51 protein-coding genes and 2 tRNA genes (2 of these 53 only partly in view) are annotated in these 56,998 nt (G+C 62.0%); 18 read left to right on the forward strand and 35 right to left on the reverse strand.

Features of this window, described 5'->3' with window-relative positions; translation table 11 throughout:
- The 4 genes from K1X11_RS10035 to K1X11_RS10050 all read right to left on the reverse strand — a co-directional run.
- Positions 1-173, reverse strand: the 5' end (the start) of a protein-coding gene (locus K1X11_RS10035; RefSeq protein ID WP_221032205.1) for a hypothetical protein. 592 nt of this gene lie to the left of the window's left edge; only the first 173 of its 765 coding nucleotides appear in the window; it begins with the start codon at positions 171-173; its stop codon lies beyond the left edge, outside the window.
- Positions 174-605: 432 nt separating this feature from the next.
- The gene (locus K1X11_RS10040) at positions 606-1,373 is read right to left on the reverse strand and encodes a succinate dehydrogenase/fumarate reductase iron-sulfur subunit (RefSeq protein WP_343212922.1); all 768 of its coding nucleotides are present in this window, start codon (positions 1,371-1,373) and stop codon (positions 606-608) included.
- A 61-nt stretch (positions 1,374-1,434) separates the two neighbouring features.
- Positions 1,435-3,357 carry a fumarate reductase/succinate dehydrogenase flavoprotein subunit gene (locus tag K1X11_RS10045; protein WP_221032207.1) on the reverse strand — a complete coding sequence of 641 codons (1,923 nt, stop codon included), beginning with the start codon at positions 3,355-3,357 and terminating at the stop codon, positions 1,435-1,437.
- 12 nt (positions 3,358-3,369) lie between these two features.
- A complete protein-coding gene (locus K1X11_RS10050) occupies positions 3,370-4,194 on the reverse strand; it encodes a succinate dehydrogenase cytochrome b subunit (protein WP_221032208.1) in 825 nt (274 codons plus the stop codon).
- 282 nt (positions 4,195-4,476) lie between these two features.
- Here K1X11_RS10050 and K1X11_RS10055 point away from each other — a divergent pair, with 282 nt between their 5' ends.
- On the forward strand, positions 4,477-5,535 hold the full coding sequence (locus K1X11_RS10055; protein WP_221032209.1) for a PEP-CTERM sorting domain-containing protein: 1,059 nt from the start codon (positions 4,477-4,479) through the stop codon (positions 5,533-5,535).
- Here the strand turns inward: K1X11_RS10055 and K1X11_RS10060 are convergent.
- From K1X11_RS10060 to K1X11_RS10100, 9 genes are all read right to left on the reverse strand, one after another.
- Complete coding sequence (locus tag K1X11_RS10060) at positions 5,519-6,781, reverse strand: phenylacetate--CoA ligase family protein (RefSeq protein WP_221032383.1); 1,263 nt, start codon at positions 6,779-6,781, stop codon at positions 5,519-5,521. The genes K1X11_RS10055 and K1X11_RS10060 overlap by 17 nt on opposite strands.
- A 38-nt stretch (positions 6,782-6,819) precedes the next feature.
- On the reverse strand, positions 6,820-7,407 hold the full coding sequence (locus K1X11_RS10065; RefSeq protein WP_221032210.1) for an NUDIX hydrolase: 588 nt from the start codon (positions 7,405-7,407) through the stop codon (positions 6,820-6,822).
- A gap of 105 nt (positions 7,408-7,512) precedes the next feature.
- Complete coding sequence (locus K1X11_RS10070; RefSeq protein ID WP_221032211.1) at positions 7,513-8,052, reverse strand: LysM peptidoglycan-binding domain-containing protein; 540 nt, start codon at positions 8,050-8,052, stop codon at positions 7,513-7,515.
- A 199-nt stretch (positions 8,053-8,251) separates the two neighbouring features.
- Positions 8,252-8,328, reverse strand: a tRNA-Pro gene (locus K1X11_RS10075).
- Between the two features lie 366 nt (positions 8,329-8,694).
- Positions 8,695-9,408 carry a tetratricopeptide repeat protein gene (locus K1X11_RS10080; RefSeq protein WP_221032212.1) on the reverse strand — a complete coding sequence of 238 codons (714 nt, stop codon included), beginning with the start codon at positions 9,406-9,408 and terminating at the stop codon, positions 8,695-8,697.
- Between the two features lie 87 nt (positions 9,409-9,495).
- Positions 9,496-10,353, reverse strand: a complete 858-nt coding sequence (purU, locus tag K1X11_RS10085; protein WP_221032213.1) for a formyltetrahydrofolate deformylase — start codon at positions 10,351-10,353, stop codon at positions 9,496-9,498.
- Positions 10,354-10,379: 26 nt separating this feature from the next.
- Positions 10,380-13,616, reverse strand: a complete 3,237-nt coding sequence (gene carB / locus K1X11_RS10090) for a carbamoyl-phosphate synthase large subunit (RefSeq protein WP_221032214.1) — start codon at positions 13,614-13,616, stop codon at positions 10,380-10,382.
- 99 nt (positions 13,617-13,715) lie between these two features.
- On the reverse strand, positions 13,716-14,969 hold the full coding sequence (locus tag K1X11_RS10095) for a sigma-54-dependent transcriptional regulator (protein WP_221032215.1): 1,254 nt from the start codon (positions 14,967-14,969) through the stop codon (positions 13,716-13,718).
- Between the two features lie 60 nt (positions 14,970-15,029).
- Complete coding sequence (locus K1X11_RS10100) at positions 15,030-16,211, reverse strand: type II secretion system F family protein (RefSeq protein WP_221032216.1); 1,182 nt, start codon at positions 16,209-16,211, stop codon at positions 15,030-15,032.
- A 157-nt stretch (positions 16,212-16,368) separates the two neighbouring features.
- Here K1X11_RS10100 and K1X11_RS10105 point away from each other — a divergent pair.
- Positions 16,369-16,442 (forward strand) — tRNA-Gly (locus K1X11_RS10105).
- Positions 16,443-16,542: 100 nt separating this feature from the next.
- A complete protein-coding gene (locus tag K1X11_RS10110; protein WP_221032217.1) occupies positions 16,543-17,277 on the forward strand; it encodes a 16S rRNA (uracil(1498)-N(3))-methyltransferase in 735 nt (244 codons plus the stop codon).
- Here K1X11_RS10110 and K1X11_RS10115 read toward each other — a convergent pair.
- Positions 17,261-17,836 (reverse strand): RsmD family RNA methyltransferase, encoded by a 576-nt coding sequence (locus tag K1X11_RS10115; protein ID WP_221032218.1) that lies wholly within the window; start codon positions 17,834-17,836, stop codon positions 17,261-17,263. The two genes, K1X11_RS10110 and K1X11_RS10115, sit on opposite strands and share 17 nt — an antisense overlap.
- A 98-nt stretch (positions 17,837-17,934) precedes the next feature.
- On the opposite strand from K1X11_RS10115, the gene K1X11_RS10120 reads away from it, so the two are divergent.
- From K1X11_RS10120 to K1X11_RS10140, 5 genes are all read left to right on the forward strand, one after another.
- Positions 17,935-19,008, forward strand: a complete 1,074-nt coding sequence (locus K1X11_RS10120) for an MBL fold metallo-hydrolase (RefSeq protein WP_221032219.1) — start codon at positions 17,935-17,937, stop codon at positions 19,006-19,008.
- A gap of 186 nt (positions 19,009-19,194) precedes the next feature.
- Positions 19,195-20,616, forward strand: a complete 1,422-nt coding sequence (locus K1X11_RS10125; protein WP_221032220.1) for a hypothetical protein — start codon at positions 19,195-19,197, stop codon at positions 20,614-20,616.
- A complete protein-coding gene (locus K1X11_RS10130) occupies positions 20,613-21,365 on the forward strand; it encodes an MlaE family ABC transporter permease (protein ID WP_221032221.1) in 753 nt (250 codons plus the stop codon). The genes K1X11_RS10125 and K1X11_RS10130 overlap by 4 nt, the downstream gene beginning before the upstream one ends.
- Positions 21,366-21,371: 6 nt before the next feature.
- Positions 21,372-22,178: an ABC transporter ATP-binding protein gene (locus K1X11_RS10135; protein ID WP_221032222.1), complete on the forward strand. Its 807-nt coding sequence runs from the start codon at positions 21,372-21,374 to the stop codon at positions 22,176-22,178.
- Positions 22,175-23,167, forward strand: a complete 993-nt coding sequence (locus K1X11_RS10140; RefSeq protein WP_221032223.1) for an MlaD family protein — start codon at positions 22,175-22,177, stop codon at positions 23,165-23,167. The genes K1X11_RS10135 and K1X11_RS10140 overlap by 4 nt, the downstream gene beginning before the upstream one ends.
- An 80-nt stretch (positions 23,168-23,247) precedes the next feature.
- On the opposite strand, the gene K1X11_RS10145 is transcribed toward K1X11_RS10140, so the two are convergent.
- Positions 23,248-23,697, reverse strand: coding sequence for a hypothetical protein (locus tag K1X11_RS10145; protein ID WP_221032224.1), 450 nt, complete (start codon positions 23,695-23,697; stop codon positions 23,248-23,250).
- A 147-nt stretch (positions 23,698-23,844) separates the two neighbouring features.
- A complete protein-coding gene (locus K1X11_RS10150) occupies positions 23,845-25,074 on the reverse strand; it encodes an argininosuccinate synthase (RefSeq protein ID WP_221032225.1) in 1,230 nt (409 codons plus the stop codon).
- A gap of 174 nt (positions 25,075-25,248) precedes the next feature.
- Here K1X11_RS10150 and K1X11_RS10155 point away from each other — a divergent pair, with 174 nt between their 5' ends.
- Positions 25,249-25,731: a type II secretion system protein gene (locus K1X11_RS10155; protein ID WP_221032226.1), complete on the forward strand. Its 483-nt coding sequence runs from the start codon at positions 25,249-25,251 to the stop codon at positions 25,729-25,731.
- 33 nt (positions 25,732-25,764) lie between these two features.
- Here the strand turns inward: K1X11_RS10155 and argF are convergent, their stop codons facing one another.
- From argF to argB, 3 genes are all read right to left on the reverse strand, one after another.
- Complete coding sequence (argF, locus tag K1X11_RS10160) at positions 25,765-26,712, reverse strand: ornithine carbamoyltransferase (RefSeq protein WP_221032227.1); 948 nt, start codon at positions 26,710-26,712, stop codon at positions 25,765-25,767.
- 97 nt (positions 26,713-26,809) lie between these two features.
- Positions 26,810-28,027, reverse strand: coding sequence for an aspartate aminotransferase family protein (locus tag K1X11_RS10165; protein WP_221032228.1), 1,218 nt, complete (start codon positions 28,025-28,027; stop codon positions 26,810-26,812).
- Positions 28,028-28,127: 100 nt separating this feature from the next.
- Positions 28,128-29,009 carry an acetylglutamate kinase gene (gene argB / locus K1X11_RS10170; RefSeq protein ID WP_221032229.1) on the reverse strand — a complete coding sequence of 294 codons (882 nt, stop codon included), beginning with the start codon at positions 29,007-29,009 and terminating at the stop codon, positions 28,128-28,130.
- A gap of 116 nt (positions 29,010-29,125) precedes the next feature.
- Between argB and K1X11_RS10175 the strand changes: the two genes are divergently transcribed.
- Positions 29,126-30,499 (forward strand): bifunctional ornithine acetyltransferase/N-acetylglutamate synthase, encoded by a 1,374-nt coding sequence (locus tag K1X11_RS10175; RefSeq protein WP_225919603.1) that lies wholly within the window; start codon positions 29,126-29,128, stop codon positions 30,497-30,499.
- 142 nt (positions 30,500-30,641) lie between these two features.
- Here the strand turns inward: K1X11_RS10175 and rpsI are convergent, their stop codons facing one another.
- From rpsI to K1X11_RS10190, 3 genes are all read right to left on the reverse strand, one after another.
- The gene (gene rpsI, locus K1X11_RS10180; protein ID WP_221032230.1) at positions 30,642-31,043 is read right to left on the reverse strand and encodes a 30S ribosomal protein S9; all 402 of its coding nucleotides are present in this window, start codon (positions 31,041-31,043) and stop codon (positions 30,642-30,644) included.
- A gap of 9 nt (positions 31,044-31,052) precedes the next feature.
- Positions 31,053-31,481 (reverse strand): 50S ribosomal protein L13, encoded by a 429-nt coding sequence (gene rplM, locus K1X11_RS10185; protein ID WP_221032231.1) that lies wholly within the window; start codon positions 31,479-31,481, stop codon positions 31,053-31,055.
- Positions 31,482-31,610: 129 nt separating this feature from the next.
- Positions 31,611-32,294: a TorF family putative porin gene (locus tag K1X11_RS10190; RefSeq protein ID WP_221032232.1), complete on the reverse strand. Its 684-nt coding sequence runs from the start codon at positions 32,292-32,294 to the stop codon at positions 31,611-31,613.
- 171 nt (positions 32,295-32,465) lie between these two features.
- Here K1X11_RS10190 and K1X11_RS10195 point away from each other — a divergent pair, with 171 nt between their 5' ends.
- From K1X11_RS10195 to K1X11_RS10210, 4 genes are all read left to right on the forward strand, one after another.
- Positions 32,466-32,837, forward strand: coding sequence for a DUF423 domain-containing protein (locus tag K1X11_RS10195; protein WP_221032233.1), 372 nt, complete (start codon positions 32,466-32,468; stop codon positions 32,835-32,837).
- A gap of 45 nt (positions 32,838-32,882) precedes the next feature.
- Positions 32,883-34,283 (forward strand): CCA tRNA nucleotidyltransferase, encoded by a 1,401-nt coding sequence (locus K1X11_RS10200; protein WP_221032234.1) that lies wholly within the window; start codon positions 32,883-32,885, stop codon positions 34,281-34,283.
- 16 nt (positions 34,284-34,299) lie between these two features.
- Positions 34,300-35,244 (forward strand): transaldolase, encoded by a 945-nt coding sequence (tal, locus tag K1X11_RS10205; RefSeq protein WP_221032235.1) that lies wholly within the window; start codon positions 34,300-34,302, stop codon positions 35,242-35,244.
- A 67-nt stretch (positions 35,245-35,311) separates the two neighbouring features.
- On the forward strand, positions 35,312-37,237 hold the full coding sequence (locus tag K1X11_RS10210) for a family 20 glycosylhydrolase (RefSeq protein ID WP_221032236.1): 1,926 nt from the start codon (positions 35,312-35,314) through the stop codon (positions 37,235-37,237).
- A gap of 15 nt (positions 37,238-37,252) precedes the next feature.
- Here K1X11_RS10210 and K1X11_RS10215 read toward each other — a convergent pair whose 3' ends face one another.
- The 3 genes from K1X11_RS10215 to K1X11_RS10225 form a co-directional block, all read right to left on the reverse strand.
- Positions 37,253-39,169 (reverse strand): alpha/beta hydrolase family protein, encoded by a 1,917-nt coding sequence (locus K1X11_RS10215; RefSeq protein ID WP_221032237.1) that lies wholly within the window; start codon positions 39,167-39,169, stop codon positions 37,253-37,255.
- 48 nt (positions 39,170-39,217) lie between these two features.
- Positions 39,218-39,778 (reverse strand): hypothetical protein, encoded by a 561-nt coding sequence (locus K1X11_RS10220; RefSeq protein WP_221032238.1) that lies wholly within the window; start codon positions 39,776-39,778, stop codon positions 39,218-39,220.
- Between the two features lie 107 nt (positions 39,779-39,885).
- Positions 39,886-42,681 carry a TonB-dependent receptor plug domain-containing protein gene (locus K1X11_RS10225; RefSeq protein WP_221032239.1) on the reverse strand — a complete coding sequence of 932 codons (2,796 nt, stop codon included), beginning with the start codon at positions 42,679-42,681 and terminating at the stop codon, positions 39,886-39,888.
- A 556-nt stretch (positions 42,682-43,237) separates the two neighbouring features.
- Between K1X11_RS10225 and K1X11_RS10230 the strand changes: the two genes are divergently transcribed.
- Entirely contained in the window at positions 43,238-43,507 is a 270-nt protein-coding gene (locus K1X11_RS10230; protein WP_221032240.1) for a hypothetical protein, read from the forward strand.
- 191 nt (positions 43,508-43,698) lie between these two features.
- Here K1X11_RS10230 and K1X11_RS10235 read toward each other — a convergent pair whose 3' ends face one another.
- Positions 43,699-46,449: a TonB-dependent receptor plug domain-containing protein gene (locus K1X11_RS10235; protein WP_221032241.1), complete on the reverse strand. Its 2,751-nt coding sequence runs from the start codon at positions 46,447-46,449 to the stop codon at positions 43,699-43,701.
- 152 nt (positions 46,450-46,601) lie between these two features.
- On the opposite strand from K1X11_RS10235, the gene K1X11_RS10240 reads away from it, so the two are divergent.
- Both K1X11_RS10240 and K1X11_RS10245 read left to right on the forward strand, forming a co-directional pair.
- A complete protein-coding gene (locus K1X11_RS10240; RefSeq protein WP_221032242.1) occupies positions 46,602-47,654 on the forward strand; it encodes an XdhC family protein in 1,053 nt (350 codons plus the stop codon).
- 2 nt (positions 47,655-47,656) lie between these two features.
- The gene (locus K1X11_RS10245; protein WP_225919617.1) at positions 47,657-48,283 is read left to right on the forward strand and encodes a nucleotidyltransferase family protein; all 627 of its coding nucleotides are present in this window, start codon (positions 47,657-47,659) and stop codon (positions 48,281-48,283) included.
- A 12-nt stretch (positions 48,284-48,295) separates the two neighbouring features.
- On the opposite strand, the gene K1X11_RS10250 is transcribed toward K1X11_RS10245, so the two are convergent.
- The 7 genes from K1X11_RS10250 to K1X11_RS10280 all read right to left on the reverse strand — a co-directional run bounded on the left by K1X11_RS10250 (position 48,296) and on the right by K1X11_RS10280 (position 54,315).
- Entirely contained in the window at positions 48,296-49,456 is a 1,161-nt protein-coding gene (locus K1X11_RS10250; RefSeq protein WP_221032244.1) for a 5-(carboxyamino)imidazole ribonucleotide synthase, read from the reverse strand.
- A gap of 60 nt (positions 49,457-49,516) precedes the next feature.
- A complete protein-coding gene (gene purE, locus K1X11_RS10255) occupies positions 49,517-50,005 on the reverse strand; it encodes a 5-(carboxyamino)imidazole ribonucleotide mutase (RefSeq protein ID WP_221032245.1) in 489 nt (162 codons plus the stop codon).
- A 46-nt stretch (positions 50,006-50,051) separates the two neighbouring features.
- Positions 50,052-50,261, reverse strand: a complete 210-nt coding sequence (locus K1X11_RS10260; RefSeq protein ID WP_221032246.1) for a hypothetical protein — start codon at positions 50,259-50,261, stop codon at positions 50,052-50,054.
- Positions 50,262-50,297: 36 nt separating this feature from the next.
- Complete coding sequence (locus K1X11_RS10265; RefSeq protein ID WP_221032247.1) at positions 50,298-52,172, reverse strand: RDD family protein; 1,875 nt, start codon at positions 52,170-52,172, stop codon at positions 50,298-50,300.
- A 47-nt stretch (positions 52,173-52,219) separates the two neighbouring features.
- Positions 52,220-52,687, reverse strand: coding sequence for a hypothetical protein (locus tag K1X11_RS10270; protein ID WP_221032248.1), 468 nt, complete (start codon positions 52,685-52,687; stop codon positions 52,220-52,222).
- A gap of 6 nt (positions 52,688-52,693) precedes the next feature.
- Positions 52,694-53,257, reverse strand: coding sequence for an RNA polymerase sigma factor (locus tag K1X11_RS10275; protein WP_225919604.1), 564 nt, complete (start codon positions 53,255-53,257; stop codon positions 52,694-52,696).
- A gap of 200 nt (positions 53,258-53,457) precedes the next feature.
- Positions 53,458-54,315 carry an HDOD domain-containing protein gene (locus K1X11_RS10280; protein WP_221032250.1) on the reverse strand — a complete coding sequence of 286 codons (858 nt, stop codon included), beginning with the start codon at positions 54,313-54,315 and terminating at the stop codon, positions 53,458-53,460.
- 116 nt (positions 54,316-54,431) lie between these two features.
- Here K1X11_RS10280 and K1X11_RS10285 point away from each other — a divergent pair, with 116 nt between their 5' ends.
- Positions 54,432-54,944: a DUF456 domain-containing protein gene (locus K1X11_RS10285; protein WP_221032251.1), complete on the forward strand. Its 513-nt coding sequence runs from the start codon at positions 54,432-54,434 to the stop codon at positions 54,942-54,944.
- A 9-nt stretch (positions 54,945-54,953) separates the two neighbouring features.
- On the opposite strand, the gene K1X11_RS10290 is transcribed toward K1X11_RS10285, so the two are convergent.
- Positions 54,954-55,802 (reverse strand): HDOD domain-containing protein, encoded by an 849-nt coding sequence (locus K1X11_RS10290; protein WP_221032252.1) that lies wholly within the window; start codon positions 55,800-55,802, stop codon positions 54,954-54,956.
- A gap of 117 nt (positions 55,803-55,919) precedes the next feature.
- A protein-coding gene (locus K1X11_RS10295; protein ID WP_221032253.1) for a phosphoenolpyruvate carboxykinase (GTP) crosses the window boundary here: on the reverse strand, positions 55,920-56,998 show its 3' portion. It continues 736 nt past the right edge of the window; 1,079 of the gene's 1,815 nt are visible here — the last part of the coding sequence; the start codon falls outside the window, past its right edge — the gene reads right to left on this strand; it ends in the stop codon at positions 55,920-55,922.

A 56,998-nucleotide genomic window follows, 5' to 3' on the forward strand; every position in this document is an offset into this window, starting at 1 on the left:
AAGACGTGTTCCGCCGCACGGACATTATGGAATCCGTCCTGCGGCGGGAAGTAGCACGTCCCCACCGCCAAAACCCCCGCCTCAAACTCAGCGGGCTCCGCATAAATGTCCAAGGTCGCGGTATGATTAAACCAAGTTCCGACCGTGGAGAACGCATCCTCGATCGAGGACATGATGGGTGCATACATCGGATCGGCCAAAACGTAGTCCGGATAGCAGACATTAAAACTAACCACCCCTCGCCCGGTGGGACACGTCAACGCGAACAGCGGCAGGAGGAGCCACCGGAGAGCGTCCGCAAGCCGGGAGAGCGATTGGACGCGATCTTTCCGCGAGTAGATCCCATAAGACAGATGCGACATACAGGCATATCCAAATTAGTGCTGTTCATACCCGCAAATCTGGAGTCGCCCCTAGCCCGAAGAAGGGACGCGTTGTCGCGAAAGTTCCGCCGAAAGGGGTCACACTTCGGCACATGTAGGGGACCGACGCGCTACGCCCCCTGAAGAACTCCCTACGAAAAAGGCGCTCCATTGCGGGAGCGCCTTTTCGGAATTGAAGCCGGTCACCGGGCTCAACGAGCCCGGCTACTACAGCGAGAAGTTTTACACCGAGCTCTTGGGGGTGAGCGACTGGCGGAAACTGGCCGCGAGGTAATCGCGGTTCATACGGGCGATGAAGTCCGGGCTGATCATCTTCGGGCAGGCGGCGGAGCACTCGTATTGGTTGGTGCAGTTGCCGAAGCCGAGTTCGTCCATCTTGGCCACCATCGCGAGCACGCGTTTGTCGCGCTCGGGTTGGCCCTGCGGGAGGAGCGAGAACTGCGAGACCTTGGCGCCCACGAAGAGCATGGCCGAGGCGTTCTTACAGGCCGCCACACAGGCGCCGCAACCGATGCACGCGGCGGCGTCCATGGCGAGGTCGGCGTTTTCCTTCGGGATCGGCGTGGCGTTGGCGTCACAGGCGGCGCCGGTGCGCACGCTGATGAAGCCGCCAGCCTGCTGGATGGCGTCGAAGGCGGCACGGTCGGTGATGAGGTCCTTCTGCACCGGGAAGGGTTTGGCGCGGTAGGGTTCAACGACGATGACGTCGCCGTCCTTGAAGCTGCGCACGTAGGTCTGGCAGGAGGCGATGCCTTCGTGCGGACCGTGCGGCTTGCCGTCGATGACGAGCGAACAGGTGCCGCAGATGCCCTCGCGGCAATCATGAGCGAAGGCGATGGGCTCCTCCCCCTTGCGCTCGAGGTCGTCGTTCACGACGTCGAGCATTTCGAGGAAGGACATGTTCGGGTTGAGGTCGGTCGCCTTGTAATCGACGAACTTGCCCTCGGAGTTGGGCCCGGATTGCCGCCACACGCGGAGGGTGACGGAGATATTCTGGGTGGAAGATTTATCGGCTACCATGGTGGTATTTCGAATTGGAGGGTTCCGTTGATTACTTGTAGCTACGGACGCTCATCTTGACCGTCTCGTAGTTGAGATCTTCGACGTTGCGCTTGGGCGTGTTGCCCTCGCCCTGGTATTCCCAGGCCGCGACGTGCGCAAACTTCTCGTCGTCGCGCAGACATTCGCCGTCCGGGTATTGGTATTCCTCGCGGAAGTGACCGCCGCAGCTCTCCTCGCGGGTGAGCGCGTCGCGGCACATGAGCTCGCCGAGTTCGAGGAAGTCGGCCAGGCGGCCGGCCTTTTCGAGGGACTGATTGAGCGTGTCCTCGGTGCCGGTGACCTTGACGTTCTGCCAGAATTCCTCGCGCAACTCGGGGATGAGTTTGAGGGCTTCGGCGAGGCCTTCCTTGGTGCGCGCCATGCCGCAGTGATCCCACATGATCTTGCCGAGGCGCTTGTGGAAGTGAGCGACGGTCTCCTTACCGTTGATGGAGAGGAGGCGTTTGGTCATGTCGTCGACCGACTTGGCGGCGTCGTGGAACTCCTTCTCGTCGCCCTTCGGACCCGAGCCGGGCTTCTGGGTGGCGAGGTAGTTGGCGACCGTGTAGGGGGCGACGAAGTAACCGTCGGCCAGACCCTGCATGAGAGCCGAGGCGCCGAGGCGGTTGGCGCCGTGGTCGGAGAAGTTGGCTTCACCCAGGACGAAGAGGCCAGGGATGTTGGACATGAGGTTATAGTCCACCCAGAGGCCGCCCATGGTGTAGTGCACCGCGGGGAAGATGCGCATCGGCGTCTCGTAGGCCGACTCGTCGGTGATCTCTTTGTAGATGTCGAAGAGGTTACCGTAGCGGGCGCGCACGGTGTCGGCGCCGAGGCGGTTGATGGCGTCACCAAAGTCCAAATACACACCGAGCTTAGTCGGACCAACGCCGCGACCTTCGTCGCACATGCGCTTGGCGGCGCGGGAGGACACGTCGCGCGGCGCGAGGTTGCCGAAGGACGGGTAGATGCGCTCGAGGTAGTAGTCGCGGTCCTGCTCGGGGATCGTGTTGGGATCCTTGCCGCAGTCCTCGGCCTTCTTCGGCACCCAGATGCGACCGTCGTTGCGCAGCGACTCGGACATGAGCGTGAGCTTGGACTGGTAGTCGCCGGAGACCGGAATGCAGGTCGGGTGAATCTGCGTGAAGCAGGGGTTGGCGAAGCAGGCGCCCTTCTTGTAGGCGCGCCAGGCGGCGGTGCCGTTGGAGTTGCGGGCGTAGGTCGAGAGGTTGAAGACGTTGCCGTAACCGCCGGTGGCGAGCACCACAGCGTCACCGGCGTGACGGGTGATGGCACCGGTGATGAGGTTGCGGACGATGATGCCCTTGGCCTGACCGTCGACGAGGACGATATCGAGCACCTCGGCGTTGTTGTGCATCTTCACGCCGCCGGCACCGATCATTTTGGAGAGCGCGGAGTAGGCACCGAGGAGGAGCTGTTGGCCGGTCTGGCCGCGAGCGTAGAAGGTGCGGGAAACCTGCGCGCCACCGAAGGAGCGATTGGCGAGGAGGCCGCCGTATTCGCGGGCGAAGGGCACGCCCTGCGCGACGCATTGGTCGATGATGTTGAGGGAGACCTCGGCGAGGCGATGCACGTTGGCTTCGCGGGAGCGGTAGTCGCCCCCCTTCACCGTGTCGTAGAAGAGGCGGTAGATGCTGTCGCCGTCGTTCTGGTAGTTCTTGGCGGCGTTGATACCACCCTGGGCGGCGATGGAGTGAGCGCGACGGGGGCTGTCGTGGAAGACGAAGCACTCCACTTGGTAGCCGAGTTCGGCCATGGTCGCGGCGGCGGAGCCACCGGCGAGACCGGCACCGACCACAAGCACCTTGTATTTCCGCTTGTTGGCCGGATTGACCAACTTTTGGTTGGCCTTGTAGTTATTCCACTTGTCGGCCAGCGGGCCGGGAGGGATGGCAGAGTTGAGTTGGGCCATGTCGGGAAGAGCTTAGTGGGTTGAGGGAGCAGCGGTGGCGGCGGCGTCCTCGAGAGAGGCGCCCTCGACCAGGACTTGGTGCGCGAGGGTGTCTTCGGCGGGCTTGGCGATGCCGGCCAGAATCGTGCCGGGGATCAGCAGGTTGCCGAGGAAGTAGACGATGCAGTAGATCGCCACGATGCGGCGCAGACAGCCGTTCCAAGAGTTGTTGCGGAGGCCGAAGGTCTGGAAGACCGAATCGATGCCATGCCACATGTGCATCGCGAGCAGACCGACCGCGACGATGTAGAAGAGCGAGACCAGCGGGTTGGCGAACCCGAGGAAGATCATCGAGTAGACGTCGTGCACCACATCGCCGGCATCGGCCAGCGGCATACCGAACTCACGCACGTCGTGCTGCATGGTCCAGTGCGGCAGACTCGACTTGAAGGTGTCAGCTCCGGCCAGACCCACCGTGAAGTGGAGGATGTGGTAGATGAGGAAGGCCAACACGACCACGCCGGTCATGCGCATGTAGCGAGAGGCGACCGAAGCCCGCAACCAGCGGTGCACGCCGTATTTTTCGGGCCCGCGGGCGGATTTGCTTTCCAAGGTGAGCGCCACCGCGGCCCAGATGTGGATACCCACACAGGCCAGTAGAAAGAGTCGAACGCCCCATAAGGCAGGTCCGAGGCCCTGAAGGAAATGCGCATAGCCGTTGATATGGTCGGGCTTCAGAAAGATCTGGAGGTTGCCCACCAAGTGGCCGGTTACAAAACCGACCAAGACCAAACCAGTTACGGCCATCAGGATTTTACGCCCGATGGAGGACGTGAACAAGTTGCGGAACAGGTTCATCGAGAGAGAGAAGAGGGTCCATGTGCCGGCCGGGCAGAGAGCCCGGGCCGTGAGGAGGCGAACCCTGAGGGGCGAAGTGCGGCTTGTAAACGCCTCAACCCCCTGAGGCACGGCCTATTAGGTAACCTGTAAGGCCCAAAAAGATTAGCAGCGCTAAACTCTAAACAAAATTTGAGGAGCGAATTACTAATATCAAGAAGCCAGAAAATTAGCTGCCAAAAGGTCTCAAGTAAGCCTCCCCCCGGCCGATCTTGCGAAGAGGGGTGCGGCCGCGCCCCGACCATGAAAGTCGCTTCAACTGTCTCCATCGCATTAGGACTCCTCGCCATCGGCGCCGGAGTGCACCTGCGTGCGCAGGTTGCGGTCACCTCGATCAACTACGGCGACAGCACCAACTACTGGAACAGCTACCAAGGCGGCATCAGTTTCCGCAATGAGAGCTACACGGTCGATTCGGTGGGCACGGCCGCCGGCGACTACCAGTTCAATGGCCCGCTCGCGCAGGACGTCTACATCCGCCGCAATCAGTCGTGGTGGACCGGGCCCAACAACACGACTTTGTTCTACCAGGTCGATTCCTACGATCGCGTCTGGGGCTCAGCTCCCTCCACGGCCAGCGAGGTGTTTACGGATGGCAACCTCTTCACCGGTCTGCGTGACCCCTTCGCCAATACCGGCAGCTCCAGCTCCAGCCAGAACACCAACATCGAGCGCATCGATTTTTACTTTGGCGACTACGTGGTGCAGGAGGGCGCGGGCATCGTGCTTTTCGACCTCGAGAACTTCGGCAACCAAGGCGATGCCTTCCGTATCGCCGCCTTCGACGGTTGGGACTCCAGTGCGGCGGCCCCGGACTCCTTTGCCAACACCGGCCTGCTCATCGGCGCCGATTCCTTCGGTGAAGCCCTGCTCTCCCCCACCGACAACGGCAGCCTCGAGTTTGCCCGCGCCACCTATGACGACGGCGACGACCTGACCGGTTACGCCAATAATTTCACCCAGCTCGGCTCCGACCTCAACCTCGTCGGCATCCTGATTCGCTTCACCGATTTGGGCATGCAGGTTGGGGACACCATTCAGGGGTTTTCGTTGATGGCCGCGGATGTGAACGCCGGCTCCGCCAACGATCTGGTTAATTGGAACAACAGTTCGGTCTACCGCACCGACACCGACCGCAACCTCTACGGCAACGTCGACTTCATGGGCTTCGGGGCGCAGATGGCTAATCCGATCCCGGAACCGTCGACCTACGGCGCGGTGCTCATGCTGACACTTCTAGGCGTCTACGGTCGGCGGCGTTGGCTGCTACCCCGCGCCCGAGCGCTCAAGCGAGCGGCTTGAGCAGGGCAAACTTACCACTCGCCGCTGGCGGGATGTGGCGACGGCGAAACGGCACCACGCGAGCGCCATCACCGAGAACTTGGGCGATCGCGGCCGTCACGCTATCGGGCGCGGTATGATCCGCCACGTAGTGAAAGTCCCAACGGTCCGCCTTGGCCTGCACCAGCGAGTAGTGCCAGCACTTGAAGTCCTCCGGCAGGACCTGATCGATATCCGTCGGCGAAACCAGCGAACCATCGGCCCGGAAATGCAGCCCGCCCTCGCGACCGAGCAGACGGTAACCTTGCGGAAAACGCTGCACGATATCGCCGGTGTGGTAACGCAGCAGCGGCATGGCTTCGCGGCCTCGAGTGGTGACGATGATCTGAAACACTTCGTCGAGCCCCCGGTAGGGCACCAACTCCACGAAGGCGTTGGCGTCGATCACCTGGGAGTTGTCGGCAAAAGCGTCCCCCACGAAAAGATAGCCCGCTTCGGTCGAACCATAGAGGTCGACCTGCGGCGCAGGGAACACTTCGGCAATGCGGCGACTGTGCTGCAGACTCGCTTTACCATAGGTCAGGATGACGGCCTTGACGCTCGGCACAGTGACGCCGCGCTTGGAGACCTCACGCGCCAACAACGAAAGGTAGATCGGCTCCCCCTCGATCACGTCCGGTTTCACGGCTTGGAGCTCCACCACGATGCGATCCCATTCCGCCTCGCGAAACACAAACGGATCGCTGGTGAGGTTCAGGTAGTGCGTGCCGTTTAAATAGCGGTGCGGGAAGGGGTGGTCCTCGTAGGGACACAAGTTGCTCGAACAGCCCACCGGCGCGAGGATGCACTTGCGGTAGGCTTTACCCACAAACTGGCGCAGAATCGGGGAGGCCTCGTAGGCGCGCGCGGTCTGTTCGTCCCACCAACCGTCCTCCATGATCACGGTCATGGGTCCGGACGTCGTGCCCGAGGTGCTCTCGTATTCGAAACGCGACTCCTCGAGACCGCGCTCGATTTCGCTGTAATCGGCGAAGAAGGACTGATGGCCGCGTTCCACGATCTCGCGCTTGGTCAGCCGCGGGATCTCTTCATAGCAACCCCAGCGCAGCGGTTCCTCATGCAGCGGGAAACGTTGGGCGTAGAGCGGACTGCGCTCGTAAATACGGCGGATCTCACTCTCCAGCGGCGCGGGCACGCGCTCGGCATCATCGGAGGTCGGGTTGACCCCAAGTTGGGCGGGATCGTTGGCAAACTGGGGAGCGGACATCTTCAAGGTCGGTCAGCTAATGAGCGTCCTGCCCCAAGTCAAATTCCAGCCCAACCCCGCTTTTTGCCCTGCTCCCGCCACCACGGCTCGAGCAGGAAGAGTCCGTTGAGCATGAGCGCGTGGGTCACTTCCCCTGCCCGCGCCCGCTGCAACACCTCCTGCACCGGCACGAGCGCAATGCTCATTTCCTCATCCGCATCCCACTTGAGGTCCGCCGTGAGTTGCACCTCCGGCACGAGGATGACGTGGGCGCGATTGCTCTGAATGGCCGGATTCGGGTGCACCGAACCCAGGACTGTCGGTGCGGCTCCGGTGTAGCCTGTTTCCTCCGCCAACTCCCGCACGGCAGCCTGTGCCGGATCTTCGCCGCGCTCGATCACCCCGCCGGGAAGTTCCAGGGACAAACCCTCCATGCCGAATCGAAACTGCCGCACCATTACCAGTTCGCCCTGCGGGGTCATCGGGAGAACCACTGCCCAGTCCGGGGCATCGATGACAAAAAATTCCTTCGCATCGGCGCGACCGGGGTGGCGAAAGCGTGAACTGCGCACGTCGAAGACGCGGGTGTGCAGCAGGGTGCGATCGTCAGTGCGTTGCCAAGGGCGGGGATCAGTAGAGGCGGACACGGCGGCGATATGAAGCCATTGTTCCGGCGGAGGGAAAACGAAAACGCCTCCCGGCGATAAACCGGGAGGCGTCGGAAAGTCAGGATGATTTCTGGCTAAGGTCGCTTACTTCTGCGGCACCTTGATCGGCTGGCCGATGGCGAGGCGGTTCCAGTTCACGCCCGGGTTGACCGCTTGCAGGTCCGTCCAGGAGACCCCCAAGGTGCGGGCGATCTTGATGCCGGTATCGCCGGATTTCACCAAATACTCATTCGGACCGGCCACGGCCGGGGCGCTGGAACTGCCGGAGGAGGACGAGGACACAACCGGAGGCGGTGTGATGGCCTTGGTCTCGAGCTCGTCGACCTTGGCAGAGAGCTTACCGAACAGGTCACCCATGGTGTTGAAGCCTTTCTGGGTGTCGCCGATGACCTTGGTGATGTTTTTATTGGCCGTTTCGGCGGACGTCGCCGTATCCCGCATTTTGCCCTCGAGATCATCGATGCGAGCCGCGATCGCGCTTTGCTCAGCAAGGGTCTTGTCGATGTTGGTCACCTTAGCGAGCGCTACACCGGCCAGCACGCCGGCGATCACGCCAACGATGAGGGCCAAAACGGGCAGCCAGCTAAACGATGATTCGTTGTTGTCCTGAGAAATAGTATCCATGGGGAGAAGTCTAACCACAGGATCTACGTTCGCGCGTCCGGCAGAAGCAAGCAGGTAAATGGTCGGCAACGCCGCTCGGAAAGAGAAACGACAACGTTTTCGCGAAATGGTCGGGACGGCGAGACTTGGTCGCCTCGGGCGACTTCGAAACCACGGACCTCAGCCAGACCACCCATCCGCCAAATTGAGAACTCCGAAATGGTCGGGACGGCGAGATTCGAACTCGCGACCTCCTGCTCCCAAAGCAGGCGCTCTACCAGGCTAAGCTACGTCCCGAAACAGAAGACCGCACCGCAGGGCCAACGCCCTCGCCTGTCAATCTCCGCGTTCAATTCGCGCATCCAACCACGCCCTCCCCTGCCCCGATTTCAGAAACTTCTCCCGATCCCGCGCGCATCGATAATCCGGATACTCGGCGCTGGCGGCACGCCCAGACCTCCCGATGCCCATTCGGTAAATGGTAGGGTCGGACCGCCGGGCCGACCGCTGCACCTGCCTCCGATTCACTTACTGAAATCGACGAGCCCTGCGCCAGCGGGTCCGCCCTACCTGGATTCCGCCCGCGCGTGCTTGGCATTGAGGCAAAAAAAGACCGCACGTCGTGACGTGCGGTCAGCTGCAGAAGATCGTTCTGGCTCGAAATCAGAGTGACGGGACCGTGATGGTCGACTCCTCGGTATCGTCCGGAGCGGAACCAACAGCAGCCTGCAACATCGTTACGCGACGCGTCCAGTTGGAGGCCGGATCGATCGCGACAATCTGGGTGACGAGGCTGTTGAGCGCTTCAAAATCACCGCTGTTGGCCGCCCGCGAAGCCAGATGGAAGATGGCTTCGCTGCGGACTGCCGGGCTCACCGCCGGGTTGTTGGCTAGATCGCGCAGGGCGGTGATGGCAGCGGATTCGTCGCCCGACATCAACGTCGACATGGCCACACCGAGACTCACGCGATCGGCAAAAACGGTGCCTTCGAGCTCTTCCGCCGCGGCTTGATACTTGGTCTTGGCCTCACCGAACCGGCCATCCGCGAATGCGGCATCGGCAACCTCCAGCAAGGCCGCACCGGCCAAAGTCGTTCCGGCGTGCGAGTCGGCAAACGCTTCGCGCGCACTGTCGCTGTCGAGTGCCGCATACTCCATGCGAGCGGCCTCCTCCTGGCTCTCTTGCAACATGATCCAACCGTTGCGGCCGACGATGGCGACCAACACCAGCACCGCGATTCCAATGAGAAGGGTGCGGTTCTTTTCCCAGAAAAGTTGCACGTTCTCCTCGAGATCGGGAGCGGCGGCGGGAACATCGGCGGACGCGGAGGCGTCACCACCAGAAGGTTGGGAAGGGGTCGGATTGGACTTGGACATGGGTGCGAAAACGGGCACCGAAACACATGCCTTCCCCCTCGTAAAGGCGGGATTTCTGCCGGACACCCGGCCTCGTCCGTCAATGACTCAATCGAAGACGACCGTCTTGTTGCCGTAAACGAGCACGCGGTGCTCCAAATGCCATCGCACGGCCTGGGCGAGCACCAGTTTCTCCAAGTCACGGCCTTTGCGAATGAGGTCATTCACTTCGTGACGGTGCGTCACACGAGCCACGTCCTGCTGGATGATCGGACCGTCGTCGAGCACGGCGGTGGCATAGTGGGCCGTCGCACCGATCAACTTCACGCCACGGGTGTGTGCCTGATGATAGGGGCGGCCACCGGCGAAGGCGGGCAGAAAGGAGTGATGGATGTTGATGACGGGTTTGCCGAAACCATCGAGGAAACGATCGGACAGCACCTGCATGTAACGCGCCATGATCACCAGATCGACGTCGAGCTCGGCCAACAGCTTCAGTTGCGCCGTCTCCGCCTCCACTTTGGTCGCAGCACTCACCGGGATGTGGTGAAAGGGCAGGCCATAGTTGCGGGCCGCCTCTTCCATCACGCGGTGATTGGAAACGACCGCCACGATGTCGCAGGCGAACTCGCCCGCTTTCCAACGCAGCACGATGTCGTGGAAACAGTGATCCGCCTTGGATACGAAGATCGCCACCTTGGGCCGAGCGCCCGGAGCCGAGACTTCCGGGTTCATGCCCAACTCGGTCGCGAAACGTTTAAACGCCGTTTGTTCGTCGGCCGATTCGCTGGCCGGGATCCACTCGACGCGTTGGAAGAAGATCCCCTGCTCGACGTCACGGTGTTGGTCGGCGTGGAGGATGTTTCCCCCGCGTTCGAAAATCCAATTGGACACCTTGGCCACGAGTCCCGGTTGATCGGGACCGTGGAGCAGACAGATATGCGGCGCTACCTCGGTGGCAGACATGATGGCGAGCAAGGGGCGCGGCCGACTCAGACCGGACGCACGTTTTTCACGTAGTGCTGGATGGGCATCACTTCGATCTGCTTTTCCTTGAGGGCTTCGATGCCCTTCACGGCGGCGAAGGCGCCCATGACCGTAGTCATGAGGCAGACGTTGTGAGCATAGGAAGCGGCGCGGATCTTGTTCTCATCCTTACGCGGAATCATGCCGCCGGGGGTGTTGATCACCAACTTGATCTGGTTGTTCTTGATCATGTCGACCGCGGTCGGGCGGCCTTCGTTGATCTTGGCCAGACGGGTGACCTCGACTCCGTTCTCGGCCAGCACCTTGGCGGTGCCCCCGGTCGAGAAGAGCTTGAAGCCGAGACGCACCAGGCGACGGGCGAGATCCACCGCGCGCGGTTTGTCGGCATCCTTGACCGAGAGGAACACGTTGCCGCCGACCGGCAGGCCGGGCTTGGCCGCAGCCTGGGCCTTGGCAAAGGCAACACCGAGGTCCTCGTCGACGCCCATCACCTCACCGGTGGAGCGCATCTCGGGACTCAGTTGGATGGTGCAACCGGGGAAGCGCACAAACGGGAACACGGACTCCTTCACGCACCAGTGCTTGGGCACGATCTCGTCGGTAAAACCAAGCTCCTTGAGCTTGTGGCCCGCCATGATCTTCGCCGCGAGTTTGGCCAAGGGCACGCCCATCGCCTTGGCGACGAAGGGCACCGTGCGCGAGGCGCGCGGGTTCACTTCGATGAGGAACAGCTCGTTGTCCTTGATGGCGAACTGGACGTTCATCAGGCCCACCACGTTGAGCTCCTTGGCGAGCGCGAGAGTGGCATCACGCACCGTATCGATCATTTCCTTACCGAGCGTGTGCGGGGGCATGACCATGGCGGCGTCGCCGGAGTGCACGCCGGCAAACTCAATGTGCTCAAGCATACCGCCGATGATCGACGTCTCGCCGTCGCTGATGCAGTCGACGTCGAGCTCGATGGCGTCCTCGAGGAACTTGTCGATGAGCACCGGCTTGTCGGGCATGGCGTCAAACGCCTGGCGCACGACGCTCTTAAACTCCTCTTCGCTGTAGACGATGAACATACCGCGTCCGCCGAGCACGAAGGAAGGGCGCAGCAGCACCGGGAAGCCGAGTTCGTGCGCCGCGGTCAGGGCGTCGTTCTCGTTCATCGCCGTGCGATTGGCCGGCTGCTTGAGACCGAGCTTGTGCAGGATGGCCGCGAACTGCTTCCGGTCCTCGGCCGCATCGATCATCTCGGGCGAGGTGCCGATGATGTTCACGCCGCGCGCCTTGAGATCGGTGGCGAGATTGAGCGGAGTCTGACCGCCGAACTGCACGATGGCGCCGTCGCAGCCCTCCTGCTCGTAGATTTCCAGCACGTCCTCGAGGGTGAGCGGCTCGAAATAAAGGCGGTCGGACGTGTCGTAGTCGGTGGAAACGGTCTCCGGATTGGAGTTCACCATCACCGTCTCGTAACCGATCTCGCGCAGGGCAAAACTCGCGTGCACGCAGCAGTAGTCGAACTCGATGCCCTGGCCGATGCGGTTGGGACCGCCGCCCAAGATCATGATCTTCTTCTTGCCGCCCGGCATGATCTCGTTCTCGTCGCCGTAGCTGGAATAGTAATACGGGGTGAACGCTTCAAACTCAGCCGCGCAGGTATCGACCAGACGGTAGGTGGTCTGCACGCCGCGCTCCTTACGGGCGGCACGCACCGCGTCGAGATCGCTGCCGAGCAGGTGGGCGAGCTGGGCATCGCAGAAACCAAATTTCTTGGCGCGGCGCAGCAGGTTGGTGTCGAGGGTTTCGAGCGTCTGGCCCTTCACCGCCTGCTCCATATCGAAGATCTCGCGAAGCTGGTGCAGGAACCACGGATCGATCTTCGTGAGTTCGAAGACCTCATCCAGGGACATGCCGGCGAGGAAGGCGTAGCGGATGTAGAAGATGCGCTCCGGGTTGGGCGTGCCGAGTTTGGCCACGATAAGGCTCTGGTCCGCCGGCGTGTCGTCGCCGAGCTTGCCGCCCGCGCCAAAACCCCGGGCCCCGATCTCGAGCGAACGCAGCGCCTTCTGCATCGACTCCTTGAAGGTGCGACCAATGGCCATGGCCTCACCCACCGATTTCATGGCGGAGGTCAGGGTCGGCTCGCAGCCCGGGAACTTCTCAAAGGTGAAGCGCGGGATCTTCGTCACCACATAATCGATGGTCGGCTCAAACGACGCCGGCGTGAGACGGGTGATGTCGTTTTGCAGCTCATCGAGCGTGTAGCCCACGGCCAGCTTGGCCGCGATCTTGGCGATCGGGAAACCCGTGGCCTTCGAGGCGAGCGCGGACGAACGCGACACCCGCGGGTTCATCTCGATGACGACCTGACGGCCCGTCTTCGGATCGAGCGAAAACTGGATGTTGGAACCGCCAGTCTCGACGCCGATCTCGCGGATGACCGCGAAGGAGGCGTCACGCATGGCTTGGAATTCCTTGTCCGAGAGGGTCATCGCCGGCGCCACCGTGATGGAGTCGCCGGTGTGCACGCCCATGGGATCGAAGTTCTCGATCGAGCAGATCACGACGCACTGGTCCTTGTGATCGCGCATGACCTCCATCTCGTATTCCTTCCAACCGAGCAGACATTCCTCGATGAGGACTTCGTGCACGGGAGAGAGATCGAGACCGTTGGCCACAATTTCCTCAAACTCCTCAAAATTGTAGGCAATGCCGCCGCCGGAGCCGCCGAGCGTGAAGGACGGTCGGATGATGAGCGGCATATTGCCGAGCTCCTCCGCCGCTTCGCGGGCCTCGGCCAAGGATTTCACCGTGCGGGAGTGTGCGATATCGAGGCCGATCTTGAGCATGGCCTGCTTGAAGAGCTCGCGGTCCTCACCCTTGTCGATTGCCTCGGGTTTGGCGCCGATCATCTCGACGCCGTATTTCTCCAAGATGCCTTGCTCGTGCAGCTCCATGGAGAGATTGAGCGCAGTCTGACCACCGAGCGTAGGCAGCAGCGCGTCCGGCTTCTCTTTGGCGATGATCTTTTCCACGAACTCCACCGTGAGTGGCTCGATGTAGGTCACATCGGCGAACTCCGGGTCGGTCATGATGGTCGCCGGATTGGAATTCACCAAGACAACCCGGTAACCCTCTTCTTTGAGGGCTTTGCACGCTTGGGTGCCGGAGTAGTCGAATTCGCAGGCTTGGCCGATCACGATAGGACCGGCGCCGATGATGAGGATGGTTTTGAGGTCGTCGCGCTTTGGCATGGCGTAGGCGCCGTGACGGTTAGTCTGGGGCCGGAGCGGCGCAAGCGCGAACTCCGGGACTCATCACCGTGCCCCCGGGGATCCCCCTTGCCAAAAAATTCAACCCAACTCCGAGATGTCGATACCGAGCACCCGGCTCGCCTCACCGCGGTCTCCCCGGCAGGCGTGCAACACCATTTCGATGTATTGTTTGCGCTGCTCCGCCAAATGGTCGGCCAGCGAGGGCCACTGACTCAGCTCCTTGAGCCGCATGGGCAGCTGCTCCGCCGAAATCAGTCGCGCTTCGGTTGATGCGGCAATCTTGGTGACCACCTGATTGAGCTCCATCATGTTGCCCGGCCAACGGTAACCTTCCAGCACCGCGAGCGCTTCCGGCGAAAACTCGATGAGTTTGGCGTCAAAATGGGGATTGGACGATTTGGCCAGGATGTGCCGGATGAACTCCGGCAAATCGCTCAGATGCTCCCGCAAGGGCGGTAGGCTGACCGGCAGCGAGGCCACGCGATAGAACAACTCGTCGTGGAACCGACCTTCATCCGTCATCAGTTCCAAATCCGCCGTGGTGGTGCAGATCAGCCGGAAACGGTGCGCAGTGTTGCGCAACACACTCACCAGCTCCTGCTGCATCTCGAACGGCAGGGATTCGAGACGCTCCAACAACAAAGTGCCTCCGCAGGCCTGCTGCACCCATTCACCGCCCGCGCCGTTTTCGCCCATCAAGCCGCGTTCGAAATTGGCTTCGGAACTCAGGGCGCAATCGATGCGCACGAGCTGTGCCCCGTCCTCGGCGCTGCTGGCGTGCAACAACTCCGCAATCGCGTCCTTGCCCGTGCCCATTTCGCCCTGCAGCAGGACTGGCGTGCGGGCATTGGCGAGTCGCTGCACCTGCTGGCGCAATCGCTGCATCTCCCGACTCGAGCCGACCAAGCGCGACTCCAAATCCGCCACATCCACCTCAGGCGCGGCCGAGCTGGCTCGCTTGAGCTGGAACTCGCGAAACTCGATGCCCCGACGCAGGGTGCTGATCAACTCGTCCACCCGGAAGGGCTTCTGCAGATAATCGAATGCTCCAAACTTGAGCGCTTGAATGGCGCTCTCAGTGGACGCGTAGGCCGTCATGATGATGACCACCGCACTGGGATCGTAGGTCTTGAGCTGCTTGAGCAACGTGATCCCGTCCATCGGCTTCATGTCGATATCGGCCAGGACCAAATCGAAACGCTCTTCCTTATATCGCGCCAAACCCTTTTCCCCATCCGTGGCGAACGCCGTCGAATACCCAGTCGGCTGTATCACCGCATCCAGCATTTCGTGGATGGAGAGCAGATCGTCGACAATGAGAACGGAAGGCATGGGACAGAAAAGCGGTCGTGTTGGGGACCGCGGGAGGGTCAGCGAGGCGCAAGCCGCGACCTATTGCAAGCCGCCGGCCACCGCACCCAGCTGGAAAATCGGCAAGAACATTGCCATAACGATACCACCGACAACAACACCCAGGAAAACGATGAGCATCGGTTCGATCAGAGACGTGAGGGACGCGACGGTCGCTTCTGCCTCAGTATCATAGAAATCGGCGATCTTGTTCATCATCCCGTCCACGTTGCCGGTAGTCTCACCCGCCTTGATCATGTGTTTCATCATGGGCGGGAAAAACGGATTGGCGGCCATCACCTCGGAAACCTGCCCACCTTGGCTCACATGCCGGGCGATTTCCACACAGGCCCCCTCGATCTGCACCTTGTTGGAAGCCGAAGAAACGATCTCCAAAGTGCGCAAAATCGGCACCCCGGAACGCACCAGCGTCGCGTAGGTGCGGCAGAAGCGTGATAGGGCGATCTTGTGGATCAGGTTGCCGAAAATGGGGGCTTTAACCAAAGCCTTGTCCTTGATTTCGCGCCCCTTCGGCGTGGCGACGACCCGCCGGAAGATCCAGACAAAGACGCCCAACCCGGCGATAATATAGAGGATGTTGGCCTTCAGGAAATCGGAGAGATCGATCAGGAACTGCGTCGGGGCCGGCAACTTGGCGCCGAAGTCGGCGAACATGTCGGCAAACACCGGGATCACGAAAATCAGCAACACGTTGACCAAAGCGATGGCCAAACCAATGACCGCGATCGGATAGGTCATCGCCGATTTCACCTTCTTGGTCAGCTTCACGCTCGATTCGAAATACGAAGCGACCTTGCCCAAAATCTCGGAGAGCGCACCCGACGCTTCACCGGCCTCCACCATCGAGACAAACAGGGTGTTGAAGGCGCGCGGGAAACGCTTCACCGCGGTCGAAAAGGAATTACCCGCCGAAATCTCGGCCCTCACATCTCGGATCACGATGCGAAACACCTGATCTTCCGTCTGATCCTGCAGGGCCTCCAAGCACTGCACCAGCGGCAGGCCCGCCGTCAGCAGAGACGACAACTGCTGAGTGAAAACCGCCAACTCCTCCAACGGGAGTTTGTAAGTCTTGGCCTTCTTCTCATTCGCCTTCTGTTTGGCGAGTTCTTGCGACGCCCAAAAGCCCTGTTTCTTGGACTTCGACGCTGGAACTTTTTTGGAGCCCGTCGAGCCGGACGCGCCGCTGGAGATGAAAGCCATATGCGGAGCGAAAGGATTCACCCCGTGACCGGCAACTCCATTCCCCTGTCAACGAAGTGCTAAAAATACGGCTATTCCCACTGCCAAAATCACTTAGCCATGCGTATGACCGCGAGCTTGACCCTTCGCGCGGGGACGTGATGCTTCCGCCCTCTTCGCGGCTGTAGTTTAGTGGTAAAACCTCTGTCTTCCACACAGATGTCGTCGGTTCGATTCCGTCCAGCCGCACCACCGATCCGAATCGGATCGGTGTCCGCCGAAGCCCAGCGGACGGAAGCGGGCTGAGCCCGCCGACCAGAGCCCACAAACCTCCCTCGGCGTCTCCCCCGCCATGAACATCGTCCTCTTCGATCCGAGCGAAACCGCCCCACCGCTGCCCCGCAGCGACGAACGCGCCCGGCACATCCTCAAGGTGCTGCGCCGCTCCGAGGGCGACAATTTTGATGTCGGACTCATCAATGGCCCGCGCGGCAAAGCGACGCTGCGCAGCATCACCGAAGACGCCCTGCACCTCGACTTCACCTGGGACGCCCCTCACCCGCCGCCGCCGGCCACCACCCTGGTCGTCGGCCTGCCACGCCCCCAGACCGCCCGCGACATTCTGCGCGACGCCACCACGCTGGGCGTTACCCAGATTCACTTCGTCCGCACTGCTCGCAGCGACATCAACTACGCCGACAGCTCGCTATGGCAGGATGAGGCCTGGCGCCGACACCTCGTGTTGGGTGCCGCGCAGGCCTTCGACACGCACCTGCCTCGCGTGACCTGCGCACATGACCTTTCGTCCGCGCTGGGTTCGATCCACGACGCCACCACCACACTCGCGCTCGACAACTACGGTGCGGAGGTCGCGATGGCCGAATTTCCGCTGCCCACGTCCTTCGCCCACGTCGTGCTCTGCCTCGGCCCCGAGCGTGGCTGGGACGACGCCGACCGCGAGGTGTTGGCCCGCTTTGGCGCCGTTCGTGCCCACCTCGGCACCCGCGTGCTCCGCTTGGAGACGGCAGTGGTTGCGGGTCTGACGCTGCTGCACGCCGCCCGCCACCGGGTTAATCCGCTCGTTTAAAAATCGCGACGGTAGGCTGCTGCCGCTTCCCCCGCCCCACCCGCCGCACGCAGGTCCAGCCCGCCGGCTCGATCTCCGTGCCCCCCGGCAACTCAAAGAGCACCCAGGGTGCCTCCGCGCCCGACCAACGCTCTTCGATCTGCGCGAAAACTTTGGGCCACACGGCCTCGATGATCGGGTATGGCGGATCCACAAACACCAAGTCCGGCGGCGCCCACCCTTCCGGCCACGGGACCGTCGTGGCATCCGCCGCCATCACCTGCAAATCCGCCTGCGGCGACCGGCCCACGCTGCGGCACACCGCCGCCACGTTCAGCTTGAGCAGGTCGACCGTGCGCCGGTGTTGCTCGACCCAGGCGCCACCGGCGGCCCCCCGACTCAGCGCTTCCAAGCCGTAAGCGCCACTGCCGGCGAAGAGATCCAGAAAGCGCGCGCCAACCACCAACTCCCCCACGCTCGAAAACAACGCCTGCCGCATGCCATCAGTCGCCGGCCGCACCGCGTCCCCTTTGGGAACCTGCAAGCTGATACCTTTGGCCACACCGCCGCTTATACGCATGCGCGCAGGTCAATTCGTCGCCTCTCACTTGGCAAACGCGAAGCAGCTCCCAAGGTGCCCGACCGCGCTCCCTCTCCGTTTTCAATCAACCCGCCGACATGCCAACTCGACGCTTCACCCGCCGCCGTTTCCTGCGCAACGTCGCGATTGTCGGCGGAACCGCGCTCACCGGTTTTGTTGGCTATCGGCAACTTATGGCTTCCCCCGCCCGCTTCCCCGTTTCCGACCACTGCGACGGTCGACGCTTTTTCAACCCCCGGTTTCACGAGAACCGCAACTGGTTCGACGTGCTCCGGTGGAAGTTCACCAGCAAGGGCACCAAGTGGCCGGAGGAAATCGACGCTCCGCCCCAGCAACCACCGCCCGCGCCGACCGATGGCACCCTCACCGCCACTTGGATCAACCACGCGACCGTGCTGCTGCAGACCCGTCACGGCAACATCCTCACCGACCCCGTTTACAGCGAACGCTGCAGCCCCGTCTCCTTCGCCGGCCCCAAGCGCGTGCACCCGCCCGGCGTGAAATGGGAGGATCTGCCCCCCATCGATCTGATCCTGCTTAGTCACGATCACTACGATCACTGCGACGCCGCCACCCTCGCCCGCTTCGCCGCTCAACCCAAACCGCCGCTGGTCATCACCCCGCTGGGCAACGGTGCCCTGCTGCGCGACTTCGGCTTCGCGGCCGACCGCATCGTCGAACTCGACTGGTGGGAGGCACACGAGATCTCGCACGGTTTCCATGTGCGCGCCACGCCGGCCCGTCATTGGAGCAACCGCGTGACTGGCGGACGCAACCACCGCCTCTGGTCGGGCTTCTTCATCCAAGCCGGCGGTCGCACCGTCTACTACACCGGCGATACCGCTTGGGATGAGCACATGTTCGGCGACGTGCGCGAACGCTGCGGTCCGCCCGATCTGGCCCTCATTCCGATCGGCGCCTACGAACCGCGCTGGTTCATGGCGGCGCAACACTGCAACCCCGAGGAAGCCTTGCGCATCCATCGCACCGTCGGTGCCGGCAAAAGCCTCGGCGTGCACTGGGGCACCTTTCAACTGACCGACGAAGGCATCGATGCCCCGGTTAAGGCGCTCGCCGCTGCCCGGCGCGAAATCGGCGTGCCCGAGGACCTCTTCCGCACCCTCGAACCGGGCGGCTCCCTGCGGGTCTGAACCCACCAGCGAGCAGACGACCGCCGGGACTTGCGCACCTTTGCGTAGGGACCGTTTCTCACTCCTCGGATAAAATTCGTCCCAATGCATCGCGGACTGGTTGCGTTCGGGAAATTTGCGATGTAGTTAGGAGCCTAATTATATCTACCGGGAAGGTTTTCCAAAGCCGACGCCTCCCTACTCTCCATGCTTCAACACCTCATTCGTGCCCTGCTCGTTCTCACTGCGCTCGCCAGCGTCGGTGCTGCCGCCGCGCGCGCGGATGAAACGACGGCGGAGACCTTCGATCGCGGTCCGTTTTGGTTCCGATCCGTCACCGCGGAAGGCGATCACGTGACAGGCTTGCGTCCGTTCTGGGACGCCGTCCGGGACGACGAGGGGCAACTGATTTCCGCCAGCGTGCTGTATCCGCTGTGGCACCGCGAAGTGGCTCCGGCCGCCGAAGTCTCCCGCTGGTCCTTCTTCAACCTGATCAACTACGAGCGCAACGACGCCACCGGCACGACCCGCTTTGATGCCTGGCCATTTTATTTCTCCCGCCAGACCGACACCGACAGCTCCGACGACTACCGCGCGGTCTTCCCGATCTACGGTGACGTGCCGCAGCGCTTCGGGCAGGACCGCCTGAACTGGGTGTTTTTCCCGCTCTACGGTCGCTTCGAGAAAAACGGTGCCGTCACCACCACGACCCCATGGCCCTTCATCAAAACCATCACCGGCGAAGGCCATCGCGGCTTTGAAGTTTGGCCGCTCGGCGGCCACCGCGAATCAACCATGCACGAGTCAGCCGAGAGTTTCGCCCTCTGGCCGCTCTACTACCGCAAGCGCACGGGCCCCGCCGACAACCCGACCAGCCTGCAAACCGGCTTCCTCCCGCTCTACGCGCTCGACCGCTCCCCCGGCTACCGCAGCGAGACCTACTTGTGGCCGTTCTTCGGCTACGTCGATCGCACCGAACCCTACCAGTATCACGCCCGTCACTACTTCTGGCCGCTCTGGGTCCAAGGCCGCGGCGACGACCGCTACGTGAATCGCTGGGCGCCGTTTTACTCCCACTCGATTCGGCGCGGCTACGACAAGACCTGGGTGATGTGGCCGCTTTGGCGTCAAGCCACCTGGCACGATGCCAACCTCCAACACGAGCGCCGCCAGTTCCTCTACTTCCTCTATCACTCGACCGTGCAGACCAGCCTGCACAACCCCGATGCCGCCCCCGCGCGCAAGACCCACCTGTGGCCCTTCTTCAGCTCTTGGGACAATGGCGCTGGCCGCAAACAGGTGCAGGCCTTCAGCCCTGTCGAAGTGTTTTTCCCGCACAACGAACGCGTCCGCCGCCTCTGGACTCCTCTCTTTAATGTCTATCGCTACAACCGCGATGACTCGGAGGACGTCGTTGAACACAGCGTGCTCTGGAACCTGATCAAATGGTCCCGCCGTCCCGGCGAACGTGCCCATCGCGTCAGCCTACTGGGACCGCTCCTGCGCCTGCGCACCGCCCCCGGCGAGAAAAGCTTCACTCTCTTCGGAGATCAGCTCGGCCTCGAATACGACGACGGCCTGCGTGCTCGCACTCCTTTCACGTCCTCTTCGTCCACCGCTTCGCCATGACGCGCTTCCATAATTTCTTCGACGCATTCGGCAGCGGCGTGCTCATGACCTGGCGCGCCTTCGTCTCGCTGCCGTCCGCGCCGCGCATCCTCAAGCGCACCGCCGAACAGGGTTACCTCGCCGGCTACACGTCCCTGCCGATCGTGAGCGTGCTGTGTTTCTTCATCGGCGCGGTGCTCGCGCTCCAGGCCGGCATCAGCTTCCGCGACTTCGGCGCCAAGGAACTCATCGGTGCCCTCGTCGGCGCCTCCATGGCCCGTGAACTGGGTCCGGTCATGGTCGCCATTCTGCTTGCCGGTCGCGTGGGCAGCGCCACCACCGCCGAATTGGCGTCCATGCGCGTCAACTCCGAGATCGACGCCCTGGTCACCATGAACATCCCGCCCGAGCGCCTGCTGGTGCTGCCCCGCTTGCTGGCGGTGCTGCTCATCATGCCAGTGCTCACCATTCTCGCCAATCTCATCGGCTGGTTCGGCGGCGCGGTCGTCTGCGAATACGTGAGCTTCATCGGTATCTCCGGCGACCAGTTCTTCCGCGCTCTGCAGGAATTTCTCACCGTCGACGACATTCTCGATGGCATCATCAAAGCCGAGATCTTCGGTTTCGTGATCACCATCATCGCCTGCAACACCGGCCTGCGCACCCGCGGTGGTCCGCGCGAAATCGGCCTCGCCGTCACCAAGTCCGTGGTGCTCTCCCTCGTGGCGATCCTCACCCTCGACTACTTCATCACCAAGGTCCTCGCCTGATCCGCCATGCCTCTGACCCGATCCCCTTTCCCCGAGCGCGACGACCGCAAACCCGTCACTGTCCACATCGACAGTGTCGCCAAGCGCTACGGCAATCAGCAGGTCCTCGAAGACATTTCCTTCACCGTCGAACCCGGTGAGATCTTCGTCATCATGGGCCCCAGCGGTTCCGGCAAGAGCGTGCTCCTGCGCCATATCGCCGGTCTCGAGATACCAACGGCCGGCAAGATCGACATCAACGGACACAACCCCATCGATCCGGAAACGCGCAACCGCTACGCCCTCGCCTTGGTGTTCCAGTCCGGCGCGCTGCTCAACTCCCTCTCCGTCTACGACAACCTCGCGCTCTACCCGCTCGAACACGCGCTCTGTTCCAAAAAGAGCATCCGCGACCGGGTCATGCGCGCCCTGCGCATCCTCTCCATCGAGCACGCCGCCCACAAGATGCCGTCCGAACTCTCCGGTGGTATGCGTAAACGCGTCGCCATCGCCCGTGCGCTGGTGATGGAGCCGCAGGTCCTGCTCTACGACGAACCCACCTCGGAGCTCGATCCGATCATGTCGGCCACCATCGCCGAAATCATCGGCACGTTGCGGGAGGAGTATGCCGTCACCTCGATCGTCGTGTCCCACGATCGCGACCTGTCCCTCACCATCGCCGACCGCGTCGCCCTGCTCCATCACGGCCGCACCGCCATCGTGGCCCCGCCCGATGAGCTGCGCGCATCGACCGATCCCATCGTCACCGAATTTCTCAATCCGCGCATCGATGTGCGCAATCCCCGCTTCAAATCCCTGGAGGCCTCATCATGAACAACGCCCAAATGTCAGCCCGCGTCGGGCTTTTCTTCCTGCTTGGACTCGCCCTCATCTGGGTGACCTTTGAGTCCCTGTCCGGCAACGCCCTCGACGAGGACAAGTCCTACGAACTCACCGCCCGCTTCGCCACCATCAAGGAGCTCAAAGCCGGCGACGAAGTGCGCATGGCCGGTGTCGCCGTCGGCATGGTGCGCAAGACCCAGCTCAACGGCCGCTTCGCCGAGGCCGTGCTGCAGATCCAGGACAACATCGTCGTGCCCGCCGACTCCGTGGCCACCATCGCCATGTCGGGTCTGCTCGGCAGCAACTACGTGTCCCTCACCCTCGGCGCTGGCGAAGCCGCCCCGCTCGACCCGGGCAGCGTCCTGCGCTCTCAAGACACCCCCGACCTCAACACCGTCGTTTCCCAAATCGGCGAAGTCGGTCGCAAGGTCGAGGAAGCCCTCAGCAACTTCTCCGGCTCCCTCGGCGGCGGCGGCGAAGGCGGCGGCGTCATGGGCAAGCTCAACACCATGGTCGACGAGAACAGCTCCCGCATCAGCACCATCACCACCAACCTCGAGGTCGTCTCCCAACGCCTGCGCGACGGTGAGGGCACGCTGGGCAAACTCCTCTCCGACGAACAGGGCTACACCGAACTCATCGCCGCGATCGAAGAGATCCGCGGCGCCGCCACCGAAGCCCGCACCTTCATGAGCGACGCCCAAGGCCTCGTCGCCCAAGTCAAGGAAGGCAACGGCACGCTCGGTGCCTTGCTCTACGACGACAGCATCGCCGAAGACATCCGCCTCTCCGCCGCCAACCTCCGCGAGCTCTCCACCAAACTGAACAGCGGTGAAGGCACTCTCGGCCGCCTGATCAACGACGACAGCCTCTTCCTCGAAGCGCAGAGCGCCGTGCAGAAGGTGAATCGTGCGGTCGACGGCATGGCCGACCAAGGACCCATCACCGCCGTCGGCGTCGCCGCCAACTCGCTGTTCTGAGCTGCAGCCGGCCTCGGTGAGGCCGGTCCGGACCGGGGTCAACGACCCCGGCTACACCCCTCACCGGCGTGACGCTCAGCTCACTCTTCGCGCGTCGCGACAAACTCCCACGTGGTGCGTTTGCCGGTGGTCACCATCGCGGTGCCTTCCCAGGTGATCTTGCCCACCGCCCGCTTGATCTCACCGCGGTATTCCACCCGCACTCGCTCGTTGTCGACGTAACGATAGGTGGTGATCCACACACGGCCGTTCTTGTTGGAAAAGTATCCCCGCTCCGGCTGCACCGAGCTGGGCCAGCGCAGCACAAACACGCCATCGGCCCATTGGGACTCGCCGGCGGTCACTCGCTGAATTGAAAAACGCTCCGCATTGGACGGATGCATGAGCGACGGTGTTTCGTCCTCCATCGTCCACACGCCCTTGAGAGAATCCTCGATCTGCGCCTGCGCCCCCACCCAACCCGCCAGTAGGAGGAGCAGCATTCCAACACGACGAATCCACACCGGGGCACGAGAGGGCGACGAGTTCATGGCCGGAAGGTAAGCGCATCGCGCAGATCTTGTCGCGTGCGAATTTGCGCGGCGCGGCGAGCCGCCCCGTCCCGCCTGACCACAAAAAGCCGGATCCCGTCTTGGCAGGATCCGGCCGAAATTCAGCTAGCGCGCAACGTCGTCGCGTTAGTCGGTCTTCGGTCCCTTTTGCGCGAGAGCGCGGGCGCGGAGACGCAGACCGTTGAGACGGATGAAGCCCGTGGCGTCGTTCTGGTTATACCAGCTCTGCACGCCTTCCATCGACGCGATGTTCTCGTCGTAGAGGGAATACTTCGATTTGCGACCGACCGTGGTGATGCTGCCCTTGTAGAGTTTGAGACGGGCGGTGCCGGTCACAAACTCCTGGCTCTTGTCGACGAGGGCCTGCAGCGCCTCGCGCTCGGGCGCGAACCAGAAGCCGTTGTAAACGAGCTCGGCATACTTGGGGATGAGGCTGTCGCGCAGGTGCATGAGGTCGCGGTCCATGGTGAGCGACTCCACCTGACGGTGGCCATGCATGAGGATCGTGCCGCCCGGGGTCTCATAGACACCGCGGGACTTCATGCCCACGAAACGGTTTTCCACGATGTCGACGCGACCGACACCGTGCTTGCCGCCCAGGGCATTGAGGGTCTTGAGCACCTTGCCCGGGGTCATCTTCTTGCCATTCACGGCAACACAGTCGCCATTCACAAACTCGAGTTCGACATACTCCGGCTTGTTCGGCGCGTCCTCGGGGTCGACCGAGAGCTTATACATATCCTTGTTCTTCTTGGTGGTCGGGTCGAACCACGGATCCTCCAGGATGCCGGCCTCATAGGAAATGTGCAGAAGGTTGCGGTCCATCGAGTAGGGCTTCTTGGCGGAAGCTTCGACGGGGATCTTATGATCGCGGCAGTAGTTGATCATCTCCGTGCGGCCCGGGAAGGCCTCGCGGTAGTTGTCCATCTTCCACGGCGCGATGATCGTGAGATCGGGCGCGAGTGCCATGTAGGTGAGCTCGAAGCGGCACTGGTCGTTGCCCTTGCCGGTGGCGCCGTGCGCGACCGTATCCGCATTTTCCTTACGGGCGATTTCGACCTGCGCCTTGGCGATGAGCGGGCGGGCGATCGAAGTGCCCAGGTAATACTGGCCCTCGTAAATCGCGTTGGCGCGAATCATCGGGTAGATGTAGTCGCGGGCAAACTCCTCGACCAGATTGAGAGTGTAGTGCTTGGAAGCGCCGGTCTTGCGCGCCTTGGCGCTCAAGCCCTTGAGCTCTTCCTCTTGGCCGACGTCGGCGGCGAAGGTTACGATTTCGGCTCCGTAAGTTTCCTTGAGCCATTTGACGATGACCGAGGTGTCGAGGCCACCAGAGTATGCGAGGACAATTTTCATGAGAAAGGGAACGGTTCTTGTAGGCGCAACCGCGGGCCGCGCGCAAAGCAAATCCCCCGGGGCCCCTTCACTCCCAATCGCCCGAGGCCCTCCTGAAATTTCACGATCTCCTGACGAGATCCACCATTGGCAAATGACCTGCAATCGTGCTTATTGCACGAAAACCCGCCGGTCATGCCTCCCTTTAACTCAACCCGGTTCGCGCAGCCTAAGCTACAACGAGGCTTCACGCTGGTCGAAATCATGATCGTAGTGGTCATCATCGGCCTGCTGGCCGCGCTGGCGATTCCGGCCTTTTCCCGAGTAAAGCAGAAGGCCCGCATCAACACCTTCATCAACGACCTGCGGATCGGGAAGGATGCGTTCGAAACCTATTCACTCGAAGTCGGCGCATGGCCGCCCGACGGAATCAGCGGGATTCCACCGGAGATGTCCGAGTATATGAACCTCACCCGTTGGGCCGGCACGTCGTCGCTGGGCGGGAATTGGGACTGGGACTTGGACCAGTTTGGCTACCGCGCCGGCTTGTCCATTCTCTCGCCGAACGTGGACGACATCGTAATGACCGAAGTCGACAAGGCCATCGATGACGGCGACCTCACCGGCGGTTCGTTCCGTCGACGTGACGGCGGGTTCATCATGATCCTGGAATTCTGAGTTCGGCTCGACCAGCGAGCCCACGCAACCCACTCAGGCGCGGGGACGCTGCGCCAACACCGCCATGATCGCCTTTTGCGTATGCAGACGATTCTCGGCTTGGTCGAAGATGATGCACCGCGGGTTGTCCAACACACCCTGAGTCACTTCCTCGTCGGCGTGCGCCGGCAGGCAGTGCATGAAGTAGGCGTCGGGCTTGGCGGCAGCGAAAAGGTCTTCGGTCACCTGGTAGGGCGTCATCTGCACGACGCGGGCCTTGGTTTCCTCTTCCTTGCCCATGCTCACCCACACATCGGTGTAGACCACATCGGCATCCTTCACCGCTTCAAACGGATCGGTGGTGAAGGAGTAGCAGTCGGAGAAACCTTCCTTCTCGGCCAGTAACTTGATGTCCGCCGTCGGCTCAAACTCCGGCGGTCCGGCCAGCGCGCAATGCATGCCGAACATGCCGGCGCCGAGGATCCACGAGTTGGCCATGTTGCAGGCAGTATCACCAAGGAAGGCAATCTTGCGCCCTTTCAGCGAGGCGAAGAGATCGCCGCCCGGTTCTGCCCAACGCTCCGCCATGGTGAAGGCGTCGGTGTAGATTTGGCAGGGGTGGAGAAAATCGGTAAGCGCATTGATGACCGGCACGGTGCCACAGGCCGCCAGGCGTTCGACATCACCGTGGTCGTAGGTGCGCACGATCAGACCATGCACAAAACGCGACAGCACTTTGGCGGTGTCCTCGATGGTTTCACCGCGACCAAGCTGGATGTCGTTACGATTGAGAAAGAGCGGGTTGCCGCCCAGCTCATGGATGCCCACCTCAAACGAAACGCGGGTGCGCGTGCTGGACTTCGAAAAAATGAGCGCCCAAGTCTGCCCCGCCAGCACCGGCGGAGTATGGCGACCGCGCTTGGCTTTGAGGTCGCGGGCCAACGCGAACACCTCGGCCGCTTCATGGGGCTTCAGGTCGGTTTCTTTGAGGAAGTGCTTCATCGGGAAAAACGAACACCTTGGCAAAACCACCCGGCGGTCACCAGAGAAATCCGAAACCGCACGGGATCGTCACGTCAGAGTGCCAATCGCGCTACCCTTAGGTGGATGCACCGAGCACTTGATCAAGAATCATGACGGCCTTTTCGAGCTCGGCGGTGGTCGCATTGAGCGGCGGCAACAGGCGCACCACGTTGCCGCCGGCCATGGGCACAAGCAGCCCGGCGTCACGCAGTTTGCCGACCCAGCCGGCGGCATCGTCGACCATCTGCAGGCCGACCATAAAGCCGAGGCCACGCACGCCACTCAGGTGCTGCGGGTATTTGCCGACGAGACCCAGCAAGCGCTGATGCCACGCCGCACTCACCGCCTCGACGTGTTCGAGTAGCTTTTCGCGCTCGATGATATCGAGCACCGCGAGGGCCGCCGCACAGGCCAAGGGCGTGCCGCCAAACGTGGTGCCGTGCGAACCGGGTTTGAAGAGATCAGCCGAACCTTCGCCGATCCAAATGGCTCCGATCGGGAAACCGCCGCCCAACCCCTTGGCCATACCGATCGCATCGGGACGCACGTCGGCGTGTTCGAACGCGTAAAACTTACCCGTCCGACCAATGCCGCACTGCACCTCGTCGAGGAGGAGCAGGAGATTGTGCTCCGAGCAGAGCTTGCGCAGTCCCCGCAGGAACTCCGGCGTCGCGGGGTTCACGCCGCCTTCGCCCTGAATCGTTTCGATAAAAATGGCCGCCGTGTCTTCGTCGATGAGGTCGGCGAAGCTCTGCAGATCGTTGAGTTTGCCGAACGCAAAACCCGGCACCAAGGGACGGAAGCCACCTTGGATCTTCTCCTGCGGCGTCGCGCTCATGCCGCCAAAGGTGCGGCCGTGAAACGCCTTTTCGGCGCAGATCACTTTGTAGCACTTCCCTTCCACGCCACCCGCTTTGCGCATGCCGTGCAAGCGCGCCAGTTTGAGCAGACCTTCGTTGGCCTCGGCACCACTGTTGCAGAAAAACACCCGGCCCGGGCCGGCCCGCTGCACCAAGCGCCGCGCCAGCTCACCTTGGTTCGGGTTACGGAACAGGTTGCTGGTGTGAATGAGCTCACCCGCCTGCCGCTGCACGGTGCTCACCCAATGCGGATGGCAGTGACCCAGCGCGCTGACCGCGATGCCGGAGGTGAAGTCGAGATACTCGCGCCCGGCGTCGTCCCACACCTTGCTGCCCGCGCCTCGGACCAGCGTGAGCGGGGCGCGACCGTAGTTTTGCACAACATACGAATCATAATGCTCGGCGGTGGAGGTGCGGGTGATCTCAGCGGACATGTGGAAGTTTGGATTTTTGATTCTCGATTTTGGATTCGATGCGAATCTCGGCGATCAGACTAACGGACGGGAGCGTCGCCCCATCCAATCGAATATCCAATCAGCTGTTCACGATCTCGGTGCCGATGCCTTTGTCGGTGAAGATCTCGAGCAACAGCGAGTGCGGTAGCCGGCCGTCGATGAAGTGGACGCGATGCACGCCGTCCTGGAGGGCACGCATGGCACCGCCGACTTTGGGCAACATACCTTTGCTGATGACGCCGCTGTCGCGGAGGCCATCGACCTCGGAAATCTTTAGGGTGGAAATGAGCGACTTGGGATCGTTGGGGTCCTTCAGCAGGCCCGGCACGTCACTCATGTAAACCAAGCGGCGCGCCCGCAGAGCACTGGCCACACGCCCCGCCGCCATGTCGGCGTTGACGTTGTGCGGATGCCCGTCGTGGTCGACTGCCACCGGCGAGATGACCGGAATGAGACCGTCGGCGATGGCCTTCTTGATGAGCTTCACCTTCACTTCAGTGACTTCGCCCACGTAGCCGAGATCCACCGGGTTGCCCTCTTCGTCGTGATCGAGTTTGCGGCAGAGCAGCACCTCGTCGCCGGGCATGCCCTTGGGTTTGCCGCGCGCTTCAGTGATCGCGGTGCAGACGTCGGGATTCACCACCTCGTTGAGCGTCTTGCGCACAATATTGACGGTGGCTTCGTCGGTGACGCGCATGCCGCCGATAAATTTGGCCTCCAGCCCCGACTCCGCCATGGCCTTGGTGATGGCCTTGCCGCCACCATGCACCACGACCGTGTTGATGCCGCAGGCCGCAAAGAACGCGATGTCGTAGGCAACGCGGCTGCGGACCTCCGGATTGGGATCATCCATGAAGCTGCCGCCGTATTTCACCACGAAGGTGGATCCACGGAAATTTTGAATGTAAGGCAGGGCTTCGAGCAGCACCTTGGCCTTGGCGGTGATTTCTTCGACGTTCATGGCGAGCAGATCAGAACCCCGTCGCGCCAACAGAATCGATGTCGTGACCGAGTCAGGAAGAGCACCGGGTTATGTCCACGGTCGGGCCCATTTCGATGCAAAACTTTGCTCCACCGATGCCTGCCGTCGAAAATCGACTTAACAGCCCCGCCCCTCTGCCCCACTCCTCAGCCGTGCCGAGCACCCAACTTTCCTTCCCCGACCGTGACGCCCACCGTGCCTGGCTCGCCCAGCATGCCGCCCTGCCCCGCGGCTTCCGAGTGGGCACCAGCCGCTTTGCGTTCACCCCCATCGAGGCCCCCAAACCGGCCAAGATGACACTCACGCTCATCGCCCTCGATGAGCCCACCCCCGATTTCGCCGCGGTATTTACGCGCAATGCCTTCCCTGGCGCTCCCATCAAGGTCGGCCGTCGTCGTCTCGCCGCTGATCGCCTCGGTGCCATCCTTATCAACAACAAGATTTCCAACGTATGCGCCCCCGGCGGCGAAGAAACAGCCGAGCGCATCTGCCGCGCCACCGCCAGCGCGCTCGGTCTCACCGCCGATCAGGTGCTGCCGAGTTCCACTGGTGTCATCGGCTGGTCCCTCCCCGCCGATGCCATGGAAGCCGCCCTGCCCGATGCCGCCGCCGCCCTCCAACCCGACTCCATCCTGCCCGCCGCCGAAGGCATTGTGACCACCGACCTCTACCCTAAGATTCGTGCGGTTGAGCTCGGCGAAGGACGCATCGTCGGCATCGCCAAGGGTGCCGGCATGATCGAGCCCAATCTGGCGACCATGCTGGTCTACATCCTTACCGACTTGGCCGTGCCGCGCGATACCTTGCGCCGTCTGCTGCAAGAAGCAGTCGATGAGAGTTTCAACCGCATCAGCGTCGACAGCGACACCAGCACCTCCGACACCGTCGCGCTCATTTCCAGCGGTGCCGCCGGATCGGCCGATCTCGCCGCGTTCAGCGAAGCCCTCAAACAAGTCTGTCGCGATCTGGCCGAGGACGTGGTGCGCAACGGTGAGGGCATCCGCCACGTCATCCGCACAACCGTCACCGGCGCGCCCGACGACACCTTTGCCACTCGCTTGGGCAAAGCCGTCGTCAACGCCCCGCTTTTTAAATGCGCTGTCGCAGGCAACGATCCCAACGTCGGCCGCCTCGTCCAGGCGATTGGCCGCCATCTCGGTCAGCTCGAGTCTGCGCCAGATACCTCCGCGCTGCGCCTCACCCTCGGCGGACACGAGATCTTTGCCGGTGGCGTGTTCCGCCTCGATCCCGCAAAGGAACTCGCCCTTGTGGCACACCTAAAGGAGGCGGAACTCTACGAAAGCCAACCGACCGCCGACGGCTCGTTTGCTCCGCCCGTCGATTACCCGGTGCACGAGCGTTGCGTCGAGGTCGGCATCGAACTTGGCGCAGGGTCCGGTTCCGCCATCGTTTTTGGCGGCGACCTGACCCACGAATACGTTTCGGAGAACGCCGATTACCGGAGCTAAGCTCCAGTGGTGAGGGCCACTTTGACCGAGGCTTCCAACCTCGGCTCGTCTACCTCGCCCAAGTCTCCTGCCCCTCGCAATCCGCCCATAAAAAAACCGCCCTACAAGAGGGCGGTTTTTCGAAAGTAAACTCGCAGAGCGATTAGCGCTTGGAGAACTGGAAGCGCTTGCGGGCGCCGGGCTGACCGGCCTTCTTGCGCTCTTTCTGGCGGGGGTCACGCTTGAGGTGACCAGCCTTCTTGAGCTGCGGGCGGAGCTCGGCGTCCATCTTCTGGAGGGCGCGGGCGACACCATGAGCCACGGCCACGGCTTGGCCGGCGACACCGCCGCCAACCACATTGGCCGTCACGTCGATCTCTTTGGCGAGACCGGCGGTCACCAGCGGGGCGGAAGCCAAACCGGCGAAGTTTTCATGGGAAAAGTAGTCTTCGAAGCTGCGGCCGTTGGCAATGAACTTGCCGGTGCCGGCGGTGATGCGCACGCGGGCGGTCGCGGTCTTGCGACGGCCGGTAGCAGCAAAGGTGGTGGCGGTTTCAGCACTCATGGGAACAGATTAGAGCGGGAGCGGAGTCGGGTTTTGCGCTTGGTGGGTGTGCTCCGGGCCGGCGAACACGCGCAGCTTCTTGAGCATCTGGCGGGCAAGACGGTTCTTCGGCAGCATGCCCTTCACAGCGTGTTCGATGATGAACTGCGGGTTGCGCACGCGCTGCTCCTTGAAGGAACGATAGCTCTCACCACCGATGAAGCCGGAGAAGAACATGTAGCTGTTCTGCTCTTCCTTCTTACCGGTCACGACGATCTTCTCGGCGTTGATGACGACAACGTAATCGCCGGTGTCGACGTGCGGCGTGTAGGTGGCTTTGTGGCGACCGCGCAGCACGGTGGCGATCTTCACCGCCAAGCGGCCAAGCACCTGACCCTCGGCATCGACGATATGCCACTTGGGTTGCACGGTTTCCTTTTTGGCGAGGAATGTTTTCATGGGAAAAGAGGCCAATAGCTAGGTTTCGCGAGAAGCGTGTCAACCCGCATTTTCAGGGAAAAAAGAAATCCCGCCCCCACCGAGCGGCAGGGACGGGATTTGCATGAAAAACGTCGATCTAAGCGAGCTTTAGAAGCCGAGGCTGATGCCCGTGATCACGTAGAAGAAGGAATCATCGGCACCACCGCCGATGTCATTGTCGGCGTAAACCAGACCGAGGTAGGTGCTGGCGGTGTCGTTGAGGGTCAGGTTGTAGGTGCCGGAGAGGCTCCAGTAGGAGTAGTCACCCCCACCGTCGAAACCAACGAAGCCGTAGTCGGCCGCGAAGTCGAAGGTGCTGGTGTCGGAGATCTCAGCGCTGTAACCGAGGCCAACCTGGAAGGTGGAGGCTTCGAACTCAGTCTCGTAGTAGTAGTAAGCGGAAGCGCTCATGCCACCACCGAGGTCGCCGGACACGCCCACGAACGGCTCGAACTGCTCATCACCGGACGGAGTTTCCGGATAGTAGTAGTAGGTGAAGCCGAAATCGAGAGCCCAGGTGTCGGAAAGAGCGACACCGTAGCCCATGTAGAAGTCGAACTCGTTGGCGATGTTGCCGGTGACCGGCTGGCTGGTCCACATGCCCGCGTAGAAGTCGCCAGTGGCGAATTCGATGGAGGGCTGGATGGAATCATCCGCGAATTTCACACCGCGGAACACGTAGTCACTGACGTAGGGGAAATCGACCGTGATGGAGTAGGACGAATCCTCTTGGGCGCTCAGGCTCCCACCGGTAAGCACGGCGGCGAGAAGTAGGGCAGCAGTTTTCTTCATTTGTAGGTAATAGTCTGTAGTTTTTAAGGATCTCCCCGCCAACTTACCCAAGTGACTGAGTCGTGCAGCCTTGTTCATAGGTGAGCAAGACTGTTCAAGCCGATCGACCGAGGTAGAGCCAGTGAGGGGACAAGCAAGTTAAGCAATGATTAGGCCAAATCCAGCTTTTGTATGAAAAATATTACACTCATCGCCGCAGTATTCGGATTTCTGGGCGTCGCCCTTGGTGCATTCGGCGCCCACGCGCTCAAGGATACCTTGGCGACGGCCAACATGACTGACGTTTGGCAGACCGCGGTGCTCTACCACCTGCTGCACGCCATTGCGGCGTGGGTAGCGGCCAGCCGCCTCGGGCCCGAGGGTGCTGCCATCGCCCCCAAGGCCGGCTGGTGCTGGCTGCTGGGCATCGTGTTTTTCAGCGGTTCCCTCTACGCGATGGCCCTCGGTGGCCCCCGCTGGCTAGGCCCCATCACCCCGCTGGGTGGCGTGTTTTTTCTCGTCGGATGGGTGTTCGCAGGCGTCTCCGCGCTGCGCCGGGCCTGAGTTTTTTACGGCGATTCATCCGTCCTCGCCCGTTAATTCCCTTTCATGCTCGAACCACCCGCCACTTTACGTCCGGTCCTCACCGCCCTCACTCGGGTCGGTCGCCCGCGGCTGGTTGGCGGTTGCGTGCGTGATGCCCTGCTGGGACGTGCGCCGGAAGATTGGGACGTCGAAATCGGGGGCACGGACTTCGATTCGCTCCTTAAAGCGCTCCGCCAATTCGGCAGCACCGACGTCGTGGGTCGCAGTTTCGGCACCATCAAACTGCGCCGCGAGGGCGCTGTCTTCGACTTCTCCCTTCCTCGCCGTGAATCCAAAACCGGCGCAGGCCACCGAGGCTTCAAAGTCGAACCCGATCCCCATCTGAGCGACGCCGACGCCGCTGCCCGGCGCGACTTTACCCTCAACGCCATCGCGTGGGATCCGGCGACCGGCGAGCTGATCGATCCCCACGGCGGCCAAAAGGACCTCGCCAACCGCATTCTCCGTCATACCAGCGAGGCGTTCGTCGAGGATCCCCTGCGCGTGCTGCGCGGCATGCAATTTGTCGCCCGCTTCGATTTGGAAGCCGCCCCGGAAACGCTGGCGCTGTGTCGCCGCATCCACGCCAGCTGCGCCGAGCTCCCCCGCGAGCGCATCTGGGGCGAGTGGGACAAGTGGGCCGTGCAAAGCGCGACGCCCTCCCGAGGACTGCGCTTCCTGCACCAAGCCGGTTGGCTGCAACACTTCCCCGAGATCGATCACTTGCGCGACACGCTGCAGGACCCGGAATGGCATCCGGAAGGTGACGTCTTTGTTCACACCTGCCACGGCCTCGACGCGCTTGTGCGTAACCCGCACTGGGCAACCACCGGCGCCGAAGATCGCCGCCTGCTCATGTTCGCCGTGCTGGCCCACGATTTTGGCAAACCCGCCACCACGCACCAGGCCGAGAAACGCGGACAATTCCGCTGGACCAGCCCGGGACACGCGACCGCCGGACTAAACCCCACCGAAACCTTCCTCGCCCGCATCGGTGCTCCCCATCGTCTGCGCGACACCGTGCTGCCCTTGGTCAAATACCACATGGTGCACATCGATGCCGGTGAGGCGGCTACCAACCCTAGCTTCCTGCGTCGCCTCGCCCGCAAACTCGCCCCGGCGTCGATGACGCAACTGGCCACAGTGATGCGCGCCGACGCCCGCGGGCGTCCTCCCCTCGATGCCACGCCCGCCATCCGCACCATCGACGAAATGACTGCGGCGGCCGATGCCCTCGCCATCGCCGACGGTGCCCCCCAACCCATCTTGCTCGGTCGCCACCTCATCGAGCGCGGCTTATCGCCCGGGCCCGAGTTTAAGCCGCTCCTGCAGGACGCGTTCGAAGCCCAGCTCTCCGGCGCGTTTAACGATGAAGACGGCTCATTAAAATGGTTGGATGCTCATTTGAAGCTACGCGCAAAGTAGGCTAGCGTTGGGGACGATGGCTTCTCAACTAGAACAGCTCAAATCCTTCACCAAGGTCGTCGCCGACACCGGCGACTTCGAAAGCATGAAGGCCTTCTCTCCCCAGGATGCGACGACCAACCCGTCCCTCATCCTCAAAGCCGCCGGTCAAGAGACCTACAGCGCGCTCGTCGACAAGGCGATTGCCGACGCCGGTGCCGATGCCGACACCGCCACGATCATCGACAACCTCCTCGTCACCTTCGGCGAAGAGATCCTCAAGATCGTCCCCGGCCGCGTCTCCAGCGAAGTGGACGCCCGCCTTTCCTTCGACACCGCCGGCACCATCGAGCGCGCCCACCGCCTCATCGAACTCTACGAAAAGCGCGGCACCTCCCGCGACCGCGTGCTGGTGAAAATCGCCTCCACCTGGGAAGGCATCAAAGCCGCCGAGCAACTCGAGAAGGAAGGTATCCACTGCAACCTCACCCTGCTCTTCTCCTTCGCCCAGGCCGTCGCCTGCGCCGAAGCCAAGGTGCAACTCATCTCCCCCTTCGTCGGCCGCATCCTCGACTGGCACAAGAAGGCCACCGGCAAAGACTTCGTCGGCGCGGAAGATCCCGGCGTCCAGTCCGTCACCGAGATCTACACCTACTACAAGAAGTTCGGCTACGCCACCGAGGTGATGGGCGCGTCCTTCCGCAATACCGGTGAAATCGTGCAGCTCGCCGGCTGCGACCTGCTCACCATCTCCCCCAACCTGCTCAAGGAACTCGACGAAAACGACAGCGCCGTGCCGCGTATGCTCGATCCCGACTGCGCCGCCGCCTCCGACATGACCAAGACGAGCTTCGACGAGAAGGGCTTCCGCTGGGCCTTCAACGAAGACGCCATGGCCACCGAAAAAACCGCCGAGGGTATCCGCAACTTCGCCGCCGACATCGTGAAGCTGGAGAAACTCATCGCGGATCGTCGCGGCTGATCGCCATCCCTTTTCATCCATTCTTTCTCCTTCCAAGCCGGGCCTGCGCCCGGCTTGTTTCTTGCCCATGATCCGCGCCTTTCAGTGGGACCTGGCCCGCCAAGTCGAACGCCTCGACTGGCTGCTCGCCCAATTGCCCAAGTATTCAAAGTGGGGATACAACGAACTGTATCTGCACCTCGAGGACGCGGTCGACTACCCCAGCCTGCCGGGCGTGGCCCGGCGCGACGCCTACTCCTGGCGCCAGCTCACGCGGCTGGTAACAACCGCGCAGGCGCACGGGATCGGCGTCGTGCCGATCGTGAACCTGCTGGGCCACACCCAATACCTGATAAAAACGCCCGAATGGCGTGACCTCAATGAACTGCGCGCCGCCGACGGTTCGCCTCTGCCGGAGGGCCAGATCTGCCCAAGCCATCCGCGCACCCTCGAGGTTGCGACGAAACTGCTCGATGACATCGCGCCGCTTTGCACCGCCGGTAAGGTGCACGTCGGGCTCGATGAATCTTTCGTGATCGGGCGCCATCCGCTGGCCCGCGAAGACGTGGCCACCCTCGGTCTCGGCGGCTACTTCGCGCGCTACGTCAACGAGCTCCATCGCCTCTGCACCGATCGCCAGCTGCAGATGGGAATTTGGGCGGATATGTTGGTGCTGTTTCCCGACGCCATCGCTGAGCTGCCCGCCGGGATCGCGGCCTACGATTGGTATTATTATGCGTTTGGGCGCAGTCCTCGTTTTGAGGCGCAAAATTTCCGTGCCTACGACCTCGCGCCGAAGCTACGAGCGCGCGGGATCGATTACTGGGGCTGCCCGATGAACGGGGCTTTCCGCCACGAACCGTTGCCGGTTTTCGGCGACCGACTGGCCAATGCTCAATCCTGGTGGCGCCGCTGCCGCCAGGTGGGCGCCAGCGGCTTTCTCGTCACCGGTTGGGAACCAAACCGCCTCGCCCTCGAAACCACTATGGTCGTGGACGCCGCCATCGCTTCACTCTGGCTCGACGATGAGGACATCGACCAGGTCAGCATGCTGGAACGCGGCTTCACCCGGGTCTATGGCAAGCGCCAAGCCCGCGAGCGGGCGCGCCTGATGATGGCCTGCGATGAGCGCGCCTTTTCCGGCTATGCGCGTTGGGAAACCCACCTCCATTGGGACAGTTGCCAGGGGCGCGATGGCGCTGCCCTCTACGCCGCCGACGAACGCTTTTTCGCTCGTGCCCTTCACCAGCCGTTGCCCTCGGTCTTTGCGGCGAGCCTGCAGTGGCGTCACTACCTCGCCGCGCGTGATCGGCTTATTCGCCATCAGGCGCAACTCGTCCACCGCGCCCGCCGTTTGGTCCACCGCGATCGCCGCGCCTTGCTGCCACGGCTAGTGAATATGGCCATCGATGAGCTCGCCGCCTTCCGGGAGCTCCATGATCGGTGTCGTGCCACAGTGGATACCATGTGGCTGAGCACCCGACGCCAAAGTCAGCCCAACCCCAACCGCCGGATTCTGAGCGATGATCTCGTCCGCCTGCGCGAGCTCCAGGGCTGGTGGAAAAAGACCCAACGCGATGACACACAGCTCGCCACCGCCTCCCCTGTCACCGGTCGCTGGCAACTCCGCCTGCTGGTGCACACCACGCACCCCAACCTCCAAGCCGTCACAGTCGAAATACAACAACCCGACGGCTCGTGGCGCCTGGAGCTGCAACGCTACCTGATCGAGTTTCGCAACCACGCGGCCCGCCGCCGCGCGCGCCTGCGCCATTGGCTGAGCTTGCCCCTCGACTCCGCCGACACCCCGGTGCGCATCGGTCTATGCGGCTTGGGCACCTTCAGTATCAGCGACACCCATCTCACCGATGGCGTGACGGAGTGGCGGCCGTCCGGCCGCTACCGGCGCGTGAAGCTGGGCCAAACGAAAGACCCGGTTTCGATCGTGGAGGTCGACCGCACCCAAGCGCGGGCGACCTGGCAACCGCGCTGGGTGACTCAACTGCAGCGTTGAGCGGTCGAGCGAGCGCTACGGTCTGAAGAAGTAGTGCTGCAGGAACGCATCCACGGCCTCGAGATAGGCGGCCTGCGCCTCAGCGGCCCCAAAACCGTGTCCGGAGTCCTTCTCGTAGTAGGTCTCGTAAGGCACATCGCGTGCTTTAAGAGCCCGCTCCAATCGCACCGATTGGGAAATATCGACATTCGGATCCTTCCGACCGTGGGCGATGAAGATCGGAATGCGAATATTGTCGGTGTAGTGAATCGGCGAGAAGCGCGCGATCTTCTCTTTGTCATCGCCGAGGTGCTTGCGCTGCCATTGGTAGGCGAACGAAGACCGCCCCTTCTGGTCGGTCATACGCATCTCCCAATCGAAGACGCCCACGTTGGTAATGGCGACTTGGTAGAGGTCAGGTTCCCACGCCGCTCCGGCGACAGCCAGGTAACCACCGAAGCTCGCCCCCATGATCGCAAGGCGATCCGGGTCGGCGATGCCGGCCTTGACCAAGGCCTTCACCCCATCGGTGACGTCGTCGTGCATCTTTCGATAGTCGAAGCGATCCGTCTCCGAGACTGCGACGCTGAAGCCGGTCGAGCCGCGGTAGTTGGGCTGGAGCACGGCGAAGCCGCGCGAGGCCAAGAACTGCACTTCACCATCGTAACGCCATACGTCCCGCGCCCACGGACCACCGTGTCCAAGCACGATAAGCGGATACGGTTTTTTGGCGTCCGACGTGGCCGGCAAAGTCAGGTAGGCCTGCAGGCGAAGCCCGTCGCGAGCGGGATAGCCAAACGAGGAGGTCGGAGAGAGCGGCACACCGGCCAACCACGGGGCCGAAGCCGCTACGTGCTGGATCGCACCGGTATCCAAATCGGCGAGGAAATACTGTCCCGGTTCGGTCGAACTCACCGCCACAAAAATGGCTTTTTCGGCTTCGCTGGCGCGGTCGGTCAACACGATGTCGTATCCCTCCAAGGCGGCAGTGAGACGCTCATGCACGACGGCGAGTCGGTCTTCAAACCATTCGGAATGGGTGCGCACTCGCGTGTATTGCACGCCTTCCAATTTCTGTCCGTCCCGGCTCAACACCAGACGAGTGGTGGCCAAGTTGTAGTCGGAATCATGATACACCTCTTCGCCCCACTCCTGCGCCAATAGATCGTAGCGATAAATGCTGCTGCCTCCATCCGCCGTGCGGCGGGATACCCAGGCGGTAATGTCGTCTTCGGCCACGGCCAGGATCGGAGTCTCCTCGGGATCCAGTGGCAGTGACGACCAGCTTTCCTCTTCGCGATCGAGCAGGAAGGTCAACATGCGCCCCTCGTCGAAACTCACCGCCAACACGGGCTCACCAGCCACGTTGGGGATGTAATTGAGCACGATGCCCTGCGGGACCGCCGGGAAGCGGTTGCGCACGGCGCTCATGTTGGAGGTCGCCTGGCGATTGTTGAGATCGACCAAGGTGCTGATCTCCATCAGCACGCCAGCTTCATCGCTGTAGGAACGGACGTAGACTCGATTGCCCCCGTCGCGCGGCACGCTTACGAAGCCCTGCACACCTTCGTTCACCCGCGCGAGACGTCCGGTCTTGCGGTCGTAAACAAACATGCCCAGGCCGTGGAGTTTGTCCTTGGTGAGGACCATACCGAGGCGGCGGTTATCAATCCAAATGAAGGTGCCAACATCGGCATTCTCCGTCCCGGCCACCCCCTGCTTTTCGCCACTGGCAAGATCGAGGATCTCAAGACTCATCAAGTCGTCGGCCCCCACGCGCCGATAGGCGATGGCGGTGCCGTCGGGCGAAAGCTGCACGTTGATAAATTCCGGTTTGCGGGACGCCAGCTCCGGGGAAAGTGGCGCGGCGGTAAGCGTGCTCGGAAGCAACGACGACACCGAGAGGGTCGCGCTGACGAATGCGGCGCGAAGGAGGCGGGAGAAGCAGAACATAAAAGAAAAGGTGGCGCGGGATTCGCCGCGCCGGATGAGGTTGATCGATCAGTTGCGGCTGACCAACTCCACGCGGGGAGTCTGGCGCACGCCTTCAATTTCGAGGAAGAAGCTGCCCAACATGCCGGGCTTGATCGTCACCGCCTTGCCGGCGTCCTCGCGTGGAGACCAATATTTGCCCTCGACGACGCGCCAGACCTGGCCGTTTTCGAGGCGGAAAAGCGTGCCGGCATTCCAGCCACGGAACTCCTCGGTGAGGCGAGAGCTGACCGTGGTATATTCAATCTTGGTGCCCGGCGTGAGCAGCACCTTGGCGCGCTGGATGAGGGACTGGTCGGACGCATTTTCCTGCTCGGCGATGACCGCCTGCGCCTCCTCCAGTTGCTGCCGGGTCGACACCAACTCCTCCTCTTTTTCCGCCAACGAGGAGGCGGAACGACCATGGACGTAATTCTGAACAGCGGCCTCAAGTACGGCAAGTTGCGCCGGAGTAAGCGCCTCCAGCCCCATCGTGGCTCGCGCCTCGGCGGGCAAACTGTCGACGAACGACGGGGAGGTCGGTTGGGCCCAAAGGGCTGCAGCCAGCAACGGAAGTATCAGGAATTTCATGACATTCGAAAGTGGGCGGGGTAAGGAAACCAAGAAAGAAGGCCGTGCTCCCGGGATGGAAGCACGGCCGTAAGACTTACCTAATATAGTGAAGACTTGGTCCGCGCTTAGAACTCGCGGGTGATCTTCGCATACCAGAAGGCAGGCGAGTGATCATTCACACCCGGGGTGGAACCCGAGGCGTCAAAACCGTCGAGAGGCGGATCCTCGTTGAGGAGGTTGTTCACACCGAGGAGCAGCTTGGTCTTCTCGAAACCGTTGTAGGTGACGGAGGCGTTGACCGTGATCTGGGGATCCACGTCGTAGACGAGGTAGAGCGTGTCATCAGCCGTGAAGATGTTGCCGAAGGACAGCGAGCGGGTGCGCTTGCCGCGATAGACGGCGAAGGTGCTCACGCCCCAGTCCTTGTAGGTCCAACCGAAGGACGCGTTACCGTTCCATTCCGCGGTGAGGTAACCACCAACCTGCTCGGAGCCATCAAGCGTGTAGCTGTCGAGGTAGGTGGCGGACACACCGACGGCGAAGCTGCCAGCGGCGTTGGTGTCCCAGTGGTAACGGACGTCGAAGTCGTAACCGGTGTATTCAGCCTCCGAGATGTTGGCGTAGTCGTCGCGAATGAAGAGCACCTGGTTGGTGTTCGGGTCACGAGCGACCTTGCCAGCGAACAGGGAGTTGCCAGCGGCGGCCTCGCTGAGGAATTCAGCGTAACCATAGAAGTCGGAGAGCTGGGCGAGGAGGTTGCTCTGCTGGAAGTTGAAGTAATCAACCGAGAAGCTGAGGCCCTCGAGGCGACCCTCGGGCTCGATGGAGAAACCGACGTAGTAGGTGTCGGTCGTCTCCGGCTGGAGGTCCGGGTTGCCGCCGGACTTGACCTGGATCTGGTCAATTTCCTGCTGGGTCACCGGGTCGAACACCGTGTTGGACGAGAAGGTCGTCGTGCCGGCGTTGTAGAGATAGGCGAGGTCCGGAGCCTTGAAGGACTCGGCGTAGGAACCGCGAATGATCAGCCAGTCGAGGGGACGGAACTTGATGGCGGCCTTCGGACGGATCTTCTTCTCGAAACCGTCGTCGGAGTATTCCTCGTAACGACCAGCAAGCTGGATCTCGAGCATTTCGTGCAGCGGCAGGCTGACCTCGGCGTAGAGCGCGGTAAGGTCGCGGCTGCCGGCGGAGCTGGTGCCTTCGGAACCGCCGAGGATCATGCCCGTGGCATTGAGATCGGTGGCGATGTCTTCGAAGTCTTCACGGCGGTGTTCACCACCGATGGCGAGGCCAACCTGGCCACCCGGGAGATCGGCCAGCGGGCCGTCGAGGCGGAAGTCAACACCGCGGTATTCGATCGAGGAGGAGTTCGGGTTTTCAACCGCGAGGAAGTTGGCGAACGCTTCTTCGTTCTCGCCGAACCAGTTGAAGTAAACGCGCTCATCAAGCGGAGTGGCGGTGTCCCAAACGAGGGAACCGTCACCGAGGCGGGTCAGACCGTTGAAGGCCTGCTGCATCTTGTAGTCCGGCACCGCGTTGCGGGAGATGTTGAGCACGGTGTTCTTGGAATACATGCCACCGACTTCCCAGTTCCACTCCTCGAAGAAGCCGCCCATCTTCTCGAAGTCACCACCGAGACCGACGAGGAAACGCGGCGTGTCGGAGGTCACATCGTTGATGCGGTTCGGAAGCTCAACCAGACGGCGACGACCGTTAACGACGTCGACGTTCCAGACGTTGAACGGGTTGTAGGCCGGGTAGGTCAGTTGGCTGCCAACGGAGAGACCTTGGGAGGTTTCGATGTCAACCGGAGTGGCGGCGGAGTAAACCACGGCCTCAGAACGACTGAAGGAAAGTTCCGCGAAGGCGTAGAAGTTCTCGGTGATGTCGTGATCAATGCGGGTGAAGACATTGAAACGCTGGGTCTCCGGGAACATGCCGTTGGTCAGGTTGTAATTATACCAATTCGTAGCGCTGGAAGCACCGGCCTCGGTAGGATTGTTGGTCGGGCTAGCGAACGTGCGTCGACCCACCCCCGGGACGGTGAGGTAACCCGGATAACCGCGGGAGGACGTTTGGTCCCAGTAACCGTCGGCAGTCGGGGTGGTGAGGCCCACGTCAGCGAGGTAGGCGTCGAGGGAGGTGTAACCAGCGGCCTCGAGACCACCGTCATTCACTTCGTAGCGGCCGTAGTTGGCGGCGGCGATCGAGGTGTTGTCGGCGTCAGCCGAATACGGCAGGTCGCGGGAAAACACTGAGTTCTGCTCTTCCCAGCTCATCGAGGTGAAGATGCTGGTGTCACGGCCCACGGTGCCAAAGGTGAGACTGGCGCGCTTCATCAGGCCATCCGTGTCGAAGTAGTTACCGACGGTAAGGGAGGCCTCAGCACCGACGTAGCTCTTCTTCAGGCGGAAGTTGACCACACCGGCCACGGCATCGGAGCCGTAGAGGGCGGAACCACCGTCCTTGAGGATGTCGAGAGACTCAATCGCGGCGTCCGGAATCGAGTTCAAGTCGAACACCGTCTGGAAACCATCAAAGCCCGGCGCAGCATAAGGAACTGCACGGCGGCCATTGATGAGCACCAGGGTGCCATTGTTGCCGAGACCGCGGAGGTTGAAGGAGTTCACACCGGGCGTGAAGCTGGTGCCGGAATCGGTCGGCGTCAGGGCCTGACCATTGTTGAAGGGAAGCGCCCGCACCGCATCAGCGATGGTGGGAAAACCCATGGATTCGATGGTGCCCGCGTTCAGCGAAACCACCGGATTCGGAGTTTCGACATCGAGACGCTTGATACGGGAACCCGTGACCTCGAATTTTTCGAGGACGATCTCATCTTCGGACGAGTCGGAGGATTCGGAAGTGCTCTGGGCGAAGGCCACGGAGCTACCGGCCACGCTCATGACAAGCGCAAGCGGCATCACGAATCCCTTGAAGGGACGGATGTTCATAGTTCGTTCTGTTGTGTTGTAGTTGATCCTGAATCCGTCCGCCGAGGCGGGCTGATTCGGATGCTGCGCTACGCCCCGCGGCAATACCGCACAAGAACGAACTAACGTTTCTGCAAAATTCTGAACCGGTTTAAACTATTACCCGGGTTATACTTATGAGATTCCCGCAATCGAACCGCTACGCAAAGGGTGATAATCCCGCCTCGTCTTACTTGTATTCAATTACTTACGACGATCGATGCTTTGAACGAACCCCCTGAACCGGTTCCAACCGGTTATTTCACCCTCAACCGGCGCCCTGCTATTCATCATTTTCATAGAAGGGCGCACCATCACAGCGCCCCAGATTGTATTCATCATCATGATACATTATCTTTTTTGCGATTTAATTGCGCGTCCGAGTTGAGATCTCAGAATAATCCGCCATAGGGAATGTTCTTCAGGGAACTTAAACCTGCCCACCGTAGTCACACCGGTTTGCTATTTCCTGTGTCGTCCGGCACGCGAGCTGCAAAACACACTACCCATGACCACTAAAACCAAAATTGCTTCAATCCTCATCCTCGTCTCATCTTTCGCGCTGTCCGGCTGTGCCAGCAAAACCTCCGCCGATAAAGCCGACGACGAATACGAATACATCACGGTCACGGGCTCCAATCTTCGCGTGAAGGTCAAGAAGGGCACCCGCACACCGGTCGACGGCAAAACCGCTGCCCCGGTCGCAACGATGGAAGGTTCTGCTATTCACGACGGCTTTGAGACGCCGAAGACCGTCGGCGACTTGGGGAATAACTGATCCCAACCTCAGTCATCCCCCCACCGAGCTAGTTAGCCGGTGTCCTCCAATTTCTAAAAGTCCCGCTTTGGCGGGACTTTTTTTGTGCAGCCCCGGGCCCTCTCCTATTCTTCGCTCCCATCCAAAATAAAACGCCCACCGTTTCCGGTGGGCGCTTGAATGGAATCAACTAAATCGAAACGAAGCGGATCTTAGAACTGCTGCTCGAGGCGCACGTAGAGGAAGCGACCGAGCGGAGAGTAGGAACGCTCCGAGTAGTTGTTCGAGAACGCGCCCGGGCTGGTGGGGGGCGGGTTGTCGAGGATGTTGGTCGCACCGACGGTGAGCTTGGTCTCGAACTGGTCGCTGGTGCGCAGGCGATAGCTCACCTGACCGTTCAGGATCCAGTCAGCCTCGATCTCAGGCTTTCCTCCGGTGTCATCGATCGCGGAACCCATGTAGTTGGCGGTGAGGTTGGCGCCGAACGGGCCGTGTGCCCAGCGGGTGTAAACCTGCCCCTTCCACTTCGGGAAGACCACGTCACCGTCGAAGATACCGAGGTAGCTGAAGGAGGACGCACCGATGGCAGCGGTGCTCTCCTGGGTGAGGTAGCGGGTCACACTCACACCGGAAACGAAGTCACCGAAGCCGGTGTTGGACCAGCGGTAGCGGGCCTCAAGGTCGACATACTCGGTCTTCTGAAGGGCGACATTACGCGGCCCCACACCAAGGAGCTGATCGATGGTGACGCCATCCGGAGCGGAGGAGTCTGCCTGCAACACGATACGATCGGAGTAAACCGCGTTCGGGTTGCTCGGACCACCGTCGTTCACCCAGGCGTTGACGACACCCTGCACCGAGTAAGCGATGAGGTTGGATTGCTCGATCATGGCCCAGTCTACCGTGAGCTCGAGACCCGGCAGGGCCTTCGGGGAGTAGGTGGCACCGATGGAGTAAATGTCGGACTCTTCCGGCAGGAGCGGATCACCACCGAACTGCGAACCGATGTAGCTCACCGAGATCTGGTAGAGACGAAGCGGATCGCTGGCGGCAAAACGCGGGTCGATGATTTCCGGGAAGGATTCAAAGCCCGGGTTATAGAGGTCAAGCAGCGACGGAGCGACGAAGCCTTGGGAGTAGTTGGCGCGGATGGTCAGCTCGTCCTCAATGGCTTGCCAGCGCAGGCCGGCGGAGCCCACCTTGGCCTCGAATTCGTTTTCGTAGTCTTCGAAGCGGTAAGCGAGGGTAGCGGACAGGGAATCGATGATCGGAATAGCGGTCTCACCGAAGACACCCTTCACCCGACGACCACCTTCAGTGATACCGTCGGCGGCGTTCCAACCGATGGAACCGGAGAGCTTGATGGCGTCCGGCTTGGAGAGCACGTCCTGACGACGGTATTCAAAACCGAGCACACCTTCAACCGAGCCGGCCGGCAGCTCGAAGAGCTCGGTCGAGTTGAGACGCAGATCGAAAACCTGGGTCTTGGAGCTCTGTGCGGTGGTGTTATCGACTTTGAGCGTATCGATGAGGGACTGCGGGTTGTAGGGGGCGTCCGGATCGATCATGCCGCCGCCAACCGAATCGGCGAGAATGAAGGAACGGGTGAAGTAGTTGTAGTCAGCCGGGGTGTTGGTGCCGGAGTAGCTACCTTCGAGGAGGGCTTGGTCGACACCGTTGAGTTCCTTGTCGCTGGTGGTCTCTTCAGAGTAGAGCCAGCTGGCTTCGAAGCTGATGGTGTCGGTCAGTTCGCCGTTGAGAGCACCCACGATACGGAAGACGTCACGATCAACCACGTTGAGACGGGGACCAAAGTCCACGAAACGGTAGTAGTTGTAGGGAACGTCGTTGGGGTCGGTAGCGACGGCGGCACCGAATAGCTGGTTATACCAATAATTGTTCAGATTGATGCCCTGGAAGCTGGAGTAGGGAGACGGAGCCAGCTGGAACTCGGAGTGGGTATTCGCGTAGTTGGCTTCAACCGACAGCTCAATCGAGTCAGTGATGTCATAAAAGGCCTTGGCATACACGTTGTAGCGTTTGTTCGGGTTCACCATGGTGGTAAAATCCTCAAACGGGAAACGGGAGCCGCCGTCTTCAGGCGCACGGTTGTCCCACGGCTGGAAGTCGGTCAGCGAAGAGGCCACCGTCACGCCGGGCTTCAGGGTCCAGTCGAGCACGCCGGTGGTGCCGTTGGCGGCATTGATGGCGAGCATGTCGTCGGCCCAGAAGAAGAAACGACCCGGGTTACCGTAGGTGGAGTGACCACCACCCATGGCATACTCACGGTCCGGCGCGTAGAGGCCGGCCTGCTCATCCCAGGAACCACCGATGAAGAAGCGGAAGTCTTCACCGGAGCCACCCACGCTGAAGCTGGCGGTCTTCTTGGCGACGTCCGTGTCAGTCGTGTTGCCGTAGTATACAGAAGCACTGCCACCGCGGGCATCCTCCTTGAGGATCACATTGATAACACCCGCAACCGCGTCGGTGCCGTAAACCACGGAACCACCGCTCTTGAGGATTTCAATGCGCTCGACCATCGCGAACGGGATGGCGTTAAGGTCGACGGCCGAACCCGTGCCGGACGGGGTCATGCGGCGACCGTTGACGAGAACGAGGGTGTTCTCACCACCGATACCACGCAAAGCGATCTGCGTCGTGCCGTTACCACCGTTGGTGTAGTTGGAGCCGATGGTGCCACCACCGCCGGAATACGGCAGCTCGCGCATGTATTCCTGCAGGTTGGTCGCGCCAGAGGCCGCGATTTCGACAGCGTCGAACGAAACGGTCGGCAGCGCGCCTTCAACCGTGGCCGCGGACAAACGCGAACCGGTAACCTCGAATTTCTCGAGAACGACCTCATCTTCGGAGGAGGACTCATCCGTGCTTTGCGCCAGAACGCCAGTAGCGCCCAGAGCCAGGGCAAGCGGCACGGTAAGTCCCTTCAGGGGACGGATATTCATAGTATTGTAGTTGTGTTGTAGTTTGCTTGGGAAACTCCCCGCGTTGGCGGAAAGCCCCAGACTCATGAGCGCTTTTGATCACCACCAAACCACCACACGACTCATCTCCAAGATGGCCTTCGAGGGGTTTGTTGGGATCATCGTGCACATGAGTGAATCACGATCAGGAGCCGCGAAGCTACGACCGTGCCAAATGCTTCAAACCCATAAAACCGGTTTTGAAAATGCTTAAGATTGCATATTCATTGCAAAATGAAGCGGTTTTTCCGGTAGTTTTGGCCACACTGGTGCACATTTCGGGCTCGTCTTACCGACGCGTCGGAGCGAGGGCCCTCTTTCAGGCCAACGGCCAACGCATCGGCGCCATCAGCGGCGGTTGCCTCGAAACCGACCTGCAAGCGCGCTCGATCAGGCTCCTCGAATCCGGCCTTCTCCACGAGGTCGTAACCTACGACACGACCGATGAAAACGACCTGTTATGGGGTGTTGGAACTGGTTGCCATGGCGTGATTTCCGTTCTTTTGGAAGTCATCCATGAAGCACCCTCATGGGTAGCTAAAGTAATCTCGGGTGTAAGCTCTCGTTTTCCGGTTTTCCTGCGCACCATCTGGCGCGACGAGGGTGGACCGCTTGGAACCCGCTTGTCCCCCACCCCAGTCGCTCTTTCCGCATCGCGCCACACCCTGCAGGTCACGCTTTTGCCGCCGTGGCACGTGGTCATTTTTGGAGCCGGCGATGACGCCATTCCTTTGGCAAATTTTGTTAAAAACATGGAATGGAGCGTCACAGTGGTCGATCCGAGAGCAGAAATGGCCACCGTAGACCGGTTTCCGACCGCCGATCAGTGCGTGGTGCTCCCGGCCGAAAACGCCGTCGCCAAACTCGCTTGGGACGATCGCACCGTCGCGGTCGTGATGACGCACCACTACCGCTTCGATCTTCCGCTTATTCGCAGTCTCGGGCCCTTATGCCTCCCCTATCTGGGACTGCTGGGCCCACGACAAAGAGGCCAAAGAATCTGGCGCGACGCCGGTCTGCCCACCGAGCAAATGGATAGCGGTCTCCACTCCCCGGTCGGACTCGACTTGGGCGGCGACGGCCCACATGCCGTAGCGCTGAGCATCGTCGCCGAGATTCAGGCCAAAACGAACCAGCGCTCCGCTCAGCCCCTGCGCCAACGCCAGCGTCCCATTAACACCGAATAATGATGACGTCCGAGTCTCCACCTCCACGCCCTCCGACGTCCATCGCCTGCGTAATTTTAGCCGCTGGGGCCTCGCGCCGTCTCGGTCTCACCAAACAACTCCTCAGCCCGCGCGGCACCCCTCTACTGGAAAACGCCGTGCAAGCCGCCTTGGCGACGCCCGCACTTTGGCCGGTGATCGTAGTATTGGGCGCTCACGCCAGCGAAATCCGCCCCACCTTGGTGGCGCATCCCGTGTTGATCGCGGAGAATCCTGCTTGGGAGGAAGGCATGGCTTCGTCTCTGCGCATGGGGCTTGAGACCGCGCTGACCTTTTCCCGCGATGTGGATGCCGCCCTCTTTTCTCTCTGCGACCAACCCGAGCTGGAATCGCGTCATCTTATCCAACTCGTGGATACGTTTTTGAGTTCCGACCACGCGGTCGTCGCCTCGACCTACGACGGACACTTGGGGGCGCCGACATTGATCCAACGCACACATTTCAGCGCGCTCGCTCATTTGACCGGTGATGAAGGAGCCCGCCGCTTGATCAAAAGCCTGCCGCCTTCCGCGGTGGCAACCGTCGACGCCCCGGAACTCGCCTGGGATATCGATACGCCAGACGACCTGCGACGCGTCTCGGATCGGTAGAGGGCCCGCGGGTCAGGCGATGTCCTCGCCGTGCAGGGTCGCCTTGAGCGCTCGCGCTCGCTCCAGCACCGCGTCGGCCGTGTCGCCCGTTACCGTGAAGTGGCCCATCTTACGCCCCACCCGCGGTTCGCTCTTACCGTAAAGGTGTAACTTGGCCCGCGGCTCTTTGAGCAACGCCGCCCAATCCGGGGCGCCGACGAGTTCGCCGTCCTGCCACTGCCACGCATCCCCGAGGATGTTGACCATCACGGCCGCGCCGACCGTCAGCGACGTATCGCCCAGCGGCAGACCCGTCACCGCGCGGATCTGTTGCTCAAACTGCGTGCTCACGCAGCCATCCAGCGTCCAGTGGCCGGAGTTGTGGGTGCGCGGCGCCATTTCGTTGACGAGCAATTCACCGTCGTCGGTCACAAACAGCTCCACCGCCAGCAAGCCGACCAGATCAAACGCCTCGGCGATGTTCACCGCCAGCTCCGCCGCCCGCTCCTGCACGTCCTGCGGCAGTCGCGCCGGCACGATGCTGAAATCGAGGATGTGTTTGGTGTGGATGTTCTCCGCCACCGGAAAGGTGCGCGTCTCGCCGCGCGTATTGCGGGCCACGATGACCGAAGCCTCGCACTTAAAATCGATGAACTTCTCCACCACCGCGCGCTGCGAGGCAAAGGCCTTGGCCGCCGCCGGCACTTCGGCCGTCGTATTGAGGCGCATCTGCCCCTTGCCATCGTAGCCAAAATCCGCGGTCTTCACCACACACGGCAGGCCAACTTGCTTGATCGCCTTCGCCAGATCGCCGCCGGCCTCCACTTCGGCGAAGGGCACGTGGGGAAAGCCGTTTTTCTTCAGCCACTTCTTTTCCCGCATGCGGTTTTGGCAGACTTCCAAAACCTCCCAATGCGGCCGCAACGGCACCACCTTTTCGATCTCCCACAACGGCTCGACCGGCACGTTTTCGAACTCGTAAGTCACCGCCGCACAGCCGCGCGCGAAATCCTTCAAGCGCTCGATCTCCTTGTAGGACGAGTTGAACTCCCGCGTCGCCACCTCGCCGGCAGGAGAATTTTCGCCCGGCTCGAAGACGTGCAACCGATAACCCATGCGCGTCGCTGCATGCGCGAGCATGCGACCGAGTTGGCCACCGCCGAGGACACCGAGAGTGCTGCCGGGAGGAATCATTAAAAACGCTGAAAACTGAAAACCGGAAGCGCGGGAAGGTTAAACCGCCCCAGCCCCCAATTAATCCGGCAACTGGGCCGCGAGCACCGTCTCGGTCTGCTGCGAACGAAACGCATCGAGCGCGCGTTTGATGCGCTTGTTGCCCGTCGCCAACATCGCCGCCGCAAACAGCGCCGCGTTCTTCGCGCCCGCCTTACCGATGGCAAAGGTGCCCACTGGCACTCCGCCCGGCATCTGCACGATCGAGAGCAGCGAGTCCTGCCCTTTCAGCGTGCGCGATTCCACCGGCACCCCGAGCACGGGCAACGGCGTGAGCGCCGCTGTCATACCAGGCAAATGGGCCGCGCCCCCTGCCCCGGCGATGATGACCTTCAAGCCGCGCTCCTCCGCCGTGCGCGCGTAGTCATACATGCGATCGGGCGTGCGGTGCGCACTCACCACACTCTTTTCGAAAGGGACCCCGAGATCACGCAACGTGTCCGCCGCATGCTGCATCGTGTCCCAATCGGACGTGCTACCCATGATGATTCCAACCAGTGGCTTGGCCATGGCAGGAGCATTCAGCGGGCAACAATCAACTGTCAGCCCCAAACTATCAGGCGGTGGCCGGTCGCCACCCGAGCACCCGCGCCGGCAGCAGCACGAGCGCCTGCAGGAAGCGGAACACGCCGGTCACCATCACGCCCACCAAACGGAAGGGCAGCAACAGCAGCCACACCACCGGATAAAGCACCAGCGCCAGCAAAGCCAACGGCCAGCAAACCACCAGCAGGAGGCACCACAGGAGAAAGGTAAAAAAGGTCATGAGTATCGTCCTTCAGGTTGAGGGTTCAGTGACTGCTCAAATGAGCGAAATGCCTTTGGGGACCCGCACAATCGTCGTGCCGGCGATCTTGTCGTGCCAGGATTGGCGCTCGGGATCGAACGCGACCCACGCAAAACCGAGTCCGATCACGACAAGCGAAATGTAGGAGCCCAGGCCGCGCACGATCGCGATCGACCAGTCCATCGGGCGGTCGTCGAGTCGCACCACCTTCAGTCCCAGCACTATACCTCCGACCGTGGTGCCTTTGAGCCCCCACATGACGACGTGATACACGCCGGCCAGCAGGAAGAAGTATTCCGTCGCGTGGAAGAAGCGCGTCTCGATCACGTTGAGCACGATGGCCAACAGAATGATATCAATAAGCGTCGCGCCCAGTCGGGCCCAGAAACCCGCCCGTGGCAGCGTGGAAAACTGCATGCGAGCAGCGCCTCCCATCGTCGCGCCACTCGGCATGGGCGGCGGCGGCATCGGCGGCGGCATCGGCGGTGGCGGGGCGCTTTCCGCCGCTGACTCAGGCGCGGTCGACTCCGGATCGAGCGTCGATCGCGGACCCGTCATCGACGGCGCGGGCGTGACGTTGGCAGTTGCCGCAGCGGCGGGTTCGGTCGCGCCGGCCGCGGGTTCGACCGGCGGAGGCACGGGCTGAGCCGCCGGTGCGCCACTGCCGCCCGACGATCCTTTCTGCCGGTCGCCCTGCATCGCCAGAATCATGGTGTAGATCACGATACCGCTGCCGAGGAAGCCGGAGAGTTTTTGGAAAACAAATCCGAGCACGGGCACGAGGTAGATCACGATCGTGAGCAGGCCACCGATGAGCACGGCCACGGGTGCGGCCATCCGATCCGGATCGCCATGGAAACGCCGACCCAGCCAGGCGAGGAAGACCACTTTGCCGAAGATCCCGACGAAGAACATCAGCAGGCCCAGCACCAGCGGACCAATCCCCGTCACCGCGAGCACGATCATCAGCAACGGCACCAGCAGCACGGAGAGCACGGCGGTGAGCAGGGAGAAGCCCGGATGCTTTTCCATCGTGCGGGCGCAGGCCTTCACCGGCTTCGGCACGATCAACGCGATCAGAATGTAGAAAACCAGCGCGGTCCCGACCAACATCCAGACCCAGCCGAGGTTTTCGCCAAACCACAGGGGACGCCCGTAAACCAGGCACTTTTGCACCCAAGCTTTGAGCCATTCAAAATTCACATGGGTCGTGCCAAGGAAGGGGATCTCCCGCACGTCGCCATCGATCCGAGCGCCCGGGGCGCGTTGGATTTGGCCGCCCACCGAGATGAAATCGCCGTGCACGTGCGCCTCGGGGCCGAGCTGCACGCTGCTCAAGACCGCCACGACATCACGATCGGCCTCACCGTTGAGCGTGAGGTTGCCGAGCACATTAACGGTATCGCCTTGAGAATGCCCATTCAGGGTGAGGTCACCCAAAATAACGACGGTGTCGCCGCGCACGATGCCCTCGACGATCGCGTTGCCCATCACCGCCACCAGATCGCCAGTCTCCTCGTCGGCCTCGAGGTCGACATCCGAACCCACACTGACCTTCTCCGAATTACTCCGATGCGAACGCGTCACGATGACCGTTCCGTCCTCATCGTCATCGCTCTCGTTGTCACCGATTTCGACGGCCACCACGACGTTGCTATCCAGCTCCTCGTCGGCCGCCTCGTCGGCTTCGGCCGCAGGTTCGCCCACGCCCAGCTCACGCAAGGGACGTTCCGCGTCATCCGTCGACTCGGGCGGCGGGGCCACCTCTTCGGTCGGGTTCGCGGGGGTCGGTTCCTCGACCGGGGTTTGCGCCGGCAGGCGCAACGCCAAGCTCAGCCCGAGGGCCAGGCCTGCGCCGGTGAGGGAGGAAAGGATGCGCAATAACTTCATTTGAAAAAGGGAAGGAAGGGTTACACGGCGGGTCGGTCGCATCAGTATCAGCGCTGGGGGTGCCACAAGAAGCGGTAGGCCGTCGCACCGACGCCCACCAGGAGCGCGTAGGAGGCCCCGATGACCGCGAGCGCGACGTAGAGCCACTGCGTCGAGATAGTCGGCACGAGCGGACGCACCAGTTCGCCCAAGGACGAACCCGCGGCGCGCAAGGTGGCGACTGCGCTGGTGATCGGCTCAAAGAAGGACGTGATCGCGGCCGCCGAGAACAGACCGGCCAGATGCATCGAGCCCAGCACCGCCGCCGCGGCCAGTCCGCAGGCGATCACGAGGAAGGTGAGGCGCATCGGCTGCGGCCAGTAGGCGTAACTCTTGTGCCACCACGGCAGCGCCTGGCGACGCGCGATCTCGCCCAGCACGCGGGACTCGAGCGACATGGGCGCCCGGCGGGGCGGCTGCTCGCGCAGCACGGCATGGATCTTTTGTTCGAGTTGTTCGGGAGTGAGTCGGGCCATGACGGTTTATCGTTGGGCTGTGATGGCTTCGTGTTCGGTGCCGCTGCGCATCAGGATCTGCGCGAGCGCGGCCCGGCCGCGGAGGATATCGGTTTTAATCTTGGACAAAGACACGCCCAGCTGCCGGGCGATGTCCTCGTAGGGTTGTTCTTCAAAATGATAGAGCACCAGCGGCACCCGTTGGTGATCCGGGAGCTGTTCGAGCGCGCGCTCCACCCACTCGCGGCGGTCGCCCTGGTTCAGATCGGATAGAAAGTCGCTGTCGGGTGCCGCAAACTCAACTTCGTCGCCGTCTTCGCCATCGCCGCCACGGCGCACCAGCTCGGAGAAAAAGCTCCAGCGCTTCCGGTAGCGTTGCAGGTGGTTGATCGAGAGATTGGTGGTGACCGTCTTCAGCCACCCGCCCGCCGTCGGGCTGGTGCCCAGATCGTCGAAGCGTTCGTAGGCCTTCAGGAAAACCTCCTGCGAAATATCCTCCGCCTGCGCCTCATTGCCCAAGAGGCGCACCGCGGTGGAGTAAACCATGTCTTGGTAGTTTCGCATAAACGTCGTGAAATCGACCGGGGTCATGTTCCCCGAGGGTTCTGATTGCACTGGAGCTTCATCGTTCATGCCGAGAACACCGCACCGCGGCGCAGAGTTGCAAAAAACCTCTGCGCCAGCGCACAAACGGCGGCGAGCATAATCAAACCCCTCGCTGTCAGCAGTTTGCCCGCGCCATCTTTCGCCGAAAAAGTTTCGGCGACGCCGCCCGCCCCGGAATTGGGGTCCTACTGCATCAGCTGGCGCCAGCGCTCGAAATGCCCCAGCGCGGTTTCTTTGGCCAAGGTCGCCTTGTCACCGTCCAAGCCCAGGAGCTCCCGCGCCTGCGCGTCGTCCTCCCACAAGTCGTCTTCGCCCGGCAACCCGTGCCCGGCGGCCGAGGCCATCGCGGCCGCACAGTTCAATACGGTCGCCAGACGAAACTTGGAGCGGGTTTCCATCGGTGCCGCCGCGTGCCGGACCGCTAGCACCAAAGCTTCGGGGAAACGCCAGGCCAGCATGAGATCGGCGCCGGCTTGCGCGCCGGTGGTGCGAAAATTGTCCCGCTCCCACTCGACCAGAGACCCAAAGGGACTGTCATGGTAGGAGGTGCTGTGCGGTCGGTAGAGCTGAACCACCCGATCGAGCAACAGCCGGCCGTAGTTGCGCAGCAAGCCGCCCGCGTAGGCCATCCGGTATTGCCCATCCAGCACGGTCTCGATCGCTTCGGCCGCAACGGCTTCAAACAGCGCGTTCTCCCGCAGTCGTTGGCAGCCGATGCCGTAGGCGTGGAGCGACGCGTGCGCACTTTGTAAAGTGACTGCGATACCCGCGATACGATACACCTCGCTCAATCCGACCCGCTGCAGGGCCTCTTCCAAATCGGCAATCGAACCCGACGCCTGCCCACCCACCGCGGCACTGTTGGCCACCCGTAAAATCCGGGCGGAGAGCACGGCATCGCGCTTCAACAGATCGGCCACCCCTTCGATGTCGGTGCGCGGATCGAGCATCATTTCCACCAGCTGAGCAAACACGCGCGGCCCGGCAGACAGCTTCTCAGCTGCGCGCTCAAAGGCATAACTCGGCAAGTCAGCGGCTAACATGGGTATCGTGTGTAAACGTCACAGATTGGCATTGGCTTGAGTGGATCTACCTACTTCTTCGCGCTCCGTTTTCACCTCGCTGCAACTTCAGCCCATCCCATGGTGTCGTTCTGCCCATGGAACTCGCCGTCTGGCTCCTCACCACCCTGCTCCTGCTCGCCGGCCTCCTGGGCGTGCTGATTCCCATCATTCCGGGCACCACCCTGATGCTGCTGGGCGTCATCGTGCATAAGCTGCTGCTGCCCGAATCCCTCACCTGGACCCACATCGGCTGGGTCGGCCTGGTGTGGTTTGTCTCGGTGATCGTGGATTTTGCGGGCGTGTTGGTCGGAACGCGGCTCTTTGGCGGCACCAAATGGGGTATGGCCGGGGCCAGCGGCGGCGCATTTCTGGGCATGTTCTTCAGCCTACCCGCGCTGCTGCTCGGCACGATCTTCGGCGCGGTGGTCGCGGAACGCTACGCGGCCAAACGCACGCACCAAGAGTCGTTGCGCGCCGGGATGGGGGCTGCCGTGGGATTTGTGCTCTCCACGGCCGGCCGTTTGGTCTGCGCCTTTACCATGATCGGCCTCTTCCTCTTCACCGTGCAGTGGCCGGAATGGCCGACGTGGCTGCACTGGCCGTGGTGAGGCGACCTCTCAGGCGAACGCCTCAAGCAGGCGTTCAAACTCCTCCATGATCGGCTCTTGCAAGGCTTCCAGCTTCTCGGGCTTGAGGCCGAGCACAGCCAGTTTCTCCAGCGATGCCCGCCACAGTGGGACTTCACCCAAAACCGCCGCGTCTGCGCCGACCACGAAGGAACCGGCCACGTTCACCAGCACGGCCATGAGGCTGGCCGCTTCGGGCCCCTCTTCGAGATACTGTTCCCGCACGGCTTCGATCACGTCTTCGCCGAAACGCCAGTGCCGCAGCACGACCTCCGCGACTTCGGGGTTGGTGCGGCCAAAGGTTTGTCGCTCCCATCCGACCAAGTCCGACGTAGCGGCGACTCCGATCCAATCGGCGTTGCGCGCCACTGCGTCGACAATGCGCATGCCCAGCATTCGCACCAGCGCGGCCGTGTAAGCCACTCGCCGATCGAGTCCACACTCGGCCGCCAAGGTTTCGGCGGCGACGCCGTGCAACAGGGTCGACTTGGCCAAGCGGCCCACAAAAACGCCATAGGTCGGCATGGCCAGTTCGGCCAGACGGGCCGTGGTCGCCAAGCTGACCAGTCGGTAAACTTCTTTAAGGCCCACTCGCGCCACCGCGTCTTCCACCGCACTGATACGGTCGCCGCCGTAGACCGGACTGTTGCTCACGCGCACCACGCCGGCGGCCAGGGTGGAATCGCGCCGCAACAACGCGGTCGCTTCGTCGATCACCATGTGCGGGTCGAGGGTCAGTTCGTTGAACTCCGCCAGAATTGCGGGCGAGGCCGGCAGCTTGGCGGCGAGGGCAATCAAAGCGTCGTCCGAGACGACGTGGGTGGCGGCGGCGGTGCTCATGGGTGCTTCCCATATCGACGCAAAAGCCCGGGTCTTTACCCCAAACAAAAACGCCGCCCCGGAACCGGAGCGGCGTTGAAACCTGTCTTCGGTCTGCGTGAGCAGCCCGAAACCGAATTACATGCGGCAGATGAGCAGTTCGCGCTCGTAGATCATCTCCTTGGGCAGGTGATCATGGAGCGAGAGGAACAGTTCCTCGTGGCCCATGATTTCCTTGCGCCACATGTCGCGATCGATCGCCTGCAGGGCGTCGAAGTCCTCTTTCGAGAAATCGAGACCCGTCCAGTCGATGTCTTCGTAATGCGGCTGCCAACCGACGGCGGTCTCCTTGGCGGCGGTGCTGCCACGGGTGCGATTCACGATCCACTGCAGGATGCGCATGTTTTCGCTGAAGCCCGGCCAGAGGAACTTGCCGTTATCGTCCTTGCGGAACCAGTTCACGTTGAAGACCCGCGGGGTCTCGGCGAGCGAGCGCTGCATCTTGATCCAGTGACGGAAGTAGTCGCCCATGTGGTAACCACAGAAGGGCAACATCGCCATCGGATCGCGGCGCACCTGGCCGACCTGACCAGCGGCCGCGGCCGTCTTTTCGGAGCCCATCGTGGCGCCCATGTAAACGCCGCCGGACCAGTTGAAGGCCTGGTAGATCAGCGGCATGGTGGTCGCACGACGGCCGCCGAAGACGATCGCCGAAATCGGCACGCCCTTCGGGTCTTCCCAAGCCTCGTCAATGGTCGGGCATTGGGACGCGGGAGCGGTGAAGCGGGCATTCGGATGGGCGGCGGGCGTTTCGCTCTCGGGCGTCCACTTGTTGCCGCGCCAGTCGATCAGCTCGGCTGGCGTTTCGTCGGTCATGCCTTCCCACCAGACGCCACCTTCCGGGGTGAGCGCCACGTTGGTGAAGATCGCATTCTTCGCCAGCGACTTCATCGCGTTGGGATTGGTCTTGTTGGAGGTGCCGGGAGCGACGCCGAAGAAACCGGCTTCGGGATTGATCGCACGCAGGCGACCGGTCTCGTCCGGCTTGATCCAAGCAATATCGTCACCGACGGTGGAGACCTTCCAACCATCCTTCGCGATGGATTCCGGCGGAATCAGCATGGCAAAGTTGGTCTTGCCGCAGGCGGAGGGGAAGGCCGCTGCGACGTAGGTCTTTTCGCCCTTCGGGTCTTCGACACCGAGGATGAGCATGTGCT

This window comes from Actomonas aquatica (genome assembly GCF_019679435.2).
GTDB classification, from domain to species: Bacteria; Verrucomicrobiota; Verrucomicrobiia; order Opitutales; family Opitutaceae; genus Actomonas; species Actomonas aquatica.

Bases quoted from the DNA above. Each gene is read 5' to 3' on its own strand.
- K1X11_RS10045 (WP_221032207.1), bottom strand. From the start codon at position 3,357: ATGGCCCAACTCAACTCTGCCATCCCTCCCGGCCCGCTGGCCGACAAG.
- K1X11_RS10050 (WP_221032208.1), bottom strand. From the start codon at position 4,194: ATGAACCTGTTCCGCAACTTGTTCACGTCCTCCATCGGGCGTAAAATC.
- K1X11_RS10055 (WP_221032209.1), top strand. From the start codon at position 4,477: ATGAAAGTCGCTTCAACTGTCTCCATCGCATTAGGACTCCTCGCCATC.
- K1X11_RS10060 (WP_221032383.1), bottom strand. From the start codon at position 6,781: ATGTCCGCTCCCCAGTTTGCCAACGATCCCGCCCAACTTGGGGTCAAC.
- K1X11_RS10070 (WP_221032211.1), bottom strand. From the start codon at position 8,052: ATGGATACTATTTCTCAGGACAACAACGAATCATCGTTTAGCTGGCTG.
- K1X11_RS10080 (WP_221032212.1), bottom strand. From the start codon at position 9,408: ATGTCCAAGTCCAATCCGACCCCTTCCCAACCTTCTGGTGGTGACGCC.
- purU (WP_221032213.1), bottom strand. From the start codon at position 10,353: ATGTCTGCCACCGAGGTAGCGCCGCATATCTGTCTGCTCCACGGTCCC.
- carB (WP_221032214.1), bottom strand. From the start codon at position 13,616: ATGCCAAAGCGCGACGACCTCAAAACCATCCTCATCATCGGCGCCGGT.
- K1X11_RS10095 (WP_221032215.1), bottom strand. From the start codon at position 14,969: ATGCCTTCCGTTCTCATTGTCGACGATCTGCTCTCCATCCACGAAATG.
- K1X11_RS10100 (WP_221032216.1), bottom strand. From the start codon at position 16,211: ATGGCTTTCATCTCCAGCGGCGCGTCCGGCTCGACGGGCTCCAAAAAA.
- K1X11_RS10110 (WP_221032217.1), top strand. From the start codon at position 16,543: ATGAACATCGTCCTCTTCGATCCGAGCGAAACCGCCCCACCGCTGCCC.
- K1X11_RS10115 (WP_221032218.1), bottom strand. From the start codon at position 17,836: ATGCGTATAAGCGGCGGTGTGGCCAAAGGTATCAGCTTGCAGGTTCCC.
- K1X11_RS10120 (WP_221032219.1), top strand. From the start codon at position 17,935: ATGCCAACTCGACGCTTCACCCGCCGCCGTTTCCTGCGCAACGTCGCG.
- K1X11_RS10125 (WP_221032220.1), top strand. From the start codon at position 19,195: ATGCTTCAACACCTCATTCGTGCCCTGCTCGTTCTCACTGCGCTCGCC.
- K1X11_RS10130 (WP_221032221.1), top strand. From the start codon at position 20,613: ATGACGCGCTTCCATAATTTCTTCGACGCATTCGGCAGCGGCGTGCTC.
- K1X11_RS10135 (WP_221032222.1), top strand. From the start codon at position 21,372: ATGCCTCTGACCCGATCCCCTTTCCCCGAGCGCGACGACCGCAAACCC.
- K1X11_RS10140 (WP_221032223.1), top strand. From the start codon at position 22,175: ATGAACAACGCCCAAATGTCAGCCCGCGTCGGGCTTTTCTTCCTGCTT.
- K1X11_RS10145 (WP_221032224.1), bottom strand. From the start codon at position 23,697: ATGAACTCGTCGCCCTCTCGTGCCCCGGTGTGGATTCGTCGTGTTGGA.
- K1X11_RS10150 (WP_221032225.1), bottom strand. From the start codon at position 25,074: ATGAAAATTGTCCTCGCATACTCTGGTGGCCTCGACACCTCGGTCATC.
- K1X11_RS10155 (WP_221032226.1), top strand. From the start codon at position 25,249: ATGCCTCCCTTTAACTCAACCCGGTTCGCGCAGCCTAAGCTACAACGA.
- argF (WP_221032227.1), bottom strand. From the start codon at position 26,712: ATGAAGCACTTCCTCAAAGAAACCGACCTGAAGCCCCATGAAGCGGCC.
- K1X11_RS10165 (WP_221032228.1), bottom strand. From the start codon at position 28,027: ATGTCCGCTGAGATCACCCGCACCTCCACCGCCGAGCATTATGATTCG.
- argB (WP_221032229.1), bottom strand. From the start codon at position 29,009: ATGAACGTCGAAGAAATCACCGCCAAGGCCAAGGTGCTGCTCGAAGCC.
- K1X11_RS10175 (WP_225919603.1), top strand. From the start codon at position 29,126: ATGCCTGCCGTCGAAAATCGACTTAACAGCCCCGCCCCTCTGCCCCAC.
- rpsI (WP_221032230.1), bottom strand. From the start codon at position 31,043: ATGAGTGCTGAAACCGCCACCACCTTTGCTGCTACCGGCCGTCGCAAG.
- rplM (WP_221032231.1), bottom strand. From the start codon at position 31,481: ATGAAAACATTCCTCGCCAAAAAGGAAACCGTGCAACCCAAGTGGCAT.
- K1X11_RS10190 (WP_221032232.1), bottom strand. From the start codon at position 32,294: ATGAAGAAAACTGCTGCCCTACTTCTCGCCGCCGTGCTTACCGGTGGG.
- K1X11_RS10195 (WP_221032233.1), top strand. From the start codon at position 32,466: ATGAAAAATATTACACTCATCGCCGCAGTATTCGGATTTCTGGGCGTC.
- K1X11_RS10200 (WP_221032234.1), top strand. From the start codon at position 32,883: ATGCTCGAACCACCCGCCACTTTACGTCCGGTCCTCACCGCCCTCACT.
- tal (WP_221032235.1), top strand. From the start codon at position 34,300: ATGGCTTCTCAACTAGAACAGCTCAAATCCTTCACCAAGGTCGTCGCC.
- K1X11_RS10210 (WP_221032236.1), top strand. From the start codon at position 35,312: ATGATCCGCGCCTTTCAGTGGGACCTGGCCCGCCAAGTCGAACGCCTC.
- K1X11_RS10215 (WP_221032237.1), bottom strand. From the start codon at position 39,169: ATGTTCTGCTTCTCCCGCCTCCTTCGCGCCGCATTCGTCAGCGCGACC.
- K1X11_RS10220 (WP_221032238.1), bottom strand. From the start codon at position 39,778: ATGAAATTCCTGATACTTCCGTTGCTGGCTGCAGCCCTTTGGGCCCAA.
- K1X11_RS10225 (WP_221032239.1), bottom strand. From the start codon at position 42,681: ATGCCGCTTGCGCTTGTCATGAGCGTGGCCGGTAGCTCCGTGGCCTTC.
- K1X11_RS10230 (WP_221032240.1), top strand. From the start codon at position 43,238: ATGACCACTAAAACCAAAATTGCTTCAATCCTCATCCTCGTCTCATCT.
- K1X11_RS10235 (WP_221032241.1), bottom strand. From the start codon at position 46,449: ATGAATATCCGTCCCCTGAAGGGACTTACCGTGCCGCTTGCCCTGGCT.
- K1X11_RS10245 (WP_225919617.1), top strand. From the start codon at position 47,657: ATGACGTCCGAGTCTCCACCTCCACGCCCTCCGACGTCCATCGCCTGC.
- K1X11_RS10250 (WP_221032244.1), bottom strand. From the start codon at position 49,456: ATGATTCCTCCCGGCAGCACTCTCGGTGTCCTCGGCGGTGGCCAACTC.
- purE (WP_221032245.1), bottom strand. From the start codon at position 50,005: ATGGCCAAGCCACTGGTTGGAATCATCATGGGTAGCACGTCCGATTGG.
- K1X11_RS10260 (WP_221032246.1), bottom strand. From the start codon at position 50,261: ATGACCTTTTTTACCTTTCTCCTGTGGTGCCTCCTGCTGGTGGTTTGC.
- K1X11_RS10265 (WP_221032247.1), bottom strand. From the start codon at position 52,172: ATGAAGTTATTGCGCATCCTTTCCTCCCTCACCGGCGCAGGCCTGGCC.
- K1X11_RS10270 (WP_221032248.1), bottom strand. From the start codon at position 52,687: ATGGCCCGACTCACTCCCGAACAACTCGAACAAAAGATCCATGCCGTG.
- K1X11_RS10275 (WP_225919604.1), bottom strand. From the start codon at position 53,257: ATGACCCCGGTCGATTTCACGACGTTTATGCGAAACTACCAAGACATG.
- K1X11_RS10280 (WP_221032250.1), bottom strand. From the start codon at position 54,315: ATGTTAGCCGCTGACTTGCCGAGTTATGCCTTTGAGCGCGCAGCTGAG.
- K1X11_RS10285 (WP_221032251.1), top strand. From the start codon at position 54,432: ATGGAACTCGCCGTCTGGCTCCTCACCACCCTGCTCCTGCTCGCCGGC.
- K1X11_RS10290 (WP_221032252.1), bottom strand. From the start codon at position 55,802: ATGAGCACCGCCGCCGCCACCCACGTCGTCTCGGACGACGCTTTGATT.